Below are 57,671 nucleotides of genomic sequence, written 5' to 3'. Positions count from 1 at the left end.
GAAGGAAAAGAGCAAAGACCATTTTTTATATTTCTTTTTCGTTTTAAAGACCAAAAGCAAATATGGGTTAAAACAAAAGCCGATTCTGCGCAGTGGCTTAAAACAAAAGATTGGGATATTGCCTTTACAGGTCCTTACAATTCGGAGATCTATCTGAACAATTCCCAGCATGAATACAATCCGGGTTATGGCGGCCAGGCAAATAATACCGCTGTTGTTTTACTACGACAAGCCTATCAGAGTGTCACTGTTGCCCCTTCGGATGAAGAGTTTAATAAAAGTGAAGTCAACAAAATTGGCTGGGCAGCAACCGATGGTTCGGATGGATGGTTTCGCTATAGTTTAAGCACCCATATTATGCAGGCGCTTCCCAATCGTACCTATGCGATTCGCTTACCCGATGGCAAATATGCCAAATTACAGCTGATCAATGCCTATAAGGGAAATCCAGCGGCGGTAACCAACCTCAATTGGCCTGCCCCGTACTATACATTTAAATATTATTTACAGCAGGATGGCAGCAAAAATTTAAATACAAACACATTATAATACGAAAAATTACACAATTAAATTAAAGATGAATAGATTATTTACAACAGCAGCACTACTATGGGCATTGAGTTTAGGTTTTACTTCTTGTAGCAAGGATGATGATAAGGTGGAGCAAGTCGAGCCGGAATACCAAGCTAAGGTTATGGTCAAAGACGGTGAAACTGTTGATTTAACAAAGGTTTCCAAAACGATCAATACACAAGGAACAATCAAGCGTACAGGCAATACCTATTCACTACGTAACTTCAAACAATTTACTATCGGTGAAGATGGAAAAGCAACAACAACTGCAGCGCAAACCTATTATTTTGATTTTAAAGAGAATGATGGCTTAAATGCGAGCGATTTTATTGTTTCTTTTAACGCGAAAAGCTCCAATGTAGATTTAATAACAAATAATGTTAAAGGCTACACCTTATCCTTTATTGACAAAGCTTTTGAAGATGTAAAATCTACCGACCAGTTTACGTCTGCTTCAAATAATCTTTTAGGACTTCAATCGTCTTACGCCCCAAATGTAATTGGTTGGGCGAATTATACAGGACAACCAAATCACCAAGTTCTAGCTGTAGCAAATCGAACAATTATCATTTCAAAGGAAGGTAAACCCTTTTTTAAAATTAGGATGAATAATGTTTATGAGAATGAAACGATGAATCGTGAAATCGCACCAAACAATTATTTTTTCTACTCCATCGATTACCAAGAATTTAAATAATACCTACATGGCAGCTGGTTAAAATTCCAGCTGCCTTTGTTAAGCAAAAATCAAAAACCGAAAAAAATATATTAAATACCAATTTTCATACACACTTTATCAGCAAAAGATTTTATCTTTACTATTATTTAGAATCAATTTAAATAAAAATAACATACTAATACCCCTTCTGCATGTATAGAAAAGGGACAAGTTATCAACTAACAAAAAAAACGAGTAACAATGACAATAAAGAAACGCAGTAAACTATTAAAATTCATACCGGTATTGGCATTTTTAATTGTGTTGGGGTCTTGCAGCAAAAGCGAGCCCACAGCAGTAGAGCCTGAACCCGATCCTGTTGCACCAGAAGCTATGTTCAACCGCTTGATTACGGTTAAGAATTTTGGCGAAGATTTACCCGCGGGTAGTGCACCAAACACAGCGCAATCACCAATATATTATAGTTTGGAACAGAACAAAGCTGTGACACCGGATTATAAACTAACCGCACGATGGGACATCTCTTGCTCAGAAATATACCGCAGTTTTATCAATTGCAACAACACAGCAAACGGATTTGGTAAAGGAGGCCCAGGCAAAGGCGGTATCTTAATTGTCAAGAAAAAATTTGAAGATGTAATCGATATCCCCTCAGATGCCGAATTCCGAAAAGGTGAAAAAGCCTATGGTACAGATGACTCAGGAGCGTTTGGTGAAGGCCTAGGTTGGTATTTATATGATTTTGACGGCGTAATCAAAGGTGGTGGAGCGGAAAACAAAAAACACGTTTGCTATCCCATCGAAAGTAATACATTGATCGTCCGTACAGCCCAGGGGAACTACGCCAAGATCAAGATACAAAGTATCTACAAAGACCTTTTGGATCCAAAAGATTGGTTTAAAGATTCACCAACACCATTCTTTACATTCCAATATGTAATTGCCAAAGCTGGTAGTAGCAAATTTGTGATTGCTAACTAAATACGATAAGCTACGCATTCTGATTTAGACACTAAACTAACATGAAAAGATTATACAGCATTTTAAGCTTCCTTTTTTTAGGATTGCTGCTAACCCGCTGCACCAAAACGGAAGAATTAGCCTTACTTCCTGCAGATAAAATACTCGAATACAAGGTCACCAACCTCCCCAATGATGATGTCATTTACGGTGCCATTGACAATGAGGCCAATACCATTACGGTATATCTCCCTTATTATTATGGCTTGCTCGTCATCGATCCGACTATTAAAGTTGCTAACGGAGCCAGTTTAACAGAAGAAATTTTGCCCGTTAAAACAGATGAAAAAAAACAGACGTATACCGTAAAGTCCGCTACAGGCACCACAAGAACCTATAGCTTAAAGATTGAGCTACAAAGTACGCCATCTTTTGAAGCGACTTTTGCATCGACATCTTCCATTTCACTTACAAAAGGGCCTGGAGGTGCATTTCCAGCGATAAATGGGACTTTCATGCATACCAATCCCGCATTGGTCAGTATCGCATTGATTAATCAAGAGACCAAAGAACGCTATAAGATGGCTACGCCAAATAGCTTGAAAGTATCAGGAAATGTTGGTTATCAATTAAGTTATACGGGAACTGAACGAGAAAACCGTATTCCGTCCGATATTAAAGCAGGCACCTATGATGTGGAGGTGACCAACATCAACCACACCATTACACTAGCCAATCCGCTCAAAATTACGTATCGTCAACCTGATGTAATTGTTAGCTTATTGGGTCTAAATCTCGCAAAAAATAAAGATTGGACCATAAAAGCTGGCCTAGATAAGGTTATTCTAGATCCTACGGCCGTTATCATGACACTTAATGGAAAAGATTATCCATTGACAATCAAATCTTATAACCGTACCGAAATGACAGTTTCATTACCAGCGACTCTGCCAATCGGAACCTTTGATAATTTGCAGATCAAATTCCAATTTAAAGACTGGGCCGATGTTGTAAAGACACAGCTGTCTCCAAGTACAATAACGGAATCCTAAACAAGCATCCACAGTATGCCATGGTGGCATCAAAATTAAATAAATTAAAACAAGAGGAGATCTCAACATGAACTCAAACATCAAAACTATCTTAAAATCAGCGATGGCCGTGACTGTGCTATCGGCAGCAGTATGGGCAGCAGCCCCAACAACAGAATCAGCAACAGCTCCTTTGGCGCTGAACCAAGCTAAGGCAAATAGTAACTACTCTGTTGTAGGTCAATGGTGGAGCCCAGCCGCTGCAGCAACTTGGCCTGCGGTATATGTAGACCTTGCTACAGGTGCACAAAGCTTGAGTAGCTCTGGTCAGGTTGCATTCTTTAGCCATGTAAATGGTTCGATCAAGGCTAATGGATCTTATTCGATCAGAACGGTAGCAAAAGACATCTCTTCCGTTACAGCATCAGATTGGGCAACAGCGACTCCAGTATCATCACAGGGCAGTGGCGAATGGTATGAATATGATTTAGATAGCCATGCAAACCAAGCAATCCAACCTTTGACCGTATTGGTCGGAAATTCTTCCGGAGCTTCGTATGCTGTTAAGTTAATTAACTTTACAAATGTTGGCCAACAAGTAGTGGCAGGTCAATTACAAGTAAAAGCAGATACCAATATCGAAGTTAAGGCATTATAGTCTTTCCTATTTAATGAATGAAAGATTCCGCAACCTGGTGGATGGGTTGCGGATCTTTTTAGCCTAATCAACATCCGCATAACGATTTTTTTAACCAAAAAAATTATGCAACACTCATTTTTGAAAAAACAAACACATATCCTTCAATTTCTAGCTATTTTTATGCTAGCACTAACATGCTGGTCCTGTAAAACGGAATACCCAAGCCTGCCCTACAATGACATCGAATCTTTTAGCATTCAGGATGCAAATGGTAAAATACTGTCAGCCAGCATTGTGAATGACAAGATTATCTTATATTGGCCTCCCTTAGTGGCGCAGCCCGAAAGCATTACACCTACGATTAAAGTTTCAGAATTAGCGACTATTACCCCGGCATCAGGTACACCGATAAAACTCCAATCCGAAAAACCCATCACCTATACTGTTCGCGCACAGGACGGATCCAGCAAAAATTATACATTGACCTTCCAATACAATCAGCCCCTCGTGCAAGCTACATTTAATAGTTTATCGTCTGGTCAATACTACATCACTGATCCGAATACGTTTACTTTTATCGGAGAAAACATTATCCCTAGCGAGACACAAACTAAAGGCTATTTAATAGATAAAGATGGAAAAGAAACATTACTTTCGATTAGCAAAAATATAGTACCCACTAATTTTGCTGTTACTTTTGCTGCTCCAGATGACTTCAAAGCAGGTACTGGCTATAAGGTCAAATTGGTCTCAGGCCGTTATTCCATCGTAAGCGATCCATTTGAGGCTGTCTTACCTAGCGTCCTCAATGTATTAATAAAGAATAATCTGTTATATAGCGTTAAAAAAGGAGAGAACTTTGTGGCTCCTTTGCAGAGTAAAGTCCTTTACGAGCGTTATTTTAAAAGCGATTTTGACCATTTCATCGCAGTGGATAACCTGAATAAAGAATATAGTATAAACAATGCGGTATTTGATGTGAACGCAATGACGGTCACCATCCCTATACCGTCCAACGTAGCGGGTAGTGGAATCAACAAGCTAAAAATGGTAGACAAATCAGGAAAAGTATTATTAGAGGATACTTATTATATCACGCTAAACTAATACGCCTTACCAACTCATTTTAATCGTGTTTGTCCCTAATCAAACAAAGCAGTTTATCATGATCGCATTAGCAGCTATCATTGTATACAGCTGCCGCAAAGGTAAGTCTACACCAGAAGAGCCAATGATTGTCCCTCAACCTGAAGAAACCTTACGCCAACAATATAGTAAATCGGTAACGCAATGGCCAGCTGCTGCTTGGTACAGCAATATCAAGGTACATGAACTGGCCGCTTTACCCGAAAACCCATCGAAAGATAAGGCCGAGCTAATCGCACTTGGCAAAGCCTTATTTTTCGACCCCCGCACCGGTAATGGCATGAAGACTTGCGCTTCATGTCATCATCCGGACACCTACTGGATCGACCAAAAAACAACGGCAGATGGGATCGCACTGCATCACCGCAATACACCTTCCCTAGAAAATGTCTGGTACCTGGAAGGCAAACTCTTCCACGATGGCCGCGCAATGACTTATCGAGAGCAGATTGCCGAAGCCATCAACTCCCCCATCGAAATGGGCGGAAATACAGCTGCTTTACCCGCTAAGCTGCAAGCTATACCAGGCTACCTCGGTTTATATGAGGCGGCTTATTCGAGCCAGACGATGAGCGTCGAAGGATTGCTGGATGCCATAGCAGCGTATTCAAGATCAATTAGCAGCGGCGAAACCGCCTTTGACCGTTTTATCAAAGGAGATTACCAGGCATTAAACGATGCACAGCTCGAAGGCCTACATCTGTTTCGGACCAAAGGAAAATGCATCAACTGCCATAATGGTGCCTTCTTTACCGATCTCGATTTTCATAACCTGGGCTATGCTGTTACCAGCAAAGGTGCCTTGGACAATGGTCGCTTTGAGGCAACAGGCCTGGAAACAGACAAAGGTAAATTTCGCACACCGGGTCTGCGCAATGTGGTCCATACTGCCCCTTACCTACACAATGGTAGTATTTCGAGCTTAGGTGAACTGATCAACCTACTGAGTCAAGGGATGCCCCAAAAGACAGGACAACAGGTCAATGGCACCTTATCGCCACATATCCAAAATGTCCGATTAAGTAGTAAAGAACAGGAAAATATCTTGGCTTTTTTGGAGAGTTTATCCAATGTGCCAAGCAAAACAGAGCGACCTGTATTGCCCTAAAATAAAAAATCCCAAAGGGGATACCTTTGGGACATTTTGAGTACTCCACAGTAGCGGAGGCATCAAAAATTAAATAAATTGGCACAAAATTAGGCTTTTATATGAAATAAAAAAGTAAAAAAGTATTAAATTTCAGATAATTACCCATTTTGTAGCGAAGCTACTACAGACATAAGGAACAAAATGCGCATCAAATCATGAATCGAATCCGCCCAATAGTTGGTCTATTAGTTACAATAACTGCTATAACAGCTTGTCAGAACGGCAGTAAGACAACAACGCTGCCCGATGAATTTATTAGTCCAAAAACAGGAACAAAAAAAGAATTGACGCTCGACTCAATCTACCTGTATGCCAAACAGCTCTACCGCTGGCAGGAAGCTCTCCCTTCGTATACCACCTTTGATCCGCGGACAAAATATGCCCAAATAGAACCCGAGCAAACGGCCTATGAACGTGAACTTTTTGCCCTCAGCCAATACGCTTTGCACAAGAAAGATAGACCTTACGAATTGTCGACCATCCCCAATAAACCCAAATATTCATATCTGGAGCGTCGTCGTAACGACAAGAAAAGTAGTGGTCACATAGCCAGCATAGAAACACCCTACAAGTATGCTACACACCTGTCCTACTGGTCTGTGGGAAACAAACGGATTGCTTATGTTTACATTCCCTCTTTTCCTCAGCTCCAGACAGTGAAGGCCGAACTGGATCAGCTTTCAGCCCAACTGGCTCAAAAGCAAGTTACTCATTTAATCCTCGATCTACGACATAACGGTGGCGGTTATGTGGAAACGGCAGAATATTTAGCCAACCTCATTAGCCCAACCAAACTGGATAAAAAAGTTATGTTCAGCGAACAATTTCATCCGAATGTACAGCAAGGCAAAGCAAAACTACTCCTTAAGCAACCCTATCTGGATGCCAATGGCAAAGTGGTCCAATACAAAGAACGCCCTGCCACCCTCGCCGATGTGGATTATAGTGAAAAAGCCAATACGCATTACTTTATCAAAAAGGGACATTTCAATTCACTACAGCAGCTGTCATGCATTGTATCAGAACGCACGGCTTCGGCAAGCGAACTCCTGATCAGCAGTTTCAAACCTTATATTCCGATACGCCTGATTGGTCAGCAGACATTTGGCAAACCCGTAGGTTTTTTTTCAGTCCACATTGGAGATTTCGATGTATACCTAGCTTCATTTCTCATCCGGAATGCCAATGGCTGGTGTGATTATTTTGATGGCATACCCGTCGACCTGGCCTTAGCTCCGGTAGAAACCTCCCGCCATCCCGGGGATCCAAAGGAAGCCTGGCTTGCAGCAGCGCTAAAGGACATTACAAAAGACGAAAACCGCACAGCAATTTCGTCGGTTACTTATTTTTCGATGCCAGCAGACGAAAATTTGCTACTTAAAACAAACTTTAGGTTAAAGTAAGAAACTTATTGCAGCCGGATTTAGTCATACTTATGTTTAAATTAAAACCATTTTTCATAGATGATAAAGCAGAAAACAGCATAAATTTGTGGAAATAAATACGAATCTTTGTATAGAATCGTTATAAATAAAAATAAGAACATGTTAAGTCAACATATCAAAGAGCAAACGCACGCAGCTCACCAAAACGTAGAAGGAACGATCGTGCGCCAATTGAAAAATATTCGTTCAGAAGCAGATTACGCCGAAGTATTGAAAGGCTTTTATGCTTATTTCCGTGCCGTAGAAGATAGTATCGCTCCTTTTGTAACCGAAGAAGTATTGCCAGATTTGGCCGAACGCCGCAACTCATCTTACATCAAAAGCGACATCGAAGCTCTGGGTGGCAACGTAGATAGCCTGCCGGAAGCAAATGCTCCAGCTGTAGCAAATGTACAGGAAGCACTTGCATCATTATATGTTTTGGAAGGTTCAATCATGGGTGGTCCGTATATCGTGCAGATGCTCAACAAATATGGTGTTACCAAAGGAACTTCTTTCTTCGAAGGTTATGGCGAAAATAGCCGTGAGATGTGGGCTGGTTTTACAGCCGTATTAAACAAATATTCAGAAGATCCGGCGACTTACGATCGCGCAGTAGAGATTGCAAACCAAACTTTTTATAACTTTGGCGAAGTATTCACTCCTATTGCCAGTGCGAACTAAAATTGGAGTGTTCGTGTTTAATCCCATAAATGGAGCAAAAAGATAACAAATCTAAATGGCTTAAGCGTGCCGGAATTGGAGCATTTCTCTTCTTTCTGGCCAAAGGACTCATATGGCTCGCTGTATTCTTTTTCGCAGCGAAGTCCTGCAGCATATCTATTTAACTAAAACATAAAGCCTTCATCTAACGCTCAAAAAGGGCGCCAGATGAAGGCTTCAATTCCATTGGAGCTTTTCCAATCCAATCCACTTTTTGCTGCAGGCTAACCCGTTGTTTTTTTGTGTCGTGGGCTAATGTCTTCGGCTTGCGTTCGTATTGTGTTCGTACCACCTTCGGAGATGAACAGACTTGCAACAATTATTGACCAGCTTTTCACCAGAAAATTCCTGTTTAGGGTCTGGACAATATCTGTTCAGCACCTGTACAATATCTGTATCGCATCCGAATAAGGTACGAAGCAGGTACGAATCTGCCCCCATACCGGCTTGCCCATCACCTTGTACTTTTGTAACCACTGTGTGATACAGCTCCAACCCCTTATGGCTGATAACCTGGCAAGTTATTTATTTGCTATTGATGATATAGAGCCTCTTCAATTACCCGAATTCATTCCTTATTGTACAAATTTTATTATAAAACAAGCAGAAATCTTCCTATAATTGCAGTCGGGAATATTTCATTTCATAGTGAAATCCCCATTCAGACATGACAATTAACAGTAAAAACGTTACGTTATCACCAACATGTCCTATCAATAATTATATGAACTAACGATACGATGAAAAGAAAACTCCTTTTTATTCTAATATGCTTTGGCTTAATGGCCAGCCGAGCCATGTGTCAGGAAAAAGACGTCGATTTTAGCAAAGCCTATATTGCCCAGAACGACGGCAAGACAACTGTTGAAATCAATGAGGCGCAGGAACTCATCTATATTATCTTTGCAATAACTGACTTTGGTAAGGAAAACCCAAACATGACCAAGCAGAATACAGCGTATTTTGAGGAGGTCAAAACGCATTTTACCCCATTTTCCAATCTACCTATCGTAAAGAAATTTGATCAGAAGCTGCGAGCGAATCTAACCAACTATTTCCTCTTAGCAGCCAATGTATATGGCTTTAAGTTCAAAAACGACCAATTAGTACCTACAAACATCTATATTTTTCCAGCGAGAGGAGTTGGAAATTATCAAGTGAAATCAAATCCTATCCCTGCTTATAAAAACGACCTGGAAGAATTCGCCAGAAAGAGCGGATACCGGGCATTCTACAAAGATCATCAAGGCTATTACGACAGCCTTCGTACAGCATATCAGGAGTATGCTTCCATTGCCGAGCAAAAAGAATGGTTAGAAAAGAAGTTCGATTATACAATCAATAGCTATCGTGTATTGACTTCCCCCCTGATTGCCGGAATGAATGCTACTCACACCTTCAAGTACAAAGGTTTCAAAGAAATTTTGCTTTTTTTACCCACCCTCCGCGAAGACGAATCCTGGAGCCCCAAATTCAAAAAAGCATTCAATACACGCATTATTTTTACGGAGATAGACCACAACTACGTAGGTCCATTGAGCGAAAAAAACAAAAAACAGATTGATACCATATTCAATAATAGGGACTTATGGGTCGATATAGAAAACAAAAGTACAGTTCATTATCCAAGTCCGGTAAAAGTATTTGATGAGTATTTAACTTGGGGGCTTTTCATCTTATATTGTTACGATAAATTTGGAAATGATCATGATCTTTTTGGCCAGATTGTTGAAAACGTCAACGATATGATGGTCAATAAAAAAGGATTTCCCAAAGCAGATGAATTTAACGCCGAATTGTTCCGCCTGTATAAAGACAATAACCCGAAAGATATTCAGAGCTTATACAAGCCACTGCTGGACTGGTGTGAGAAAGAAAATTAGCGCCATCCCGATAATATTTAGTAAATTAAGGCTGAGAAGGAAATAAGCCGCCAGAAATGTGAATGTATACGACCATAAGGAATCAGCATAGCATAAGGGGATGATCGTCGAAATATATTTAAACACAATACATACGGAGAAACAATTATGAACATTAGATTTATCGGTTCTGGCAGTTATATTCCATCAAAAAAAATAACCAATGCAGACTTCGCCGACCATCTTTTTTTGGATGAAAATGGGTTGCCGTTCAAGGAGCCGGCTTCTGTCATTGAAAAATTTAAGGCAATCACCGGCATTGAGGAACGCCGCTACGCCGATCCTGACCAAGTGGCTTCAGACCTTGCTTTCCTAGCTGGTCAACGTGCCATTGAAGACGCCGGTATAGCTGCTGAAACATTGGACTATATTATTGTTGCACATAATTATGGCGATGTGCAATCTGGCAAAATCCAATCGGATACTGTACCAAGTTTAGCAAGCAGGGTGAAGAAAAAGCTCGGTATCAGCAATCCAAAATGTGTGGCTTATGATCTACTATTTGGCTGTCCGGGTTGGAACGAAGGCGTATTGCATGCCAACGCTTTCATAAAATCAGGTATGGCAAAGCGCTGTATGGTCATTGGCGCAGAGACGCTTTCCCGTGTTATAGATCCTTTTGACAGAGATTCGATGATCTATGCGGATGGCGCTGGCGCCGTAATCATCGAAGCCACTACGACAGAGCAAGGGCTCCTAACACATGAAAGTGCAACTTATGCGCTTGAGGAAGCGAACTATCTCAATTTTGGGAGCTCTTATCAACAAGAGCAGAACCCCGATATACGGTATATTAAAATGAAAGGACGTAAAATCTATGAGTTTGCACTCAGCAAAGTTCCTTTAGCCATGCAGGATTGCCTTCAAAAAGCGGATATCGATATCACGGCAATCAAAAAAATACTGATCCACCAGGCCAACGAGAAGATGGACGAAGCCATTCTGATGAGATTCTATGCACTATACAGTACAGTACCCCCGCCCGATATTATGCCAATGACCATCCATACATTTGGAAATAGCAGCGTAGCAACCATTCCTACGCTCTATGATCTCATTGCCCGTGGTCAGTTAGACAATCAATCCCTTCAAGAAGGCGATATCATCCTATTTGCGTCTGTTGGCGCCGGTATGAATATCAATGCTTTTACTTATCGGGTTTAATGTAATTTTGCCACTACATCGTGTAGCTATTATGCTAACACAGAGCCTGCATAGGATTTATTTCATAAAAAATAACAAAACACTGTATATATCAATATTTTATACTTAAATTTGTATTATAATCGGCTCCGCCTTTGCTTATCTGAAATCGTCAAGTTATACTTAACACTCAGTTTTCGCATTTTCAGAAGCTTTTTTGTTAGCAAAACGGAGGTAAAGACCTTTTTGGACTTGAGTCAATCCAAGATCATTAAAATCAGATCCTATTTCTTGCAAAAAATCGATTAACTATTGTTCATATTCATTTATCACAATAGTGCAGTACAGATTACTTTAATATAATTTATAAAACAATGCAAGAAGGAACTATTAAATTCTTCAACCAAACAAAAGGTTTTGGTTTTATCACGCCTGCTGGTGGTGGAGACGACATTTTCGTACACGTATCTGGTTTAATCAACGAAGTACGCGAAAATGACAGTGTAACATTTGATGTAGAAAACGGTAAAAAAGGCGTTAATGCAGTTAACGTACGTATCGCATAATTAAGTAAACACACAAGAAGATAATTTATTTATCTTCTTGCGAAGTGTAACGGGCAACCGTTACACTTTTTTTTATCCATTTCATACCCAAGTACCGCAAAAAATCGGACGATTTATCGGTCTGGCACATGAAAGACTTTTTACAATCCAGCCAACATCACTTCTTCCTGTCGCAGAAAATATGGACTGCTATCTTTGAATCTCCCGCGCTTTCTGGAATACTTTCTGATGATATCAGCAACAACATCATCGGTGAGCTCATGCCCCTCTAACGTCGGAAAACCCTCCCAGCGTACAATGCCATCCGGATCTACTAAAATACAGTGTGGGATTCCCTGTACTTCGAGCTGTTTCTTCAACTTCGCTTTCGTATCGATCGCTGAGAAATAATCTATTTTAATCTCCTTCGCCTTTTTAATGACCTCTGCTTTTTCATCTGAAAGGCCAATGATCACAAGTTTATCACCATACTTCTTATGCCATTCATTGAGTTCAGGAATTACTTTCCGGCAGGGACCACACCAAGTAGCCCAAAAATCAATAAGGATAAACTTACCCTTTGTATCAGGCGCATCTGTAAGCCACTGCTCGACCTCAAGTTTTGGCGCCTTTTGATTCAAAATTGATTTTGCCCACAATTTCTTATTGTTGTTGCTTTCTTGCGTATGACCGATTACATGGATCAGGCAAAGGGCAAATAATAAGAAAGCTTTTAGAATAAATTTTACATTCATAAAACAGCTTGTTTAGTTCCCCTAATTTATGGATTTTTTTCCACAATCATTTCATCCTTTCATCCCACACATCGTCTTTTCATAGACACCATAGCGGCCTTTATAAGGCAAAATAATATCTATACTTTTAATTGATATAAAATACACAGAATATTGTATATAAATAATTAGCGAATTTATTAAAAACAAAACAACTTCAATTTATTTGTTGTACGGCTCATGATTTTCCGAATGGAGCCCGGCCGACATCCCTATAAAATAACAGCGCACCATCAACATTTCCACGGCAAAAACCAGATGCTAATCCATCCTCACAAAAGCTAAATTGAGGCGTTCAGCACACAAAAACAACGAAGTGAGCCGGCCCTTGACCCCATTCGTCAAGATAATGCACAAGTTGACCGCATTCTCCTGTAGCAAAGTCTAGGATAGCCCTATTTACAAACACTGCTTTCGGAAATCAAGACACTTCATTAAAGCCTATTGAGTACCTATGTATACGGCTGACAAACTGGCACAATATCAAAAATAAAAAATAATAAATCTATATTAATAAGACATTTGACCTAGTTAATATAAATAGATAGTTACACATTGTTCTCTTTAAAACACATCAACTTTACCCATCGGATACCATCCATCTGTAGTTCGCCCTGCGATGGCAAGATGAACTTTTGCCTGCTCTGTGTTAAAGTTTCCTTTTTCGGCATCATAGCTTGGTAGGCATTTTATTGCCTCAGGAGCCCAGCTTACCCCGGCCAAAGTGTCTTTCCTAAGTTTATACTTGCCGTACGCACCGATTTATTTCTTCTTATCGATTTATTTCTTTTTATTTAGTATTTAGCGATAGAAAAAGCAACATCGAAACCGATATTGCCATCATAAGTATCAACCTGGGATATTGTCTACATACGAAAGGGGGAATTACATACAAAAGGCCAAGAAATTATCTTGGCCTAATGCAACATATTATTTGGGGTGTTTTCGTAGCCCTAAATAGCAAAAATACTGCCGAAATTAGAAACTCACAGCCATTAGCTTATTTTTTTCTAAAGACTTTATGCTGCAGAAAAATAAAAAAACGGCTAAAATCACTTATTCCGTGGCAACCGGGTAAGTACAGCTTGCAATTCAGCAGAATTTGTAGCGCCCTGGAATAACAGACTGTCCTTTGTCCTAAAATCCAAGTAGGTATTCTCTTCCAACCTGTAGCCACAAGTACCACAAACAGAGGCAGATAAGAAAATGCTTATTCGGCGTGGTTTACAACAGCAAACCGAAATGTTCCTTGAGTGCTGTCCGTGCAGCATGATAACCACACATGCCATGCACCCCACCACCCGGAGGCGTCGATGATGAACAGAGATAAATCGTGTCGACAGAGGTTCGGTATGGATTTAGAGCCAAAATGGGCCTACTGTACAACTGCGAAACATCCATAATACCGCCATTGATATCACCACCGATGTAATTTGGGTTATACTTTTCGAGCTCCATAGGAGAAAAGCTATGCTTGGCCAGAATGGTTTCTTTAAAACCCGGCGCAAAGCGCTCAATCTGATTTTCGATCGCTTCGGTATAATCGACCCTACTCCCATTAGGAGCATGGCAGTACGCCCATCCCGTATGCTTGCCTTCGGGAGCACGAGTGGAATCAAACGCACTCTGTTGCGCAAACAGCACAAAAGGCTTATCCACTTGCTTCCCAAGATGGCTCCGCTGTTCGCTTTCGGCAATTTCGGCGTAGGTATTTCCCAAATGCACCGTAGCCGCACACTGACAGCGCAGATCTTTAAAAGGCGTCTTTTCTGATAACGCCCAATCGACTTTAAATACCCCCATTCCCTGTCTAAAGCCTTCGAGGCGCCTGCGGTAGCCGCTAGCAAGACCTATACCTTTGAGCTGCAACAACTGCCGGGGTGTGATATCACAGAGTAGAACTTTATGGGACGGCAGATCGCGAACATCCTCTACCCAAAAACCTGTTTGGATCTCCCCGCCCAACGATTGATAATAGCCTAACAGCGCATTGGCAATGGATTGTGAGCCGCCAATCGGTATTTGCCAGCCATATTTGTTGCCTACCGCCGCAAGTACAATGGCAATTGCAGAAGTTGTCCAGTTGTCTAGGGGCTGAATTCCATGAGCCGCCATCCCTGCCCATAAAGCCTGTGCCTGCACGGAAGTAAAGCGCTTTGCTGTCCAGCTTGCCGGCTGAAGCGCAACCAGCCCAAATGAGGCTAAAGACAAAAGATGCTTCGGAAAGGATAATGGCCCCATAATATCGGTCGCAAGGCCCTCCCAATCTGTCACGACCTTTTCCACCAGCTTACGATACCTTTCACCATCCGTCCCCAAACCCTTTACCGTTTCGGCAAGACTATGGTAAAGAATCCCCGTTTCCTCTTCGTCCAATGGGTGTGCTGCCGCATACTCAGGCTTAACAAAAGATAGCCCAAATGCTTCCAAAGGTAAACTCCTGAAAAATGGCGATGCCATAGCCATGGGATGAATCGCCGAACAGACATCATGTTTGAAACCCGGAATTGTAAGTTCCTTGGTTCGCATTCCCCCACCGATTGTAGCGGCACCCTCAATCAGCAGCGTGCTCAGCCCCTGCAGCTGAAAGGTAATCGCTGCTGCCAGTCCATTTGGTCCCGAACCAATAATAATTGCATCAAATTTTCGCATAAGCTAGTTTTTAATCACTCCTAGTCGCAGCCTGTATTGTGTTGTTCCTTTTTTGAGCGCTTTGACGAAGTAGAATCGGACAACGATTTGCTATTATCCTTTTTTTTACCTGCAGATCCGCAGGAGACTGTAAATGTCGTTAAAACAAACGCTAAAAGTCCAAGATTGATTATTTTTTTCATATGTTATCCATTTAATTTACGATAATGTTGACACCATGTATCCTTATGGCTTTTTCAGCTACTGATTCCCTTACTATAACTTATGCCCTTGGATACAAATTTTCACCTGCATTGAAAGTATTTATTTTCCGGGCCGCACCCATCTTTAGAACTTATATACAATCCTATCAAACAACTTTATAAGAAATATCATTTATATAATATGTTCATCCAAAAAATAGGCGCGATACCGTTGTTTTAGCTCCTTTCGCTGTGTACTATCAAGCTTGATTTTCGGATCGGTCTGTGAAACGACCGTAGAAACAACCTTATGCACGCCTTTACCTTTTTCAATAAATAATACCGTCGGCGAAGAAATCCGTTTAATGGAATCAATCCCCACAGCTGTATAAGGATTTAGGATATCGTGAAATTTTGCCAAAATAGCTTCATAACCCGGGCTACCGGCCTTGGTCGTGATCACTTTACCGTCCTTATCTTTCTCCTTAAGATCCCGGATATCGTGAATATTGAGGTAATAAATAGCCGCCTTTTCCTCCTGGGCAAATTCCAGCAGCGGCGTTATGGCATTCCGAAACCATGGACAGCTGGGCCATCCAAAAAGGACAATACCATTTTCCAGCTCCAGCACATCCTGTTCGGTCGCATAGACGATCCGCGGATTGTCGGGAATTTGTACCGGCACTTTGTTTGTTTTATTGAGGCTTTCAAGTTCCTGTTTAAAGCGAACTCCTTCTTGCTTTTTAAACGAAACCTGACTATTTTTTACGGCTTCCTTCGTATCCTGCCTGGATTGGAAGTTGGTCACATTGAGCCACACCACCACTGCTAATAACATGCTAGCCAATAATTTTAAATCTTTCATATCATGTATGCATTTAAGTGTAATTCCTCTCGTTAATTCACCGATTGCTTATAGCTTTTAATATGTTCACCGATATCCCAGACCTGCGCTTTTGGCGCCCATTCACTGATGAGGCTGCTTGCAATGGCCGAGCGATAGCCCGAAGCGCAGTGCACAACGATAGGTTTATCCACTGGTAGTTCGGCAATATGTGCCTTCAATTCAGCCAGCGGAATGTTATGTGCCCCTTTGAATACTGGTCCAGTCTTAGCTTCCTCGGCCGTACGTACATCGACTATAAAATATTGCTCTTGCGCCCTGTCAAATGCAGCCTGATCAAAAGCTGTCGAAGGCTGTCCCGCGAAATCCCCATACAACACGATACCTTTAACAAACTGTTCATAGCCAATTTTAGCCAGCTTTTCGAGCTGCACCTGACCGTGTTCTTTGGTATCGACAACAAGATAAAAGCCGTCTTTCGGTTCAATAAAAGTCCCTACCCAAGATTCTGACTTGCTACGTTCGGGAATATTAATGGCCTCCGGAAAATGTGACGCCTTAAATTCTGAAGCGGGGCGGGTATCGAGGACAGTGCTCAGCGCCTGGGGCACCGCCGCTGCCGAAACCACTGAAATACCCGACAAAGAAGCCAATAATGGCTTTGCTCCCCGACGATTCAATGCTACATTATAAGGGAAGTAAATCGGTACAGGCGGACGGTCTGCCAGAATCTGCTGGACAAACGCTTCTTCCGATTTTTGCTGAAAAGCCAAATTATGGGTTCTTTCAGCACCAATGGTACTTTGCTTAGCACCCTTTATCGCATTTCCGCAAAGTGATCCAGCGCCATGAGCTGGATACAAAAGCACCTGATCGCCTAACCTTGCATAGATATCATGGACGGTGTGGTAGAGCTGCCGCGCCAGTTTTTCACGCTGCGTAGCCTGTTCTCCCGAGTACTCACGCAGATCGGGCCTTCCAACTCCACCAATCAATACCGCATCCCCCGAAAAGATCGCCACATCGCGACCATTTTCTTTTAGCAAAACAGAGATGCTATCTGGTGAATGTCCGGCTGTATTGATGGCATGCAAAACAATATGGTCCGAAATCTTTAAGGTATCGCCATCGTCAAAAGTATGGTGGGGATAGGTCGCACGGACAAGCTTGCTGACATAAACCGGAACTTTCAGATCCTGATGAATCTCCAGATGGGAACTCACAAAATCAGCATGCGGATGTGTTTCCACAACCGCGATAATTTTCGCTCCCTGCTCCTTTGCATAAGCGTAATAGGGCCTTGGATCACGGGCCGGGTCCACAAGCACAATTTTCTTGTCGGCCAAGATCGCATAGGAAAACTGTACCAGGCCTTCATCTTCAAACTGCCTGATGCTATAGCCATTCGCTAAATTATTGGTATTTCCAAAACAGAATACCCCCTGACCTGCCGAAGCAAGGGTAAAAAGGACAGCTGAACGATGGATAAATGATCTTCTATTCATAACATTCTTTTTTTTAGACAATTAGTAGGTAAATAGTGTATTTTTCATATACCATTCTTTACCGGTGAGATAGGATTCTTTGACGCGATTGAGGGTAATTTCGAGGTTATTACCACTAGCATCCAGCCCTTTGAGTTTGATCTGTTCTGCTGTTGGTCGTTCGTACACCCATTTCAGCACATGCAGACTATCGCCCTGCGCTTTTCCATACAGCGCTTTCAGTCCCACATCTAGTTTTTCATCTAGTTTTTTACGTTGTTCCTTACTAAATTTCTGATTTTTATCGATCAGATACAGTGCATGTTCTGTCGAGTCTATTTCATAGTAGAGGTAGTTCTTCCCTCCGGCCCGGCCTGTAAACTCGTAAGTTTTGAGCACATCATTTAAAGCTGGGGTACCATTGCCAAGATCGATCGAATTGGCTTTATTGACCTTGTAGACCAAGGTTGAGTATCGTTCGAAAAAGGCCTCATGCCAGCGTACCGAATCGGCAGGTGAATAAGCCTGAGACTTTCCATTCAGCAGAAAACTCGAAACCTCACAATGTCCTGCAGCTTTTGCTAGCCCAGGAAGTATGGGTTCTTTTAGACGCCCTTCATCATAGAATCGTTCATAGCGATAAAAGCCATAAACGAAAATAAACAGGACCACAATGGTCGCCTTTAGGCCAAAATAAAATGGCTTATTCCACTTCCTGACAAACTTGGGCACATAGTAATAGGTGCTTACTGGTTCGCGCAGGATAAAAAGCTTCCAGATTGCAGGCAGATACTGCAGCAATAGAAAAAGGGAAAGCAATACAAAATATGAACTGTATACATGAACTGCGCCATCGTAGGCAATATTGGCGTGGGCAATGTTAAAGAGGACTCCAGCATTGATAATGGCTCCTATTAGGACCGTGGGCCGAAAGAAGAGCAGGCTTCCCGCCGCTATCTCCAAAAAGCCTAAAAAGATCTCATATTTATAGGATACACCGACGATTTGCCAATACAACTTAAAGGGGGCATATTCACCGATATCGGTATTCAGATTGGCAAGTGATGGAAATGGCATCTGCATGGGAAAGAACTTGATAAATCCGAAGGCGATCAGCCCCAAGCTTATCTCCTAGGTTGATAAAACAAATATAGTAAACATAAAATAAAATCTACAACATTAGTAGACTTTATTTTCAACTATCTTTTCTTCCACTAAAAATTGAGTAAATTGGTAAAGAAAAGCTGGCGGAAATATGTACATTGAATACCTACTTTTGGTTAGTAAAAGTATCAGCCCTATAGCGCCCTCCATAAACGGATAATAAACCGATAAAAAAGGACATAGGGGACAATCACCAATCTTCTACCGGGTAACATTCATTTACGTTTCAATAAACAAAGCCGTCTGAGTTCGCTCAAACGGCTTTGTGCTGCACTATATTCAGCATGGAGAAAAAAGTTAACATAGCGCGGATTTCTTCTACCAGTCGATAGCCTCTCTCCTCAATTAGGAATTATTTCGGATATGTACATCGCGCTGCGGAAATGGAATTTCAATCCCGGCCTTATCCAAAGCTTCCTTACAGTCAATGATCAGCTGTTCCTGCATGGTCCAAAAGTTTTCGTTGGAAGTCGTGACGCGCACAGAAAGATTGATTGCACTGTCGTCAAGTTCTGTCACCACCACCTGCGGCGCCGGCTCTTTAAAGGCAAATTCATTGCTTCTAACGATATTGAGGAGTATTTCTTTTGCCTGTTTCAGATCAGCATCGTAGGCAACGCCAATGTCAAACCATGTGCGACGTGTTCCAAGTTTGTATAATTGGTGATGCTACTATTTGACAACACCCCATTTGGAACAACCACCTGTCGATTTTGTGGTGTATTTAACTTGGTATTGAAGAAATCAATTTCTGTCACCGTACCCGCGATATTTGTAGTGGAAGTTATGTAATCGCACACGCGGAAAGGCTTGAGGAGTAAAATCAGTATACCGCCGGCAAAATTGGACAAGGATCCCTGCAGGGCCAGACCTATGGCCAGACCTGCTGCACCGATAATGGCCACAAATGCCGAGGTTTGCACCCCCAATTGTGTAACGACAACGATAAATAATAAGATATTTAAAATCCAACTGATGAGATTGCTTAAAAATCGCTGCAAGGAGACATCCATTTGTCGCCGCTCAAATGCCTTGTCTATCATCCGTTTGATTAGGCGGATGATCCAGGATCCGATCAGATAAATAAGTAAAGCAGAAATTACGGCAGTAATAATACGGGGCGCCCAGGCAATGGCAGAGGAAATAAAATTATTCCAATGTTGCTGGACATCGTTCACTTCTAAATTGTTCATATCAGTATTTATTTTATTAAAAATGTAAGGTTTAGAAACAAAAAGAGTGTTATGTTGCTTTTATTCTAATATAAAGCACATTAAATTACATTTTCTCTAATTTAAACAACCAAACAGTAGAATTGTTCGTATGAAAATGAAACAATATGGTTTTGTATCATTCCTTATATGGAATCTGTGACAAGAAAAATAAACAAGAAAGACGTCGCAGTTGGCTAGATAAAATCATAAATCCCATTTTTCCAGCCCAATATTTTGGTGGAATCCGCATCAAGCCAGTTTTTCAGCAGTGTTGCGTATACTTTTCGAAAATCTTCCGTATACTGGAGATCCCCCTCATTGAGCTGGGTTAGGTCAGGCAAAGCATTGAGCAGGCCTTGTTTTTTTAGGCCTCCGGATAGAAAGAAAAGCTGGTTGGCCGTACCATGATCAGTGCCATTGCTGGCATTCTGGGCCACCCTACGACCAAACTCCGAAAAGGTCATCAGCATGACATGCTGAAAAAGACCATTTTTCTTGAGGTCGTCCACAAACGCCTCCACGGCATCGTTGATGGTGTGGAATAGACTCTCCTGCCGCTGCTGCTGATTGATATGCGTATCAAAACTACCGATCTGCAGATAGTATACCTGTGTATTGATATCCGATTTAATCAACGACGATACCGTCTTCAGATCCTTTCCAAGCACCGAATCGGGGTACGCTGCTGCGGTCTTCCTGGCTTTACTCTGTTCAAAAATATAGTCGGCATTGTTGATCGTATCACCCAGGGTCTGATACAGATAGGCTACTGTCTCCTCTTCATGCTGATGTTTATGTTCCTGATAGAGTGTATTAAAGTACTCTTCACGGCTGGTCTGATAAAGCTTCTTGGGGTCTTTAAACGCGAACGCTTTTTTCTGTTTTCCTTTGAGGGCAAGGCTCAGCATATCATTCACTTCGAGCGCCTGCGTCGGATGACCGCAGTCGTAACAGGCCTGATCGAGGTAGCGGCCTATCCAGCCGCTCTCCAGATACTCGTCGCTTCGGCTCGCACTATGCCATATATCCATGCTGCGGAAATGCGATTTATTGGGATCGGGATAACCGACATTGTTGAGTACAGCCAGTTCGCCACGATCATAAAGTGTCTTGAAAAAGGGTAAAGCCGGATGAATGCCCGCTTCATCCGTAAGGGCCAGCGCATTATCGACCGCAATCGTCTGCCGTTCCCGAAAATAAATATCATTGCGTATCGGCACAATAGTATTCAGCCCATCATTGCCGCCACTAAGCTGCAAGATGACCAACACTTTATTTCCCCTTTCCAGTGCTTCGGGCGAGGACATGGCTTTTAAGAAATTGGGCAGCAGCAGCGATGCTGTTGCGAGCGTACCTGCTTTGAGAAATTGGCGTCTTTTGATAAACATGGTTTCCTATTTACGATTAACAAAGTTGATATTCGGGGATGCTCATGACTTCAATAATAGTTCTACGCCGGCTTCCACCAGCGTAGCTATCGCGCAGTTTCTTACCAAACGAAGGCTGCTGCGACAGCAAGAGCTCAAAGGGATCCCGGTCGGCAAATACAGCCTCGACCCCAGCCCAGTCAATGGATATTTTGGGATTTTTGTAGGCCTTAGCCAGCGCCCGCGACTGTTTTAAACCCATGTCGAGGTCGTCGTCATTCTGCGCATCAAGGTCCAGCGGGCGCAGGCCGGTCCATATCTGTGGAATCTGCATCCGTAGTAATAAGGTCGAGCTGTCGATCCAGGCTTTTCCCGACGGCCATCCCGCCACATTCGGCGGATACAAGAGCATCTGCCCCAGCAACTTTTGATAAACAATCAGGTTTTCAGGATTCGCTATTTCCATGGGTAACATGCGCATGATACCGGCCATGAGTTCTACCGGTGACTTTATTTTATTACCGACATTCTTGGAGTCGTAAAACCAGCTTGCTGTAAACATGCGGTCGAGCAATTGCTTGATATTGTATCCAGAATCGTAGAAATCTCTACCCAACGAAACGACGGTGTCCTGATCCACTTGTTCGTTGACTAGAAAACGGTAGAGTTTTGCTGTGATAAAACGGGCCGTAGCGGGTTGATCCAGTATAATATCCAAAACGGCATTACCGTCAAAATTCCCGGTTTTCCCCAGAAATGTTTTGCGGCCCGAGTCATGAAACTTTTTACGCTCCAGGAATTGGCCATCCTTATTATACGACCAGCCCGTAAATGCGCGTGCAGCTTCCCTTACATCCGACTCGGTATAGTTACCAGGCCCCATGGTGAAGAGTTCCATCACTTCGCGGGCAAAGTTTTCATTGGGGTGATCTTTTTTATTCTGCTGGTTGTTGAGGAAATTGAGCATCGCCGGAGCTTTGGAAACGGCAAACAGCAAATCCCGAAAATTTCCGAGCGCATTTTTTCTGATTTCGTTGAGGATCTGAGCGCTAAAATTGGAGTTGATAACCCGGCTAGCAAAATGGCCGTGCCAAAAAAAGGCCATTTTCTCCCTGAGCTGATCTTCGCTATGCACCATTTCATTCAGAAAGTTGAGGTTGATTTCAATATTACGCTTTCGGTTGAGCTGCTGCACCTGCTTTTTGTCTGCGGCATTCAACTTGGAAAGCGCATTATAATTGACGTCAGTCTGGTCCGTATTGAAACTGATGGGATGAAATTCATGTTCCTGAGCATATTGCTTCCAGAGTACTGCGGTAGACTGCTGTTCAAAAGTCGTAATCTGCTTTAGGCTCATCCCAAATCCGGCGCGATTTGCCAGGTGCATATTTTTTTTAAAATCGGACATCATCCTGTTTCCTTTTATACCTAAATAACGAATTATTTATAAATGTTTGCTTAGGGTAGATCCGATTTAACAAACATTAAGCTAAATTAACAAAGTGACTACCAGCCCGAAACTGCGACTTTAAGTTGGCCGCAATATGTTCTGCCCGCTTTTTTCATGAGAAACCGATACATTTTTAAGTTTGGTCCCCTTACATCACTTTCTCTACTAATTCATAGAGATCGTCAAGTTCAAATGGCTTTGCCAGAAAAGCATCTGCTCCGCATTCGTCGGCTACTCTTGGCGCTCTAGCACTAGCAGACATCATGATAATGGGCATGTGGCTATATTTTTGCCCAGTTTTTAGCTCGCGCACAAGTTCATCACCGGTCAACCAGGGCATCATTAGGTCGATAATCAACAAGTCAGGTTGCACAATTTCAATGAGGGCGATCAGTTCTGTGCTTTTTGATGTGCTGATCACTTCAACGCTGTCACTTTCTAAGGCAATGGCTAATACATCTAAAATAAGAAGTTCATCATCGCAAATGACTATTTTCTTTTTCATTTTTTCGAATCTTTAATACGTTTATAGTTTCCTGAGATGTGCCTTCGTGGTTATACAATAACCGCGTAAACCATTATATAGCAGACTTTGCATCTTGTAAACAGTACACTATAGACAGCCGAGGTTCCACTATAGTTTTAATAAAGACGAATCAAAATCAGCAATAAGATTCATCCGTACTAATGCATCTTTTCTTCGCTGTGTACGCGTGTATTTTCTATTTTTAGTCTATATTTGTAGGATCAACAATTATTAACATTTCTGATTATACACATGAACACACGCGTCCTATTTTTATGGCTATTGCTAAGTTTACCTATCTTAAATTTCGCCCAAAACTGCAATTGTGAATCCAATTTTTTGTGGGTAAAAAAAACGTTTGAAGAGAATGATGCCGGTTTTCAATACATCATCAGCAAGAAAGGCCGGGATGCTTATGAATTGCACAATGCGCTATATCTAAAAAAAGTAAAACAATTGCCCAATAATCAGGAATGTGCTACATTGCTCAATCAATGGATCCGTTTCTTCCGTAATGGACATATCGGCGTAAATTATATTGGAAAAACAAAGAACGTCAAAAAGGCTACCGAACAACATAAACAGCCGATCGAAAAGGACCTGAATCCATTAAACGCCACAAAGCCATTTTTCGAAAAATTAAATGAAAACACGGTTTACCTCCGTATTCCTGATTTTGAAATATCCGAAAAGAAGGCGATTGACAGCCTTATATTGGCCAACCGAGCAACCATCTTATCGACCGAAAACTTTATTATTGACGTCAGAAATAATCCAGGTGGAAGTGATGCGAGTTATGGTAGCCTTATCCCCTTCTTATACACGCAACCGATCAGAACCGTAGGTGCATTATTTTATTCGACTGATTTAAATAATCAACGCATGTTGGAGCTGAGTCAAAACCCCGATTTTGACGAGGAGTCTAAAAAAACATTCAAAAACTACTACGAAAAATTGCAGGCCAATAAAGGTGAGTATGTTGATTTATTCAATAAAAAAGTAAACATAACCAAGCTGGATACCATTCAGCCCTACCCCAAAAACATAGGAATCGTTATCAATGAAAATAACGGGAGCACGACAGAGCAATTTCTATTGACTGCCATGCAAAGTAAAAAGGTAAAATTGTACGGTCGAACAACAAAAGGGATGCTTGATATTTCTAATGTAAATATCGTCACATCTCCTTGTGGCGATATTGAACTGTATTATGGATTATCTAAAAGTTACCGTATTCCGGACTTCCCTGTAGACGATATCGGATTACAACCAGACGTCTTTATTGATAAAACCATTGATCCTAAGAATTGGCTAAATTTTGTGCGCGACCACCTCAATGGAGAATAGAATTAAGATAAAAAGTTTAGTTACATATAATTTTTTTTGTGAGCTGCTTTACGATGGGTATTCCGATGCCTGAATCGCCAAATTTTAGCGCCGGATCCATAAAAGAAGGTACATTTGCGTTAAAATTGTCCGGACGTCGAACAGGTCATCAACTCAACTTGGCACATCCTGTTTCATATTTTTTTTTGTATATTATCTCACTATGAAAATAGTAGACATCACAAAAGACACTTTAATCAGTGCTCAGAAAGAAGGATTTACCGTATTAATCACCAAATTTAATTCCGATCCGTTAAACCCAACCTGGATTGTCGACAAGGTTGAAAAAGACAAAATAGAAGCTAGCAAAAAGGCACTGAGCGAAAGCTACCAGCTATGCTATTCCCTTAAAGAAGCTATTCTAACGGTTGATAACCGCCCCTTCATCGGAAAGTTACAGCTAAGCCATTAATAGCGTTTGGTCAAGGTATAATCCAATGCACAATCAGCAGCATGTATTGATTCATAAAGTAGGTGAGCTAATGCATAACAAAGAGGATTACTGTGAAACATGCGTAAGAATTATTAAAGCATGATATTTTTTTAACCTAGCGGACCAAACTATCCTTAAGTTTGGTCCGCTTCCTATTTCTGCTTTTCCAACTCATTCAATCGCCTAGTGGCCTGATTCAACCTTAAAATCTAAAACTACGCATAGAACGTTTTCTCTATTAAATCTTAACGATCATCAAGTTGAAATGGCTCTGCAAGAAAAGCATCAGCTCCGCATTCGGCGGCAACTCTTTCCCCTCTAGCGCTTACTGACATTGGCAGAAGAAAATAAAAAACTTTGTTTTCCAATAATTTATAACTACATTTGAATAATAATCAGGCTTCTGCCATTACTTCTTCTGACACTTTTGAGTTTACTCTTTCTTCTCAGTCTTCGTTTTTCCAGCTGCTATTTTGTTATCAACATATAAAGTCAATTGCCTTTTTCAGATTGATAGTGTCAATACGAAAAATTGCAAACATCATTTTTTGTTGACAGATCGATTTATCCTTTACTAACGCGTATGGTTAAAGGAAAGGTATGCTGCAAAAGCGTTCTAATAAATACATAATTTAATACATATATACAATGCAACAAGGAACAGTAAAATTCTTTAATGACACCAAAGGTTTTGGTTTTATTACACCAACAGATGGCGGTCAAGATGTTTTCGTACACTCGTCAGGTTTAATCAATCATGTACGTGAAAACGATACTGTAACATTCGATCTAGAGAACGGTAAAAAGGGCATTAACGCAGTTAATGTGCGAATAGCATAATTAAGTAGGAAGTTTAAAAACTTCTTTAAGTTAAGTTCAGCAGATAACATAAATGTTATCTGTTTTTTTTTGTTAAAAAATTAGCCAAAAACGACGACCTAAGCCTCCTAATAGCCTACATTGCTATCAGCTCGCTGATAGCCTTACTTTTGTTCTGTTTCTCGGAACTGAAAATTGCGCGTTCCCCTGTTTTTTGTATCCGCTTTTTTCCTATATTTACGCGATAAATTTCAATAGAAATGACGAAAAAGAAGGCTATAGTTATTCAAGATAATGAAGATATCTTGAATATCATGGATGAGGTCTTAGTTGATGAGGGTTTTGATGTGATTCCATCGCTTACGACTGAACCAATAGAAGAGCTTGCAGATATTGATCCCGACATTCTTATAGTGGATGACCATATTAAAGGAAGTAAAAAAGGATCCGAGGTGATCAAGGAACTCAAAGCTGATCCAGATACCGAAGAGCTTCCATCTGTCCTGACATCGACAGCCAGCGATATTGCAAAAACCGCCGCCGAATGTAAAGCCGACGACTTTATTGAAAAACCCTTTGATTTAGATCATATGGTCGATGTGGTTAAAAGAAATAGTTAAAACAGCATAAAATATACCTGACCTACGGAGCGCTATAAAAGGGACTATACTTGAAACGCAAGTCACATTATACATGCCCGACAAAATAATCTCAAGAATATTTCTCTCCAGATCGCCAAGAAAAAGATCACTGTTTTTACAGGAGTCTCCGGATCGGGCAAGTCGTCTTTGGTCTTTGAAACCATAGGTGCTGAAGCCCAAAGGCAGTTCAGCGAAACACAGGGCAGTTTTATCCGAAACCGGCTGCAGCACATCGGCGTTCCGAATGTGGACAAAATCGACAACCTGAATGTCCCTATTATTATCAATCAAAAAAGATTGGGCGGTAACGCACGCTCGACCGTAGGAACGGCTACCGACATATATGCTTCCCTGCGCTTGCTTTTCTCGCGCATGGGAACACTCTTCCGTTAGCCAAAATATTGGCTATTATAGCTACTTTTATTTCATTTGTCTGCATGTTAAAATTAGTTTAAATGTAACAAGACAAAGTTCCACATCTACGAGCGGTCAGTTGTAGTTGAATCGTGGATATTTCTAACCAAATTGAGGGTAGATTTCAATATGGATAATTCACAAAAATAGATGCTAGCTAAAAACATAATAAATTTGTTTTAAAAGGTCGGTAATTAGATGGTTCAAGTTCCATTTTATAAATGATCAACAAGAGAACAAAACACAAGCGAATAATTTAATCGATGATCCAGTACAATCTAAATTCAGTTTGAAACGGAACAAAACACACTAGCAATGAGCTTCATGCATACTTTCGAAAACCTTTCAAACAAAATGTTTACGAACAAAGCCCTTCAATATTTAAAACTTTCGTATATTGCCGCACCTAATATCTACAACCGTGTACAACAAACTGAGTGATATAGAACTTATTGACCTACTCAATCAGTACGATCATAATGCTTATACAGAAATCTATGAACGATATTGGTCCGTTTTATATGTGCATGCCTTTCGTATATTACAACATGAAGATGAAGCATTGGATTCCATCCAGAATGTTTTTGAGAATTTATGGAATAAGGCTGGAAGTCTCGTCGTGCAATCTTCATTAAAAGCTTATTTATTTACCTCTGTGAGAAACTCTTCCTTAAATGCTATTGAAAAAAGCAAGACACGAAGTATGTATATAGATTCTTTAAATGAATTTGTGGATATTTACCGTTCGTCAACAGAGGAGGAATTATATTTTAAAGAGCTATTAAAAAAATTCGAATCTGAAATCGAAAATTTACCCCCAAAAATGCGTGAGATCTTCTTAAAGAGTAGAAATGAAGGATTGTCTTACAAAAAAATAGCAAAAGAGCTGAATATAACTGAGAACACGGTAAAAACAGTTCTTCACAGAGCAGTTTTACAGTTAAAAAAGAAGCTAAACACACTAATAACATTCCTTTTCTAAAATTTTTTGATTTTTTTTCTAAAATCAACGTATACTTTCACTCTTTCCGCCTGTCTTTATATTATAGAGTTTAGACTATAAAGAAATATATGGACAACAATAAAGCTGAAAAGCTTCTTGAAAGATATAATAAAGGTAAATGTACCATAGAGGAAAAAAAATTAGTTGAAGACTGGTACCTCCATATGCTGAATAAAAATGAGCATATCACAGCATCGTCTGAATTGTATAAAGTAAAAGCCAAATTGGACAGCCGTCTCTTTTACCAAAGAAAATCTAGGGTGTTCTACCGCTATGCTGCCGCTATTCTTGCATTTGCAACATTCACTGGCATACTTTACTATTCACGTGATCTGCTTCAGAAAGCACCAAACCAGAAGATTGATAATAAAGAAATTGCTGCCGGAGGGAATAAAGCTATCCTCATACTCGCAGATGGAAAACAATTTGATCTAAGCTCGTCAAAAATAGGTACTATCACACAACTGAGTGGAATAAAAGTCGACTGCGATACTGTTGGGCAGATAACTTTCAATGTTCAAGATAGATCACTTAAATCTTTCTCTGAAAAGATGAACAGCATTGTAACTCCAAAGGGAGGCCAATATAAAATCATCCTTGAAGATGGCACCAATATTTGGTTGAACGCGCAGTCTATGCTAAAATTTCCTGAAAGATTTGCTAAGGATAACCGCTCGGTCGAACTAGTTGGAGAAGCCTATTTTGAAGTTGCGAAAAATAGAAATAAACCTTTCATTGTTAGGACTAAAGAACAGAATGTAAAAGTACTGGGAACCCATTTTAATATCAGCTCATACGCTGATGAGCGTATAGCCCGTACGACGCTTATTGAAGGCAGCGTCTCAGTAAGCGACAATATCTCACATCGATCTGTTGTATTAAAACCTGGAGAGCAGATCCTGATCAGTGGAAATTCAATAGCAGTCAAAAAAGTAGACACTCAGGTCGATGTGGCCTGGAAAGAAGGAGACTTTATTTTCAAGAATGAAAATATTGAGAGTATTATGCGAAAGGTCTCCCGATGGTACCAAGTAGATGTGGATTTCATAAGCAAGAAGGAAGATATCACCTTCAGCGGTATGATATCCAAATCAAACAATCTGTCAGCTATACTGACAATGCTGGAATCAACAGGACAGATCAAATTTAAATTAACAGGAAGGAGGATATCTATTATAATGTAAACAAATTGATAAACTACTTGAGAAAAGAAATCTGGAATGCGCTAACATCCCAGATCAAAAAACTTTGGATCAAGTAGTTAAATAGAAGCTCGAACTCAATTCAAATCACTAACCCAAATTAATCAAATATATGATTTTTAAATTTATTCCCGTTGAAAGACGGAGATTCTTTATGCGAGTAAATTTATCACTTGTTTGCCTTGTCGCCATGGGGGGGCTCCAGGCATATTCCAAAACCTTTGCGCAGATTTCAATTCAGCGCCAGAACATTACACTGCCACAATTATTTCAGGAAATTCGCAAACAGAGTGGCTACGACTTTTTTTACAAGGAAAGCTTATTGTCGGATAAAGATCCTGTAAATATTCAAATGCAGAATGCCTCTATTGAGAAAATCCTAGATTATTCGCTAAATGGAAAGTCCCTCACTTACGATATCAAAAACAGAATAGTTGTTATTAAACAATTAGAAAATAAGCAGCGAAATATTGTTGGAAGGGTTATCACCGAAGATAGATCGCCTCTATCTGGAGCCAGCATTAAAGTAAAGGGCCAGCCAAGAGTATTTTTTACAGACGAGAATGGTCATTTCTCTATATCCGCATCGAATAAAGTAACAGAACTTATAATTTCATATATCGGCTATAAGGACTGTATTGTCAGGCCCGGTGATGAATTTATGGAGATTAAGATGGCCAAATTGGATAATCAGTTGGCCGAAGTGAATGTAATTTCGACTGGTTACCAGAAGATCAAGAAAGAACAGCTTACGGGTGCTGCCTCCACATTAAGCGAAAAGGACTACCAACAGCGGGTAGCCGTAACCGGTAACTTTCTAGAAAATCTGGAAGGAAAAGTCCCAGGACTAGTCTACAATAGTATTTCTGGAGAACTTTCCATTCGTGGTGTCAGTACTTTTGACGCAGTAAAAAAACCACTTATCGTGTTGGATGGTTTTCCTACTGAAATCGACATAAACTCCATAAACCCAACTGATATCATATCAGTGAGCGTGTTAAGGGATGCAGCCGCCGCTTCAATTTACGGTGTCCAGGCATCAAACGGTGTTATTGTTATAGAAACCAGAAGGGGAAAATCCGGTAAACCAACGTTCACTTTTAGAAACACTTTTGCTTTTGATTCAAAGCCCGATTTCGATTATATGCGCTATCTCGATACAAAGGAATTCATAGACTTACAGCGTGATATGGTCAGTACAGGCGGTGACGATAGATATTTTTACTCAGATTATAACCCAATTGACCAAGTTACAAGTATACTATTCGATCTTAAAGATGGCCTTATAGATAACAAGCTTGCAGAAGAGAAAATTGGCGCTATAGCTTCTTACAACAATCTTGCGGAGTATAAACGGTTATTTTATAGACGTAGACTTGTCAATAACATCAATTTTGATATCAGCGGAGGTACAGAAAAAAGCACATATCTAATTGGTGTCAACCATATCGGAGAAAGAGCTCAGAAAGTAGGTACAGATAATAAAAAAACCATTTTAAATGTTGCCAACACTTACAAGTTCAACAAGAATATTTCATTTGATTTTAAAGGAATTTATTCAAATAACAGAATAAAAAATGGTACTACACCAGATTATAGTGACCTCCTCCCCTTTGAGAGGATTGTCGACGAAAATGGTAATGCACTCCCGGCTACTTTTGGTGAATTCAGAGAAAAATTTTATGTAATAAATAAAGATTATAACGAGAGAGCCCAATCCCTAGGTTTGTATGACCAGCTTTATTACCCATTCGGAGAATTGTCCGCTACGACTCAAAAGACATCACTCAATTCTTTCAGGGCACAAGGCCGCCTTAATGCCAAAATTACTGAGTGGCTAAATATCGATCTTGGCGGCGCTATTGAAAATGAACAGGGTGTGAACGACCTGCTTAAAACAGAAGATTCTTATAGAGTAAGGTATCTGGTAAATACTAAGGCAAAAAAAGATCCAGCAAATGGAACCCCTTTATTCACTGACCTGCCTCAGGGAAATTTTCTGACAAAAGAAACACTTAAAAATACAGCTTACACCCTACGTGCTCAGGCAAATCTCAATTACGAAACAAAAGATAAAAAACATAGTATTTCGGGAATCATTGGTATTGAACAAAGGCAAGTAAAAGCTGAATCATTTAAAACAACATTCTTTGGTTACGATGACCAGTCTCTTATCAATAAACCTGTCAATCTTCAGGTGCTTAATTCAAGGATAGAACCAGCCTTCAAAGAAGTCGGAGACTACGGATCAAGTTTTAATAGCAATGACTATTTTGGAGAAAAATATAGCGACAGAAGGTTCCGTTCATTTTATGGACAAGGAACTTATATGTTCAAGCATAAATATATCGCTACTGGAAGTATCCGTATAGACCAGTCTAATCTGTTCGGAGTAGACGATAAGTATAAAAACAAACCGCTTTGGTCATTAGGAATGAATTGGCGTATGGGCGAAGAGGAATTTATTAAATCTGTTTCCTGGATCAATTCATTACAGATTCGGGCCGCCTCCGGCTTTAACGGCAATGTTCCAAGTAGCTTTAACGGACCTTTCCTGATCCTAACATCCGGACTTAATAATAGGTTTAACACTTCAGAGGTCTTTTATGATGTACTATCACCTGAAAACCAATCCATCCGCTGGGAAACAACAACTAACTACAATCTGGGGTTAGATTATGGATTATTAAAAAATAGAATATCAGGTTCTGTAGACCTTTATTATAAAAGAACAAAAGATGTATTTGGTACGATGTCCGCAGATCCAACATTAGGATTTAACCAATATAGTGCTAATACGGCTTCTATTGAGAATAAAGGTCTTGAAATATTACTGACTAGCGTAAATATTGATAAGAGCATCTTCAAATGGCGAACAAGTGCAACTGCATCCTTCAATAAAAATAGGGTTATTGAAGTACAGGCAAAAGATAAAACATCATCCCTAGATATCATATCAGGCACAGACCTACAGAAAGATTATCCAATGAATGCACTATTCAGTTATAGATACGCTGGACTGAATAATTTAGGACACCCTGGAGTTTACGATAGAAACGGTATTGTGTTAGTTTTAAATACATACGACGATGCCGTCATTGATGTCGATTTTGATGATCTGGTCTACAGTGGCACAACAAATCCCAAGTATGTGATCGGTCTCAATAATCAGTTTTCTGTAGGTTCTTTCGATTTGTCTTTTCTTTTTATGTATTACGGTGGCCATGTTATGAGAGTCCAACAGCCCAATCCTGATGAACTACAGAGCGGAAATGCAATAAAAGGCTCTTCAAACTACTGGAAAAAGCCAGGAGACGAGCTTGTAACAGCAATACCGGGACTCCCTGAGTATGGAACTCCTGAGGACTTTATGTATTCCGCGCGGTATGGGTATACATACGGAGACAGATATGTACGTAAAGCAGACTACATTCGGCTGAGAGATATCATCTTAACCTACAATTTGAAAAATGACTTCCTGCAAAAGGTCGGTCTATCCAATACTCAATTTAGGTTTCAGGTTCAGAATCCATTCAAATATACATTTAGTGGAAATGATATAGACCCCGAATCAATTGATAGACGGACAGGAATAAGGACTCTGCCACAAACTTCATTTTATAGTTTGACATTTTCCACTACATTCTAGCTTTTGTTCGGAAAACAAAAAAGATAAATATCGAAAAATATGACTTTAAATTGGCTAATAAGTTCCATAAAACAGCCAAACCCATCTTCCTGATGGAATAATACATTATAAAATGATGAAAAAAATACTATTGAAATTTTTGATTTTATTAACACTACTAGGTATTCTATCCTGTGGAGACTTTCTGGAAGTAAAGCCCAAAGGTGTAGTCCTGCCGGAAAAATTGACTGACTTTGAAAGCATGTTAAATTCCTTCACAATGACCCAGTCTTTTCCTTCTGCCCTACTTTATTGTACAGATGATTATTATGGCACTTATAGCGCCAAAGATAAAAGTGTCAACGCCAACCTATATTTCTGGCGGGAGGAAAAAGATATTAATGACCAGGTGAGCCCGGTTATCTGGGGGCAATTGTACAGGATCATCTACGATGCAAACGTTATCATCAACAATGTAATGTCTGCTACCGGCAGCAATGATCAAAAGAAAAAAGAAGTGCTGGGAGAGGCTTTATTAGCTCGTGCAGATGCCTATTTTACACTCCTAACAGTGTATGCAAAGAGCTATAATATAAATACTAAAAATACGGACCTAGGACTACCATGGGTAACAACGACAAATGTAACTGATAAAGTCCCCCCAAGAGCATTAATCCAGGATAATATAGACAGTATTGTCAATAACACCCTGCGTGCAATTGACTGTTTGCCATTAAATAATGTAAATCGCTACAGAGCAACAAAAGGTGCCGCAAAAGGATTTCTTTCAAGAGTCTATCTATATATTGCCGACTATACTAATGCCGAAAAATATGCCCTGGAAACTATGGCCGTAGCCCATAAACTAACGGATTATAATACAATTAAGTCAAGTGATGACCTACCTATTGCCGATCTTGATCCTGAAATTTTATGGCAGCGTGGAAGTGAAGATAGAAATGTCCCGGTATTTATGTTGTATTCTGATGAGTTAAAAACATATTTTGATGAAAATGATCTAAGATACAGCATTTTGACGATCAGTAACAACAAAGGAATCAATCGAGGGGGAGCATATGGGGAAGCAAATTTTGGAATAACTTTTCCGGAAGTTTATTTGACCCTTGCTGAACTGGCGGCTCGTTCTAACCGTACCGCTGCTGCTATGGAATATCTAAATATAATCCGGAAAGTTAGAATAAAGGCTTCTGCTTATCAGCCCGCTACTTCACTGAATAAAGATGATGCTTTAAAATTGGTATTGGCAGAAAGGAGACGGGAATTAGCTTTTGGAGCCACACGCTGGATGGATATGAAAAGACTGGATAGAGATGGCCTGATGAAAGACGTCAAACGTATTAACAGGGAAAATTCTGAACTTCAGGAGACATTAACGCCACAAAGTAATCGTTACACTTTTCAGATACCAACTCGGGTGAGAAAATTCAATCCCAACATGCAAGTCAATTAAATGAACATAAAAAAATTAAACAAGATTTTTATCACATGAAAAATATAACACTATTCCTATTTTTATTCTTGAGCATTTCCGCTTTTGCTCAGTCATCTAAGCCAGTCCTTGTTGACGATTTGGTCCCAGAAAAATATAAGATTTCAAATAACTACTTTCCAATTATAAAAGGTAGCTATCTATACAGTATATATGCATTGTCAACAAGTGATTTTATCAGTAAGGCAAGATCGCTACAAAAAGATATCAACGATACTTTTACTAATGAAACGGATACAGTTGCCAAAGCTTTAAAAACAAAAGATGTAAATTATTTCATCAAGGAGGTCGCAGACACTTACCGCAGAGGATATGGAGAAGATTCTGTTTCTTTGGAAGAATACTATAGACTTATTGGAGCAAAAGCAGATAAAAAGCAGCTGGATTCGGCCTATCAAAAAGCATATCCAAAGAAAATGAGCGAAAGTGACAAATTGCTATTGCAAAATTTCATCGCTGAAACTGAAGAAAATGTCAATGATGAGGACATGTTTAAAAGGTCTGCCAGCTACAGGGAATGGTTAGAAAGTAGAATCATCAAATTAAAGCAAACTAAATATAACGAAGAATCCCCCTTAGGGTATGACGGCGAATACATCGTCCAACTGAATGTCATCAATAGAGAAATTACCAACCCATTTATGAGGGAATATCTTAATTTTGACTATACCTGTTCTATTTTAAAAATGGTAAAAAATATTGAAGCGAGAGAACAGGCCTACTCTAATTTTATGAAGGTGGTTGTAAGCCCCTATTATAAAGATGAAGTATCAAAGGTATACGCTAATTTTAGAAAAACAGCTGATAATAAACCATCTCCGGAGTTCAATTTTAAAGATGTAAACAATAAAAGCGTATCCCTTAAAGATTTACGGGGCAAATATGTATACATAGATATCTGGGCAACCTGGTGTGCCCCTTGTAAAGCTGAGATTCCTTATTTGCAGAAGATAGAAAAGTTATATCACAATAAAAAAATATCCTTCGTAAGTATTTCTGTTGACAGAATGAAAGATTATGAAAAATGGTCAACTTATGTAAAATCCAACAACTTAGGGGGAACACAACTTATCGCTGATAAAGACTTTAATTCAGATTTTATAAAAGATTATAACATCAGTGCAATCCCTAGATTTATTTTAATAGCCCCTAATGGAACAATCGTATCTGGAAACGCAAAAAGGCCATCAGACCCGGAACTAAAAAAGCAATTAGATAAAATACTTTAAAATAAAAAGATTAACCTCTTGTGTACGATTAAAAAGTAAACAAGAGGTTCTCTTATGACCACTAATCCTTGAAAATAATGTATATTTCGAGTACTCTTTCCAATATTTATCCATATCGAAATTACGCTCTGGATATACTTGAACAAGCTGACAGATCGTACTCCCGAGGGAAGAGATGTCATACGCTTGACGATTAAACCAAATTCTTCAGAGCAATAGCTTCAATCCAACAGAAATATTCCGTCCCGGAAGGGGGGCAAGATATTTGAGTATGGAATTTTGCGGACGTGCTTCTACATTCAATAGGTTATTTCCCGAAATATAATAGACGAATTCATACTTTTTTAGATTTACCTTATAACCTAATTGTCCTGATAACAAAGAATAAGCTGGCATCGGCGGCTCAATATTGATGTTTTTACCCAAATAACGTTGTTTCAGGTACTGATCGAAATTGGCGTTCCCAAAAAACTTTTTAAATTGAAGTGCAACCGACATTCCATACCTACTGGTTGGTAGGTTGGGCATAAAGTCACCCTCTGCCCATTTGCGCATGTTGTCATCCGAAGTATTTATATTTTTGACGAGATCAGCGAAAACATTTAACGCTACATGACAATCTGCGGCCCATGCATAGGTATAGCCTCCCTCTAGCTCCCAGCCCTGAATTTCGGTATCTGAAGCACGCCATTCCTTGACCAAAAAACCTCCAGAACGAGAAATGCCTGTATGGGCCAAATAAAGGTAATCTTTAAAAAAACTACGGTAATGCGTCGCCGACCATTTCAATCCACCATATTTTACCCCTGCGGATAGCTCATACGAATTTGAGCTTTCCTTGTTCAGTCGATCATCTCCATTTTCTTCTACCAGGATTGCAAAATGATCATTTCCGGCATAAAGTTCATTGACCCCCGGTGCGCGTTCTGCGTGTGAAAATGTAGCTTGTACATAGGCCATATCAAAAATTGAATACTTGATATCTCCCGAAAAATGGTTTAAGCTAAAATCTCGGGCTGAAAGATTACCTCCGGCCATCCCCCTGCTGCGCTGATAAGTGGGATCGCTCAATGTACGCCGCGCAACCCAGTCGTGCCGATAGCCTACATGAAAGGCAACTGGATTAAGTTCTATTGTCTGCAAGGTAAAGATACCTCCTTCCCGACTCAGATTATTGGGGATATAACGCCGATCGCCCTCGCCCCTTAAGGCCACAAATGAAAAATCAACCCCACTCGTCCCAGACCAAAAAGGGTTAAACTGCTGCGTTATCTCCGATCGAAGCGCATGACGCTCACTATCGAACTTATTGACACGGTACCTACTCAGGAGCTCCCGGTCTTCCGAAACCTCACCGCGGTAATTAAATTTAACCGCCGAGATCAACTGTGTTTTTGGCTTAAAAGCAGATTCTACCTGCCAGGCATATGAATAGCTGCGCGTATTGATCGGTTCATATATCGGGGTCCAAACTGTCGTGTGACTATGGACAGGCTTATTGCGCTGCGCAAAACCGGGAATACCATAATAGCTTTCAAGCGCGTAAAGCCCCAGACCTAGTTGAAAGTTGTCTCTGATATAGCTGGCACCTGCATTGACAGCATTTCTCTCGGCATGGCTATTGGGCATCACGCCAGGCTTGACCGGTGCGTAATCTGTAATCCCATGAACGACTTCAGTGTAAAGTGGCGTGTTGGGATCCTGCCCAGCGACATATTTGTCATTTTGAGGGTTTAGGACCTTTGATCCATTGATAAATGAATAATTTTCAAAGGTATACAGATCGGCCTCCGATAAGTCCCACTTTGGATCGCCCATATGCTCGATCACGAACTGGCTCAAATAGGGATATAGCGTCAGATTTCGAATGGTCTCCCGATCGACATTTACCTGTGCCATTGCAGCGGTCAAATGATCGATCTTTGGATCATAAGCAATGGCTGCTTTTGTATTGCCCGGGATCTTGAGATTTCCGTGCCTGAGCCTCATTGCGCCAATATGTGCCACCCAGTACTTTCCAATGTTTGCATTGAAAGCCAGCGATTGGCTATTGCCATTATTCTTTCCTAACTCCGCACTGGCCTGACCTGTAATCTTCTTGGGCAGACGATTCATCGGAATGGTGTTGTCTTTCACATTGACCGCTCCACCAATGGCCTTTCCGCCGAATAATACAGTCGCAGCACCCTTGTACAATTCTATTTCGCGTAGATTGTCCATATCGAAACTGGGGTTTATGTTTGGACTGATTCCCGACAAATCATTGATCGAAAGTCCATTGGATAGCACACTTACCCTGCTACCACTTAGACTCCGTATCATGGGCATACCAGAATTGGGGCCAAAAGAAGCATTTTGTATCCCAGGGATATGGCTCAATGTTTCACCAAGCGTTTGTGCCTGTATACGATCCAGCTGCTTTCGATCAAGCCTCGTCTTTTGCCCATGGCCCGGTACAAAGCCAGTGGTCTCCGCGGTCGGAAGCGTATAGCTTCGCAATGTATCCACTGCTGGTTTACGCTGTGATCGCACTGTTTGTGCGATAGATAATAGCATTAGAGATGCTAAAAAAACTTCTTTCTGATACCTCAACATCGTGTAGCCTATTCCTGTTTGAGCTGCAAAATTAAAAAAGAAAATTACAAATGCAATATAGTTGCATTAATAATTTGCAATCACTACCTTCGTCAAAAATTTACACCACATGAAATACATCAACACAAAAATCGCCGTTGCGGCGGCACTGATTCTGATGCTCGGAGCTGCATCATCCTGTAAAAAGGAAACAGCGCCAACGCCCACTGAGATCTCGCTTTCGTTACCATCGCAGGTCAACCTTCGCTACGGCGAAACACAGGAAATTAATCTGCCGAAAGACCTATCTACAAACGCAGGACTTACGTTCAGCTTTGACTTTTCCCAGATTGCAGACATCAATTTGGGCAACGGGATTAAACTCAGTGATAAATTGAACCAGGCCATCAAATTTGATAAAGAGAAACAAAGCATACTGATTAACAGCTCCCTACTCTATCCAAACGGAGCTCAATCGAGCAGCGCACGGATTCCCGATGATTATAAAGTCACTGTCATAGCCAAAGAATCTCAGGACAAAGTTGTAGGGAAAGAAAGTTTTTCGCTCAAGATAACGGCTGGATCTATTGCTATCAAAGGTTTAAAAAATGGCAACGAGTTGCCTTATTCATATGTACTGTATAGCGACCAATCTACTGATTTTGAAATCGATCCGCTGGGCCTGCCAACTGCTGGCGCGAGCTTTCAGTTGGTTAAAAAGGATGGACAAGAAAACATTGCTTCAATAATAGGTACGCATATCAAATTATCAAAAGATGCGGGAGATCCGGAAAAAAAAGCTGAAAAGTCGTTCGAGTTGACTCCCGAGCTTATAAAAGATGGCTTTCCTGTCGCCGCCACGACTTTCAGGGTCATTCTGATTCCACAAATTAAATTTTTGTTTGGGCAATATTATCCCGATCTAAACTTGACCATAGACTTTAGTCTAATCCATATCGGACTCTCAAATGGTTATGTCTCTGCAGCGCCAACACTGTATCCCGAAAAATATAAATCTGCTTTTGAACTGGTTTCAATACAAAAAGATGGACTCGCATTTACAGATAGCGAAAAGCTGTTTAGTGTAAATGCCCAAACAGGCGTCGTTTCCGTGAAAAAGAGCGACAGTTTGAAAGCTGGCAACTATAAGGTGACCATAAAGGCCGTGACAACGACGGGGCTAGAATTTACGGCGAGCCTCACTTTAGCCATGTCTGAAGGATAATCGTACTATCCTGGTTTCATCCACAAGCAATACTACTGATAAAAGCGCACTCCTGCAGTGCGCATTTATCGTTCATGCCATCACGTATCACTTTCGGTCCCTATTTTTCCATTTACCGATCATGTGGCTTGTCAGAAAACTGACGAGGGTACCCAGCGCAGCTGTCAACACCGTTTGCAGCAAATCGCCCAGGGAGATACTGGCCCAGATGGAACAGATCGTTCCGCCAAGGGCAGAGATGCGGATATCATTGATTTTCATCAGCATCACTCCTTTCTTTGGGCGACATCGGCAGCTCGGAATTATTTACAGCTGGCTGCGTGGCAGGGGGAGCTTCGTCGCTTAATTTGCGCCCAATGGCATCATCAGTAGAACTTTCAGGCGGCGGCTTCTCCTCTTCCATAACTGTTTCCAATATCCCCAGACCCACAGCGATATATTTCAAGATGTTCCCCGCCTTTCCGGGCCATTTTACAGGAGCCGCAAGAACCACCTGCAGCACCTTTCCTATTTTTTTTAAGATTTTTTTCATACCTATTCGTTTTTAAAAACATTCCCTTCTTTATTCGAGCAATATAGGAGGACAAAGAATTGAAAGCCTGCTATTACTACCACCAATCTCTCCTAATACCAGCCTCGATAAATCTGCAGGTAAAGGAATAGAAAATATAGCGTTCTGACTGTCAAGCTTTGGTGGAATGACACCAAAGAATGCAATGATCTATTCCATACCTGCATTTATCGAATATTCAAATACACTTCATCCCCCATATCCCACAGGCTATACACTAGCGCTTTAAGTTTTGCTAAAGCCTTGCCGCTGTAATCCCCTCGACCTTCACCCGTTAAGGTGGTAACCGGAGCAATGCAGCCCTGCAATTCCAGGAGCGCATTGTTGGCCGCATGGATTAGGATCGCCTCCCGGCCCAGCACTATCGGGATGCCAATTTGTTCCCCATGTTTGGCATAACGCCGCTTTTCAAGTTTATATTGCCCGATGGGGATACAGCTAATCCGCGGAATATTATTTCTTTCGGGTAGCTCGATTGTATGGCAGATTTCTTCACCCTGATAGGTGATGGTTCCATTGGTTCCCTGTGCCCCATATTTCCGTTGGAGCAGCAGGACATGTTTTGTTTTCATTTTGTTGAATAACCAAGATATTTTGACCGTGCATACTTTGTACCCTTCCGGTCTGACAGCAGTAGATAAAGATGGAATCCATCCTTGCGGAATCCTTCGGGAATTGGCACAATTACGCGTCCTTCCCGCCGTTGCCAAACCTGCTCATTGACGTACGCATAGCCTTTCTCCACCTGATAGGCACAGAGTATAAGGCGGTCATCCGATTCAAGAAATCTCGAATACCGTACCTCATGCGTCAGTTCAATAGAATCGGTATAACGATTTATGCTTATGCCATATAGACCGGGCAGAGAACCTTCACTGAGGCGTACCAATGCAGGATCGACTACTGGTCCGTCCTCCTCCTGTCTGATGGCCACCTTAAGCAAATACCCAAGGGCCAATCCCCCTGCGAGACTGTTCTTTCTTTTGGCCATCTCGGAAAATCCGTTTTTGACCAATCCATTTAAGGGCGCCAAAAACGCCACCCCCGCTTTGAAGGCCGCACGTACTCGTTGCTGTCCGGGACTGATTGTCTTTTTTGCCATAATTAAGCGGTTAAAAAGGGACTGAGCCCGATCGGCTCAGCCCACAGTTCACTAAATAAGCTGTATCTCGCCTAGATACACACTTTTCGAAACCCGGGTTTTTGACCGATTGGACAAAAACAGCCAGGTATGCACTGAACCTGTAGCTAGGTGATCGGGCACCAGAAAGGTCACCATCCCCGTCGATCGTGTGCTCGGTGCCGGCGTTGAAATAAACTCATCTTTTTCGGGATGATAAGCCAGCACATAAACCAAGTCATCCCCAAAGGTTTCGAATGTTTCACTTGCACCTGTTGACCAGGTAAAGATCAGTTCACCCGAGTCATAGGAGACTGCGACCGTACCGCCCCCGTACAGGCCGCCATCCGAAATACTGATCTTCGCATAGTCAAGCGCGAAATCCGGGTAGACACCCGTAATCGCCATTTTTTGATTGAATTGAAATGCGGCATTCATCGGGGACACTTTCTCGGTGTTTTTACCGCCGAATCCGATTTTCAGAAAGACATTGATCGGCAGCAGAAAACGCATCAGCGTCCTGAACTTTTCCTGCTGCATAAGCTGTGCTTCTGATGCGGGCTTCGTTCTTTTTTTATAAAGCCCTTTGATGTAGTTGATGCTCTTCCAGCTGCTTCCAATTATAGAGCCGGCTTTACCCTTAAAGCCACCATTTGCTCCGTTTACAATAGTTCCCATGTGTTAAAATCAATCTTTTTTTATACCGGTATTTCTGATTGACATAACAAACATAAAACACTTTAAATCAACAACAAATACACAAAACACATTAGACCGACAGCTGACCGAAAGGCATCGAAAAACTGACCGATTACAGACCTGATTTGATTTCACCTTAAGTTTTTTTTGACCACAAAATTGCCTACATTTGACTGCTAAATGATAGCAAATACAGCAGCAATTATCTTGGGATTTTATAGCATTCCATTAGCTGGATCGATAAAAAAACTCGGTTAAACTTCATTGATTATGGATCATAACATCAGCCTTGAAAATGATATTTTTAAGCATATTCCGCTAGAGCAACACATAGCGATTCAACAATACTTTAAATACAAAACCTACAAAAAAGCCGCTTTTATTATTCAACCGAATGATCTGGTAAAAGATCTGTATTGGATACAATCCGGATTGGTCAAACTCTCCTACGAAGATGAAAATTGCAGGGAGCATATCTTATCATTTGCCTTCGACTGCCGAATTATTCCAAAATTTTGATCTATTTCAAGCATGGGCTCAAAAGAAGCAGCTACAGCAAGCCTCCACTGTGATGGAAGTAAAACATCTTTTTGAAACACTTCTGGTTGAACTAGAGGTTACTGCGGTCAAATAAAATCAATCATTCGATTACCTACAACTGGCTATTGATTACGGCCAAATACCTGCCTTCGATCGTATTTTCATCGGTATTTCATCGGGTACTGATCGGATTATCCCGATGAAATCCCGATGCCATCCCGATGAAAACAGCAGGAAAGGTAGAAGCTGATCAAGAGAAAGACCGAAGAAGATCGGGATGTGACTAAAAAACGTCTCCCCGTTAAGGGAGACGTCCGAAGAAAGTAATCGTATACAGGTAAAAATCGATTGATCGAGCAGGCTATAGGCCTCGGTAGCTCCTGCGCAACCGCTCCACATCCGTATCGCGATAATAGCGCTTGTTGCGCTCGCGCTTCGCGATGCAGATATAGCCATCGCGCTGCAGCCGATAAAGTGTTTCGGTAGAGATGCCGACATGTGATTTGACATATTCGGCATCACGCAGCAGCACATTTTCCGCTTCCAGCTGCTCCCGTAGCTCGAGATAAGTTGCCAACTGACGCTTTACAGCCAACAGTTCCAGCAAGATCAATTTTTGGGCAAAGGAATGCCCGGGACTTATGGAAAAGCCCTTGAGATACTGATTTTTACGCATAATGTATAATTGGGGTTTATAAAAGTAGTTTGTCTACATTATTCATTCAGCCGTTTCCACCCTGCATCGCTAACGTTTATAACAAGATCCGTCCGATCCGGCAAGGTAAGCTTACGATCGGCCATGCCCGTTACGAAATCGATATTCACAATAAATCCGCGATGGACACGCACAAATATACTTTTGGGCAGCATGGCTTCTGCCTCATCCATGGTGAGACGATAGCTGAAGTCTTGCGCCGGATTTCGTAAATGGAATACCGCATAATTTTTCTGGGAAGATACGGCGACGATATCATTAAATTTGACCAGTCGGTCCATATCCTTGAAGCTAAACCATTTTCCAGTGGGTTCTATATTGATATCAACTTTGATATGGATATCTTTTTGCTCCAGTGCATGTTTAAAAGCCATATACAGATCGGGAAAACTGACAGGCTTAATCAGATAGTCGGCCACGGAAAGCTTAATGCCCTGATAAGCATACTGCTCGGTTTTTGTATAGAGAATCACCGGCGGTCTTTTGTCGGCAGGTAATGTATGATAGAGATCAATGCCAGACATCTGCGGCATCTCCACATCGAGCAGCAGTACATCAGGTGGACTTTCAATCACTGCATTAAATCCTTCTATTGCTTTTGTAAAGCTTCTGATTTCCCCTACCTGATGAATCTCCCGAAATCCCTTTTCAGCGATCCGGATATCGTAAGGTTCATCATCGATAATCATTACATCGTATTTTGCCATGTTATTGGTTATTAAAAGTAAGTGTAACCATAAAGTACTTTTGGTTTTGAATGGTATATTCTAAAGTAATCAGCTGGCTTTTCATGGTTTCAAACAATTTATTCACCAATTCAAGCCCCTTCCCTGTTCCTTTCTCTAGATTATCCGAAGCTATTCGGTTGCAGATCTGCAGTTGCAGCCCCCCGTCAGTCTTTAGCCACTTCAATCGGATATATTCCGCTGGATCATCAGGACTGTAGGCGATGGCATTTTCTATCCAGGTCATGATAGTTAAAGTCGGGATTGACCGATTCATCACTTTTCTGTTTAAGAATTCTTCCCCTTCCACGATAAAGCTTCGGTCTTTGCTATAGGAAATCAGGCGTTTTGAATAGGCCCACTCTTCACCTACAGGAACAAGCACTTTGGGATTAGCGATCTTATCGCTGACATACTGAAAAAAATCGAGGCTGCTGCTGCGAACAGTTATGGACTGCTCATTTAAGATGTTATGCAGTTTACGTAAAAAATGGCCCGACAGCAATTGCACGTTGGTTCGGTCTTTGAGTTCTTTTTGTACTGCTTTGAACTGTAAGTTAATGTAAAATTTTTCCCATCCAAAATAATCAGCTGCATAAATCACTATAAAGAAAAGAATCGCTGTGATAATTTTTGCTATTAATACAGGTTTGTGTTCCGGCAGCCAAGGAGCAGAGAATCCTTCAATAAAATGCGGGACAAGATCATAAAAGTAGTATTTAACGACGGGATAGGATGAAACTAGGCAGGCCAAGATGAGGACAAGGCCAAACCAATAATATTTCCTATGCGGTATTACAATCCTGTAACCCAAGTAAAGTATACAGAAATAAAGCTCATAAGGAACTGTTAACAAGGTAAATGTGAGCGGCGTAAAGCGATAGAGCTTAGCCGCATTTACGAGGACAAAACCGATAAGCATGACTATTAAAGCTAAAGACATACGGCGAAACGGACTATGATAGCACGTGTTTAAATTCAATTTAGAGATCATAATTGTTCAGTTTAAGGTTTCGCCAAAATAACAATTAACTTATAGAAAATCAATCCGTAACTCTAAAAAACTGTCTGTTGTTAATATCAAACAAATATTTCTTTTGCTGATACAGCAAGGGTACCATCCAGCTTCCCTGTGCTTTAATTCCTTTATTACCGACAGCCAAATGACCGTTATAGAGATGGATAAAAGCCCAGTTTTCCCAGTAGATCCAGCCCTGTTTCATCATCTGCTGAAAAGTCTGCTGCAAAATGGAAAAAGCTTGCATCAAACGTTCTTCCCTTGCATGGCTACCGTTTAACATCACTGGCACGAAAGGATGCACTGACCATTGAAGGCCTGTATTTTGTTGTACCATGTAGGTACAGTATAGCGGGATTTTAAAACGTGCGGCAAGCTTCAATATATTGGTTCGCCAATAAAAGAAATGATCTGAAAATGGTACAGCCAATCGTCCTCTTTGATCATAATCATGTCGCTGGCCTTCATTCGCGTCCAGAAATACAATGACCAATCTTCCATTACTTACAGCTGAAAGTATCCGTTTCAATGCACTGGCATTATTTGCATCTATAGATCCGAAGTGGTCGGCATGAATTCCGGCTCCCTGCAGTTCCTCGCCATAGTAATCCGCTTCCCTTTTCAGGATTTCTGCGGATGCAAGCAATGTAAGCTTATAACCTAACCGCAGCAATATTTTGGGCAGTAATCTATAGGGTCCGTAATGAAAGGTAATGAGTACGGCCCCATGTGAAAGCCGTTCAATATCCCTAAAATCCAGATCAGTCAATTCATTCAGGGAAAACTGCCTGTAAAGCTGCTGAAAACCTTCCCGATTTTTTAACCAGGTGGTATAATTGCTCCATAGCTGTGCTGCCGGTTTATCGGCAAAAAACTGTCTGACATTGGCCAGCCACATGAGCCGATGTAAATCATTAATTTGTTGTGCTTCCATCGTTTAAATCTTATCGAAATCATTCAATTAATTTTAAGCCTAGAGAGGATGTGTTCCTCTCTAGCACGGAATAGATCCGTTTTTACTGCTTAAAATGATTCGGGCCAACATTTGTCGTCACCCAGATCAATCAATGGTGGGTCTTCGGAAAAGAACTCCAGGATAGAGCTTCCTTCGAAGACAACAGGTTCCATTGCTTCAATTTCGATTTCCATATTGTTTTTGCTTTTAAACCTGTAACCATCCGAGTCAGGTCATTCTCGTTGCCTTTTGCAGGCGTTATTTAATCCCATTACTGGCCAGCAAGACAAATATGAAAATTACCTTTTAATCAAAAAATAATTGGGAAATAAAGTCATTATAAGGGGACGGATGGGATTTTAACCAAGGCTCGGATGCAAAAATCCATTGTTCATCCCTTCAATAGATATATTTATCCCTATCAATTGCCTTTATTTCCCAAAAATTGACATCAACAGCATAGTTTAATAAATTGTCGGCTTATTTAAAAAAATCAAAAACAGCCAACCACTTAATTATGAACAAAAGTAAAGAAGACCTGCTCGATTCCTTTTTTAGGGATATCCACCCACAATGGCAAGCCGAGATCCCCGAACTATCAACCGTATTTGAAGAAGAGCGTTTTAGCCCAGGAGAACGACTAATCAACGATTGGGGTGAGCTCTATCTGATCGTTGATGGAATCTTTGGGAAATATGAGAAGACCTGTCCCGTGCGCTATGCCCTAGCTGGCGAATCGTTGATGATCCCCAATCATAAACACCGCTATCAGTTTATCGCGTTGAGTGATTGTCGTACATACCGTACCTCGCTCCGGCAACTGGAAGAAATCAATGCGCATAACCCGAAAGTCTTTTATCTGTATGCCAATCTCAGGGACAAGCAGGAGACCTATCTGGACTATCGGCATAAGTTGTTATCGTTGAACAATCAGGATAAATACGACTTTGTCTTTGACAAATATCCCGATCTTAGAAGCTATGTGAAGCATCATGAATTGGCCCTGTTTATGGGAATCAGCAGCGAGCTGCTCCGTCGGCTCTTGCGGGATCATGATTGCTAATAGCCCAATTTTTTGGGTATCCCGTCAAAATCTTTCGTCACTGTTAGTGCAAAACTTAGTCTTTAAAATCCCAATATTGACAAGATGCTGCTCTAGAACTTTGTAATAGCAGCTCGGATAAAGCAAAGCAATGCCATTCAGCTTAATCGAGGAAAGTAATATGTACAGGTGAAGCTTGATCCGAAAAGCCCCAATAAAAAACAAGGTTATGAAACAACACAAAAGAAAATTTGCCCTATTCCCGCGATGCCGGTAAGCAGCAAGACTACCCAGGAAATCCAACTGTTATTGGCAGGCGGTTCCGCAGCAAACAAAAAGAAACAACAACACAAATTACTTATTTAAAGCACATAAGTGCATAAAAAATATGATTACATTAAAAAACACGCGACTACTTGTCGCCACATTATTCGCATTATTTGTAGGAGCTTTTTTCGTCGTTAAAGCAATGAACAAAAAAGAAGCCCCTACTGCCAAGAAACTTGTAGAATATGTTTATTTTCAATTTGATAGCTCCGGCCAACCGATGCCGATTGCTGATCCAGATCAAAATAAACATGAGGAAGGGAGTAACCCCTATAATTGTCCAAATCTTTCAGGTCCGATATGTAGTTCAGGCTACGCAGAGTCCGACCTCGAACAAGATACAAACGGAGATTGGGTTCCGAAATCTACAGCTACACCACACGATATAAGACGTTACTCCAATTAATTTCAGCTGTAGAATTTTCAAGATTGAGCTCCTAGATAGTCGTATCTAGGAGCTTTATTTTTATCGTTTATTCTGGGGAGTGCCCGTAGGATACTGTGTTTCTGTCGGGATCAGAAATGTGTAGCAGGAACTATTAGGTTTAAGTTCATACCTCTTACCGCCAAAATCACGATACATCGTTCTAGCATAGTTAGGATCTTGATTTAACCTTCTTAGATCAGACCAGGTGACGCCCCTTAGCACGAGTTCCCGCCTCCTTTCACTTATAATTTCTGACAGCAGCTGATTGTCAGCTATGTCCAGTGTTTTATATTGACCTTTTACAAACCGATTCATCCGCAATCTTTCCAAACTCTGCCGTGCCTGTACATAGTCACCTTCTCTCGCACTACATTCTGCATCGATCAATAGATTTTCCGCGGTAGTCAAACCACCGAATAGCCCGTTCCCAGCACTATAGCTTCCAATAAAAGCTCCCTTTGGCGAAAAGTATAATTGCTTTCGGAGATCGTTATTCTGATATAATCCATAAAGATTTTCACTAACGATCCCCTCCCAGTTGACAACGCTGTTGATCATGTTGATGTGAAAAATAACTTCATCATTTAGCACCGGCATCGGATACTCCAATTTCTTATCGACAGCATTAAAGTCCAATATTTTATTATTCAATGCTATTGATCTGCGTGCATTCTCCCCTGCCTTTTCGTACGCTCCCATCACCAGATGTATCTTAGCCAATAAAGCATATGCAGCCGCCTTTGATGGCCTCGTTTTGTATAGCGGGATATTAGGCAATAGTTCCGATGCTTTTTCCGCATCCTCAATGATTATTTTGTACGTTTCCGCTAAGCTAGGTCGTATAAAAGGTAAGCTGATATCACTCGTCAAGCGCATGGGCAGCCCCAAATCGGATGCTGCATTCGGTCCATAAGGAACAGCATAGATCTGTGCAAGATGAAAATAGATGTAGGCACGAAAGAAAAGAGCGCTTCCCTCGACATTATCGGCCGCAACTGTATGTTGCGCCCCAATTTTCTTAAGGTTATCCAATACAATATTGCTATACATGACTGTCTTATAGGGCAACATCCAGTTCAGTACTGTCTGTTCATCGTCCATATATTCAGGTGCCCAAAGATATAAGTCTCTTAATACCTGTTGAAATCTGTTCACCCGGTCATCGGGAAAATAAAAATCATCGGTCGAAGATTCTCCGAGAACGGGCAGCGGCGCACCGCCGCTTACCGTTGCACCGTTCATCACCACGGTATTATCCATTAATGCCTGCATATCTTCGATTGTTTCAGGAACAACAAGCCCGTTATTATTGATTTCTTCAAAGAAACCTTTGCTACAGCTCGTTAATGCTAAAAGCAAAAAAATCAATAGGATCTTGAAGTTAATAGGATATTTTTTCATCGTTCTTTAATTAAGTTAAAAAGTTAGATTTAGTCCCAACGTAAAGCTTTTTTGAGGTCTGATTGCATTCTCATAAAAGGGATCCAAGCCTCTCGAATTGGCTAGCCATAGGTATCCCAGGTTAGAAACATAGCCTTTCAACACTAGCGACTTTATGCCATACCTTTTCAGGAGTTCAGGTCGTACGGTGTAGTCTAGATAAACATCATGCAATGCGATATAATCTGCTTTCTCCACCAAAGCTGAGCTACCGATATAAAAAGAAGTTGCATTTCCATTGAATGGATATACCAATGCAGGTACATCCGTCCGTTTTTCATCACCAGGTTGCTGCCACCGATCGGCATAGTCAGCATGCCCCGCCCAACTTGTTGCCATCATACCATAAGATATACTAGAGCGTTTGAAATAACTTCCAAACCGATAGTCAAGATTAAAAGTCAGTGACAAATCACCGTACCGCAATGTATTCGTCAATGCACCAAATACCGTCGCTTTTGCTGGTCCATGATAGGCTAATGTCCCGACAGGTGCATTCATTATTTTGCTATACTCGTTAGAAATTTCTCCGTCAAGATACCCCCTTGGCATTCCATTTTCAGGATCTAACCCTGCCCATTGATAACCGAACACCGTATATACCGGATACCCGATCAATGGCGTTACGGCGTTATTGGAGTTGATGTAACTCTGCGCGGTTGTAGATTGGCTATAATATTCTTTCACTTTGGAGTGGTTGACACTAAAGACAATTGTACTTTCCCAACCAAATTTCGGTTGACGGATATTGACCGTATTTAAGGTCAAATCCACGCCATTACCGGTAGTAGTGGCAACATTACCAAGAAAGACACTTTTGCCCGACAGGTTTCCCAGCCCTGTGGTGGGGTCGATATCGCTATTGCTCAAAAGATCGGTATTCCGTTTTGCATAATACTCGAGCGATCCCGAAAGTCGATTTTTAAAAAATCCAAAGTCCAGTCCCAAATTGAGTAGTCTATTTTTTTCCCAACGAAGTGATTCATTGGGCGGATTCTGCACATCGGCCCTTGGGGCATTGGTTAGATAAGCATTCGAAAGCGTAATGGTTGTAATTCCAACCGCATCACCAACATTCCCACTATAGCCGAACGTAGACCTTAGGCTCAATTTATTTACCCAATCCGTTTTGAACCAGTCCTCCTGATGAATATGCCATAAACCACCCACTGACCATAACGGTACCTTTCGATTATTCGTCTTAACACCAAATAAGTTGGATTGATCGACACGAGCACTACCAGAAAGGCTATACCTCCCTTTATAAGTATAGGCTAGATTGCCAAAATACGAGAAGAATCGAGTCGTCGTGGAGGTCATACTGACACCATAAGGAATATTGCCACTCCCGCTTGCATCGTAATATTTATAACGCGTCACATAATCCACAGGTACACTTACTAGACCTCGCTCCGCATAGCCATAGGCGATATTACTATGGCCGACAATCTTATTCTCCCGCACTTCCATACCCAGCATGGCGTCTAGATGATGGTTTGTAGCAAAACTACGCTCAAAGTTAGCCTGTATGCGCCCCTGCTGGCTCCTTTGCTCGTCTGCCTCGGTCTGCAAAATATCACCTATAGGAACTGGAAATGAAACCGTTCCAGACGCACCGACCTGCGCAAAGCGGTTGATCAAATTGCGTACATCGTATGAATTTCGATCCCTTAGCGTTTGCTGATTGCCGACCCGTTTTTGATACTGGTAGTTGGCAACAAGAGACACTCCCTCGATGGGACGGTACAGCAGCGAAGGATTAAATAAATACTCCGTAGACTTGTTAGTAGCATTGCTTGTATTGTGATAAATCTCATCCAAAGGTGTGAACGTCCAATCCAAGAGCCCTTTCTTCATCGCACTTTCCTTAAACGTATCGCGCAGGCCATTCGGTAATGGTAAATAAGAACCATCCTCAGCGGCCAACTCGGCATAGGGATATAAAAATTTACCCGATCCCAGCGAGAAACTTGTTAAGTCATTTAATGTCGATGGATATAAATTGGTTAGGGTCTTCTGGCTAAACACAATATTACTCGTCAATTCCAACTTTTTACCCAATTGGTAGCTCGTATTAGAACGAATGGAAAAGCGATTGTTGGAATTCTTCACCTTATCCTCCTTATTATGGTCATAATTGGCAGAAAGGAAATAGCGAAGTGCATTATTGCCACCCCTAATATTTATACCATATTGCTGAACCAATTTATTGGTATAAAGATACCTTTCGACATCATCACGCACGTCTATTTTCCTTAACCTATCTATCCGCGAGGAAGCAGTCTGGGCATCAACTAAGCCATTACGCAGGAGAACCAGTGTTTCGACAACAGGCGTCTGTGCGACTGGATATGGCCGAGTCAATTGACTATCGTAGTATCCTTTGTTGAACAGCATCGTTTCAAAATCAATAAAATCTGAGCTTGATATGCGTTTTAACCGATAAAGGTCTGGCTTTGGTGTATAGGCTAAAGAGCTATTGAAACTGACTGTAGGACGATCATTTGCTTTCCCTGATTTGGTTCGAATGACCACAACACCATTCCCAGCCCTAGCCCCCCATATCGAAGAGGCCGCAGCATCTTTTAACACTGTAATGCTCTCAATATCATTCGAATTGATCAGGGTAATATCGCCATCATAAGCCATATTATCCAATATATACAAGGGCTGATCGTTGGAAAAGATCGTATTACGCCCACGTATATTCATTTTCGGCGTCACGTTTGAAGAGACATTGGGTACATCGAAACGTATCGATGCCACACGACCGTTCAGCTGTTCCAGTACGTTCTGATGGATCCTTCGATCGATCTGACTTCGCCCCACAAGTTCAAATGAGCCCGTCACCCGTTCACGCGGTTTGATCTGGTAGCCTGTAGAAACAGTCGCTTCTTCAAGCCTAAGTTCCTTTGGTGCTAATTCAACAGTGAGGTACTTTCCAACACCATTGTCGTTGATGGCTTTTGTTTCATACCCCAGTATACTAAACACAACAGCTTTTTTAGGAGCAGATTGGTATTGGATCTGAAATTCCCCTTTTTGATCAGTCGTAGCATTCCGACCGGTAGCGATATCGCGAATGGATACAGCAGCTATTCCCTTTTTTGTAAGGCTGTCGATCACCTTCCCTTTAAAAATATAGACGTTTTGCTGCCCCTGCACAAATGCAAGCGGTAAGGTCAAAAAGGTAAAAAGTAAAATCAGGTTTATATTCGGTTTTAAAATTTTCATAGTTTTCTGATAATTAGTTGTTTCACCCTATTCATTTCGATGGTTGCAGTGATACCATACCTTTTAAGCCAGCGGTTCATTTCTTTGAGCGATTTAAACTGCCATTCTTTTTTTTCATCAAAAAGAACATTTGTCTTTGCAGGCATCGCATAGATACCTCTTTCGCGATCCATATTGATGGAATAGATCAATCCCCGAAGTGACATACGTTGCTTGTCCAGTACCACAGGGTGATTAAATTCCAGATCTTGGGTCGCATTTTTTCGAGCATCTGTTGTTTCACCAAATACAAGTGTCGGTATATCGCGAGTGACGGTATCTGCAGTCCAGCCGAAATAAGACTCTAGGTCAGATTTTACCTTGGCACGAAGCCTATCTTCTGCATCGGCAGGAAAAATCAATTCATAGGTAAGCACCGAGTCCATCAATTTTTGTTGATCAGAAGGATATATAATCTGGTTATTGGCATACATCGCTGCTTCCGGATAAACAGCCACCCAACTATTCATAAAAACATTATTTACCATCTTTAGGATAGTCCGGTTTCTCAAACTATCGTGCGACAATAAGTACATGGAAGGTATCCCATCTAATAATCCAGAAAAGATGGATCTACTTTTAAAATTATTCTCAGGGCCATTAAGATCATTGACAAATAATGGATACCTTGGGTTAAAATTGAGGTCGTCATATTTCATTTTTATCAGCACATCGCGACCATTTAGCATATCATTTAAATTTTTCCTATTGATATATTCCGGAAAAGTGATTGCTTTTACCTTATTATCAGCTATAATAACGACATGAGGTAAAATCTTTCTAGGGAAATATGCGCCAATTCCAGTCGTATCATTGTCTCCGAGCACATTCGTAGATCTTAGGACGATCTCTTTATCCTGCATCCAGGGAATTACCTTTTTGGAAGGATCGTTACTTACTGGTACGATCGATAGTCTACCATTGAATTCAGCATTCAAAGAATCAACCTTTGGAAACAGTTTGATACAGCTTTTGCACCAAGTATTCCAAAAGTCTAGGATTAATAATTTCTGATTTTTATAGTCTGCTAATGTACCAGTTGCATTTTGCGCTGTAGTATTAATAAATTCGAGCGGCATATTCCACAGCTCCTCAGGTATGGTATCTCCTATCTTGAGCGGGATAATTTTAGCCAACCCTTCCGCCCCGCTGTCCTTGCGGGGCGTCTGAGCTGATAAACTAAACATATGAAAACTGAACATCATAAGGAACAGGATTAGAATTGTCCTTATGCTAAACATTCCCTTTACGCTCATTGGCATCGGCACAGGGGTACATGCCGACATTATTTGCCTCAAGCTATATACTATACAATTGAAGGGGTACTTTTTATCCCATGCATTTTGCACTTTTTTTAAATTATTTTTTATGGCAACTTTTATAGCTGCCAGATAGGCTACCTTATCCAATAAGGCAGACATACGATTTGATCTGTTTGTCATGTGCTTATTGTTAAGGTTAGTCTGCTATGCGTTCAAAAAGATCATGAATCCTTTTCGTGATCGAGAGTTCTTGCCTACTGATCTGGGTGGTCTCCGCATCGGAAATATCGATGTTATCGATTGCAACGGGATTGGTATGTGCCATAAAATAGGCGACCAGTAAACGAAACAAATCCGCTGAAAAAACTTGTTTATGGCTGACCACATAGATTTCGTTCATGTAGTTCGTATCCGTGTGATTTTTTAATAATAGATTGATTGTATTCTGAATACTTATGAGGTCATACTTTTCCCAGAAGTCGGTAATCTTTTGAGCGGGATCATATCCCGTATCATGGATTTCATAGAGTGCCAGCTCTAACGCTAGCACATTTGAATATTTTTGGTTCATTTTATAGGTTCAATAAAGATGACTTGAGCCAACCCGTCCTAGCAAAACGAGCATAGCTACCCCATTTGCAAAAAATTGCATTAAAAAAGGGTTGTCATTTGCAGCATTTTCTAAAAACTGCTTGTACAACAAGAAAAAATTAACAGATCCGCAAAGTGCCCTCAAATTGGTTACAAGTCATCATTAGGGGTCGTTATGGCGCTTCCTCTCGGAAAGAAATAAAAACCCGACCTATTTAGTATAGAATAACAATACAAAATTATAGTATTTAATTTTGTTGTTTAAAAATAAAAGTGCTACATTTAAGGTGTCTTAAGGCTCGAAAGAGCAATTTTATTAATTACACAAAATTAAGGGTGTAGTGTTATGAATACAGATCGGGAAAACCTAGTCTAAGGGCCTCTCTAGTTTACACCTTTTCGGCACAAGCTATTAAGCGGATGCCGCTATACCCTATTTTGGTTTTATATTTTTTAACTGATTATTCAGGTCCTCGAATAATCTTACTTATTAAAATTGAGTAGCGAAACCGAATGCTAACCTCCTTGAGGTGAGCGCAGGGTTCTTGGCGGTCTTTGAATCGTTTTATCATAATCATTTTTGGTTATAAAAACGATGGCACTCGAAAAGTTTAAGGAAGCTCAGATTGATAGAAACCAATATGGCGAACCTTGCTGCTTATATGGTTGAGGGAAACCGGCAGGAAACCCTTTGGCAGTATAATCTACAAGAGATTTTTCTGCTTCACCTCCAAAAAGACTGATGCAAAGCTCGCCCTATTGGCTATTAAATATCGGTAAAGATAAAAATAATCCAATAGAATGGCGAACTCGCAGTCTTCTCGCAGGTAAAATTTTGCCGGTTTTCTCAAACGAGAGACATCGTTAGTGTAGGACTGCTCCCACACTTGTTGTCGCATTTATTATAAAGCAAATATAAACAATCATTTCCATTTTTCAAAACAATATTAAAAAATGGAAGTCACTCTATTTAAACAATATGGATATACCTTTTATTTTCTTAAAAAATGTTGAAACTGCAAGAGAGCATTTAGGTCTTTCTGCGACCGATATCGACAACTTGCTTAAACAATATGATATCAAATACTCTTCCTTAAAGAAAAAAGTGTCGTTAGAAGCTGCTTACTATATATCTAAAATATTTAACAGAGTTATTGAAGATTTTATTGATGACAATTTTAATCCATTTGAGCTAAATACAGTTAACATTAAAACGCAACAATATATACAACATAATTCAACAAATGAAAAACCCAATGTAATCTCCAGTTTTATAAATGCATACGTTATTATCATTATAAAAAATCTCCCAAAGGGTACTCGATTTGTCAATTCCGACATAATTCCTAAACTGCCGCCAGTTCTAAATTTGGAAACTTCTATCGATTGGACGAGTGGTTTATTAAAGGGATTAGTAAAGAACACTAATACTTTTAGGAAATCTGCAAATGATAAAGACCCAAGAAATCGCGGTGAGGCCATTTATGAGTTAAAGATGGAAGTACCTGAGCACACGATAAGGAAAGCAATTAAGAAAGTGGATACTCTATGGCTAAAAGATTTTGAAAGCAAAAATACCTTAACCAATAAACTATAACTATGTTCTCATTCGGATTATTCATGTACCTCATATACGGAGGATTTATTGCAATCTGTCTTTACGGACTGTACCTGGTTCTTTCAAATCTCCTTGACAGATACCTAATCGCCAAACGAGATCACACCGCGGCTTTACGCGAGCAAAATGATATTTTAAGAGATATTATAAAATCTGTTAAGCCTAGCGACGACAATACTCCTCCCACTACTATTTAAGTTTATTTAATATTTAATGAATTACGTTGTCATCACTGAAAATAACGTTTCCGAATGGAAGGATAACACAGGAAGAGAATATCACTTCCCAAAACGCTATTTAAAATATCTAAAAAAAGGAACTGTTATCGTTTACTATAAAGGTCGAATGAAGGATTCCTCATTCGCTTCAAAGCGAATGTCTCGTGATCCTCATTATTTTGGGATCGCGGAAATTGGAGAAGTTAAGCGGGATAATGATTCTGAGAAAAATGATTACTATGCTGAAATTATAAATTTTAAGCCTTTCTCCTATCCTGTACTTGCTAAACAAAATAGTCAATTTATTGAAAAGATTCCTGCTTCAAGACTTCAAAATTATTGGCGCGATGGCGTTAGACCGGTCGATGAAGAAACATTTAAAAACATAATCGCTCTGTCAGATCTAAACAATTTCAACGCAACGAATGATAGTGAGCAAGAGATCTCTGAATCCTATACCAGCTCAGAAGGTAAACTTAAATTGGTTTACTCTACAAAATATGAAAGAGACATTAAACTTCGTGAAAAAGCCATAGAAATACATGGATTAAATTGCATGGGCTGTGGTTTTAATTTCGAGAAAGCTTATGGCGAATGGGGTGCAGGATTTATCCACGTACACCACACTAAGCCCCTATCAAATGGTGAAGGTGAACGCGAGGTTAATCCTCTAATAGATATGATCGTGCTTTGTCCCAACTGCCATTCCATGATTCACAGACGACGAAATAAGACATTGAGTTTGGATGAATTACTACAATTATTAAAGACTAAAACTATTAACTAACTGATCATGAATATAATTAAAGTGGTTTGTGGGATTATATTCAAAGATGATCTTGTTCTGATTTGTCGACGGAAACCAGAAAAATCTTTAGGTGGCTATTGGGAATTTCCTGGAGGCAAGATTGAAGATAGCGAATCTTATGAAGAATCTTTACTTCGGGAATTGATTGAAGAACTCAACTTGAAGGTCGAAATCAAACAGCGCTTTTTCGAAACTGTCTATCACTACGATGACGGTGCTATCGAATTGATTTCTTTCATCTGCGAGACTAAAAATATAGCTACAGAGTCCACAGATCATGATCAGCTTGAATGGGTGAAAGTTAGTGATCTATTAAATTGGAAGCTCGCTCCTGCCGATATTCCGATTGCAAATGCTTTGAATAAAAACTTCCACAATCTTTAAGAAGAAAGAAGAAAACAGTAATTGCTGGCACTGGATTTGGAAAAACAACGACCTTACTGTAATCTCACCCTAACTTGCAATATCCAAAACTAAATAATTCCAATCGAATTTGTTGTTATTATCTCGTTGGAAAGTTAGGAAATTCTCCTGTTTCACATATTTCAATAAAAATTCCACAGATGTAATTTGCCCTAGCGAAAAATGTTCTATTACAAAAATGGTCAATTAATAATTTGAAACATATGTGTCCTAAATAAATTT

Annotated in this window: 57 protein-coding genes (1 of these 57 running past the window's edge); 28 read left to right on the top strand and 29 right to left on the bottom strand. The window is 40.6% G+C overall.

What is annotated here, in order from left to right; all coding sequences use genetic code 11:
* The 9 genes from B3297_RS01970 to B3297_RS01930 form a co-directional block, all read left to right on the top strand.
* Positions 1-549: the 3' portion of an HmuY family protein gene (locus B3297_RS01970; RefSeq protein ID WP_286775391.1), read on the top strand. The gene continues 207 nt to the left of window position 1, outside the view; only the last 549 of its 756 coding nucleotides appear in the window; the start codon falls outside the window, past its left edge; it ends in the stop codon at positions 547-549.
* Between the two features lie 28 nt (positions 550-577).
* Complete coding sequence (locus B3297_RS01965) at positions 578-1,270, top strand: hypothetical protein (protein ID WP_286775390.1); 693 nt, start codon at positions 578-580, stop codon at positions 1,268-1,270.
* A gap of 222 nt (positions 1,271-1,492) precedes the next feature.
* Positions 1,493-2,233 carry an HmuY family protein gene (locus B3297_RS01960; RefSeq protein WP_286727597.1) on the top strand — a complete coding sequence of 247 codons (741 nt, stop codon included), beginning with the start codon at positions 1,493-1,495 and terminating at the stop codon, positions 2,231-2,233.
* 41 nt (positions 2,234-2,274) lie between these two features.
* Complete coding sequence (locus B3297_RS01955) at positions 2,275-3,264, top strand: hypothetical protein (protein WP_286778340.1); 990 nt, start codon at positions 2,275-2,277, stop codon at positions 3,262-3,264.
* A gap of 67 nt (positions 3,265-3,331) precedes the next feature.
* Positions 3,332-3,901, top strand: a complete 570-nt coding sequence (locus tag B3297_RS01950) for a hypothetical protein (protein WP_286727599.1) — start codon at positions 3,332-3,334, stop codon at positions 3,899-3,901.
* Positions 3,902-4,006: 105 nt separating this feature from the next.
* On the top strand, positions 4,007-4,990 hold the full coding sequence (locus tag B3297_RS01945; protein WP_286766835.1) for a hypothetical protein: 984 nt from the start codon (positions 4,007-4,009) through the stop codon (positions 4,988-4,990).
* 58 nt (positions 4,991-5,048) lie between these two features.
* A complete protein-coding gene (locus B3297_RS01940; protein WP_286766834.1) occupies positions 5,049-6,137 on the top strand; it encodes a cytochrome-c peroxidase in 1,089 nt (362 codons plus the stop codon).
* A 197-nt stretch (positions 6,138-6,334) separates the two neighbouring features.
* On the top strand, positions 6,335-7,582 hold the full coding sequence (locus B3297_RS01935; RefSeq protein WP_286778339.1) for a S41 family peptidase: 1,248 nt from the start codon (positions 6,335-6,337) through the stop codon (positions 7,580-7,582).
* A gap of 141 nt (positions 7,583-7,723) precedes the next feature.
* The gene (locus B3297_RS01930; protein ID WP_286727603.1) at positions 7,724-8,287 is read left to right on the top strand and encodes a biliverdin-producing heme oxygenase; all 564 of its coding nucleotides are present in this window, start codon (positions 7,724-7,726) and stop codon (positions 8,285-8,287) included.
* 291 nt (positions 8,288-8,578) lie between these two features.
* Here B3297_RS01930 and B3297_RS01925 read toward each other — a convergent pair whose 3' ends face one another.
* Positions 8,579-8,803: a hypothetical protein gene (locus B3297_RS01925; RefSeq protein WP_286727604.1), complete on the bottom strand. Its 225-nt coding sequence runs from the start codon at positions 8,801-8,803 to the stop codon at positions 8,579-8,581.
* Between the two features lie 263 nt (positions 8,804-9,066).
* Between B3297_RS01925 and B3297_RS01920 the strand changes: the two genes are divergently transcribed.
* From B3297_RS01920 to B3297_RS01910, 3 genes are all read left to right on the top strand, one after another.
* Entirely contained in the window at positions 9,067-10,209 is a 1,143-nt protein-coding gene (locus B3297_RS01920; protein WP_286778338.1) for a DUF4932 domain-containing protein, read from the top strand.
* A 147-nt stretch (positions 10,210-10,356) separates the two neighbouring features.
* Positions 10,357-11,412: a 3-oxoacyl-ACP synthase III family protein gene (locus B3297_RS01915; protein WP_286778337.1), complete on the top strand. Its 1,056-nt coding sequence runs from the start codon at positions 10,357-10,359 to the stop codon at positions 11,410-11,412.
* Positions 11,413-11,765: 353 nt separating this feature from the next.
* Entirely contained in the window at positions 11,766-11,957 is a 192-nt protein-coding gene (locus B3297_RS01910) for a cold-shock protein (protein ID WP_070566486.1), read from the top strand.
* Positions 11,958-12,097: 140 nt separating this feature from the next.
* On the opposite strand, the gene B3297_RS01905 is transcribed toward B3297_RS01910, so the two are convergent.
* From B3297_RS01905 to B3297_RS01850, 12 genes are all read right to left on the bottom strand, one after another.
* Positions 12,098-12,691, bottom strand: coding sequence for a TlpA family protein disulfide reductase (locus B3297_RS01905; RefSeq protein ID WP_075992416.1), 594 nt, complete (start codon positions 12,689-12,691; stop codon positions 12,098-12,100).
* A 603-nt stretch (positions 12,692-13,294) separates the two neighbouring features.
* Positions 13,295-13,453 carry a hypothetical protein gene (locus tag B3297_RS01900; protein WP_286778336.1) on the bottom strand — a complete coding sequence of 53 codons (159 nt, stop codon included), beginning with the start codon at positions 13,451-13,453 and terminating at the stop codon, positions 13,295-13,297.
* A gap of 501 nt (positions 13,454-13,954) precedes the next feature.
* Positions 13,955-15,382 (bottom strand): phytoene desaturase family protein, encoded by a 1,428-nt coding sequence (locus tag B3297_RS01895; protein ID WP_286778335.1) that lies wholly within the window; start codon positions 15,380-15,382, stop codon positions 13,955-13,957.
* 20 nt (positions 15,383-15,402) lie between these two features.
* Positions 15,403-15,564: a hypothetical protein gene (locus tag B3297_RS01890; protein ID WP_286778334.1), complete on the bottom strand. Its 162-nt coding sequence runs from the start codon at positions 15,562-15,564 to the stop codon at positions 15,403-15,405.
* A 193-nt stretch (positions 15,565-15,757) separates the two neighbouring features.
* Positions 15,758-16,429: a hypothetical protein gene (locus B3297_RS01885; RefSeq protein WP_286778333.1), complete on the bottom strand. Its 672-nt coding sequence runs from the start codon at positions 16,427-16,429 to the stop codon at positions 15,758-15,760.
* Positions 16,430-16,461: 32 nt separating this feature from the next.
* The gene (locus B3297_RS01880) at positions 16,462-17,913 is read right to left on the bottom strand and encodes an MBL fold metallo-hydrolase (RefSeq protein ID WP_286766827.1); all 1,452 of its coding nucleotides are present in this window, start codon (positions 17,911-17,913) and stop codon (positions 16,462-16,464) included.
* Between the two features lie 21 nt (positions 17,914-17,934).
* Positions 17,935-18,975 carry a hypothetical protein gene (locus B3297_RS01875; protein WP_286778332.1) on the bottom strand — a complete coding sequence of 347 codons (1,041 nt, stop codon included), beginning with the start codon at positions 18,973-18,975 and terminating at the stop codon, positions 17,935-17,937.
* A gap of 426 nt (positions 18,976-19,401) precedes the next feature.
* Entirely contained in the window at positions 19,402-19,626 is a 225-nt protein-coding gene (locus B3297_RS01870; RefSeq protein WP_349675887.1) for a mechanosensitive ion channel family protein, read from the bottom strand.
* 26 nt (positions 19,627-19,652) lie between these two features.
* Positions 19,653-20,249, bottom strand: coding sequence for a mechanosensitive ion channel family protein (locus B3297_RS01865; protein ID WP_286727611.1), 597 nt, complete (start codon positions 20,247-20,249; stop codon positions 19,653-19,655).
* A gap of 215 nt (positions 20,250-20,464) precedes the next feature.
* The gene (locus tag B3297_RS01860; protein WP_286778331.1) at positions 20,465-21,658 is read right to left on the bottom strand and encodes a DUF1501 domain-containing protein; all 1,194 of its coding nucleotides are present in this window, start codon (positions 21,656-21,658) and stop codon (positions 20,465-20,467) included.
* A 16-nt stretch (positions 21,659-21,674) separates the two neighbouring features.
* Positions 21,675-23,024 carry a DUF1800 domain-containing protein gene (locus B3297_RS01855; RefSeq protein ID WP_286778330.1) on the bottom strand — a complete coding sequence of 450 codons (1,350 nt, stop codon included), beginning with the start codon at positions 23,022-23,024 and terminating at the stop codon, positions 21,675-21,677.
* Between the two features lie 211 nt (positions 23,025-23,235).
* Complete coding sequence (locus tag B3297_RS01850) at positions 23,236-23,592, bottom strand: response regulator (protein ID WP_286778329.1); 357 nt, start codon at positions 23,590-23,592, stop codon at positions 23,236-23,238.
* A gap of 360 nt (positions 23,593-23,952) precedes the next feature.
* Here B3297_RS01850 and B3297_RS01845 point away from each other — a divergent pair, with 360 nt between their 5' ends.
* From B3297_RS01845 to B3297_RS01830, 4 genes are all read left to right on the top strand, one after another.
* Complete coding sequence (locus B3297_RS01845; RefSeq protein WP_286767873.1) at positions 23,953-24,960, top strand: S41 family peptidase; 1,008 nt, start codon at positions 23,953-23,955, stop codon at positions 24,958-24,960.
* Positions 24,961-25,162: 202 nt separating this feature from the next.
* The gene (locus tag B3297_RS01840; RefSeq protein WP_070566561.1) at positions 25,163-25,411 is read left to right on the top strand and encodes a hypothetical protein; all 249 of its coding nucleotides are present in this window, start codon (positions 25,163-25,165) and stop codon (positions 25,409-25,411) included.
* A 669-nt stretch (positions 25,412-26,080) separates the two neighbouring features.
* On the top strand, positions 26,081-26,272 hold the full coding sequence (locus B3297_RS01835) for a cold-shock protein (RefSeq protein WP_070566563.1): 192 nt from the start codon (positions 26,081-26,083) through the stop codon (positions 26,270-26,272).
* A 239-nt stretch (positions 26,273-26,511) separates the two neighbouring features.
* Positions 26,512-26,871 (top strand): response regulator, encoded by a 360-nt coding sequence (locus B3297_RS01830; protein WP_115048386.1) that lies wholly within the window; start codon positions 26,512-26,514, stop codon positions 26,869-26,871.
* On the opposite strand, the gene B3297_RS01825 is transcribed toward B3297_RS01830, so the two are convergent.
* Positions 26,833-27,183, bottom strand: a complete 351-nt coding sequence (locus B3297_RS01825; RefSeq protein ID WP_286777268.1) for a hypothetical protein — start codon at positions 27,181-27,183, stop codon at positions 26,833-26,835. The genes B3297_RS01830 and B3297_RS01825 overlap by 39 nt on opposite strands.
* A gap of 520 nt (positions 27,184-27,703) precedes the next feature.
* On the opposite strand from B3297_RS01825, the gene B3297_RS01820 reads away from it, so the two are divergent.
* The 5 genes from B3297_RS01820 (at position 27,704) to B3297_RS01800 (ending at position 35,878) form a co-directional block, all read left to right on the top strand.
* Positions 27,704-28,288, top strand: a complete 585-nt coding sequence (locus tag B3297_RS01820; protein WP_158638888.1) for an RNA polymerase sigma factor — start codon at positions 27,704-27,706, stop codon at positions 28,286-28,288.
* A gap of 89 nt (positions 28,289-28,377) precedes the next feature.
* The gene (locus B3297_RS01815; protein ID WP_286778328.1) at positions 28,378-29,493 is read left to right on the top strand and encodes a FecR family protein; all 1,116 of its coding nucleotides are present in this window, start codon (positions 28,378-28,380) and stop codon (positions 29,491-29,493) included.
* 172 nt (positions 29,494-29,665) lie between these two features.
* Entirely contained in the window at positions 29,666-33,160 is a 3,495-nt protein-coding gene (locus tag B3297_RS01810; RefSeq protein WP_286778327.1) for a SusC/RagA family TonB-linked outer membrane protein, read from the top strand.
* 112 nt (positions 33,161-33,272) lie between these two features.
* Positions 33,273-34,610 (top strand): RagB/SusD family nutrient uptake outer membrane protein, encoded by a 1,338-nt coding sequence (locus tag B3297_RS01805; protein WP_204991196.1) that lies wholly within the window; start codon positions 33,273-33,275, stop codon positions 34,608-34,610.
* Between the two features lie 35 nt (positions 34,611-34,645).
* The gene (locus B3297_RS01800) at positions 34,646-35,878 is read left to right on the top strand and encodes a TlpA family protein disulfide reductase (RefSeq protein ID WP_286778326.1); all 1,233 of its coding nucleotides are present in this window, start codon (positions 34,646-34,648) and stop codon (positions 35,876-35,878) included.
* Between the two features lie 207 nt (positions 35,879-36,085).
* Here the strand turns inward: B3297_RS01800 and B3297_RS01795 are convergent, their stop codons facing one another.
* Positions 36,086-38,434 carry a TonB-dependent receptor gene (locus tag B3297_RS01795; RefSeq protein ID WP_286778325.1) on the bottom strand — a complete coding sequence of 783 codons (2,349 nt, stop codon included), beginning with the start codon at positions 38,432-38,434 and terminating at the stop codon, positions 36,086-36,088.
* Between the two features lie 148 nt (positions 38,435-38,582).
* Here B3297_RS01795 and B3297_RS01790 point away from each other — a divergent pair, with 148 nt between their 5' ends.
* Positions 38,583-39,677: a hypothetical protein gene (locus tag B3297_RS01790; protein WP_286778324.1), complete on the top strand. Its 1,095-nt coding sequence runs from the start codon at positions 38,583-38,585 to the stop codon at positions 39,675-39,677.
* Positions 39,678-39,764: 87 nt separating this feature from the next.
* On the opposite strand, the gene B3297_RS01785 is transcribed toward B3297_RS01790, so the two are convergent.
* The 5 genes from B3297_RS01785 to B3297_RS01765 all read right to left on the bottom strand — a co-directional run bounded on the left by B3297_RS01785 (position 39,765) and on the right by B3297_RS01765 (position 42,046).
* Positions 39,765-39,938: a hypothetical protein gene (locus B3297_RS01785; RefSeq protein ID WP_159332912.1), complete on the bottom strand. Its 174-nt coding sequence runs from the start codon at positions 39,936-39,938 to the stop codon at positions 39,765-39,767.
* Entirely contained in the window at positions 39,925-40,209 is a 285-nt protein-coding gene (locus tag B3297_RS01780) for a hypothetical protein (protein WP_115048371.1), read from the bottom strand. The genes B3297_RS01785 and B3297_RS01780 overlap by 14 nt, the downstream gene beginning before the upstream one ends.
* 206 nt (positions 40,210-40,415) lie before the next feature.
* Positions 40,416-40,820 carry a DUF5675 family protein gene (locus B3297_RS01775; protein WP_286778323.1) on the bottom strand — a complete coding sequence of 135 codons (405 nt, stop codon included), beginning with the start codon at positions 40,818-40,820 and terminating at the stop codon, positions 40,416-40,418.
* On the bottom strand, positions 40,817-41,350 hold the full coding sequence (locus tag B3297_RS01770; RefSeq protein WP_286778322.1) for a DUF6266 family protein: 534 nt from the start codon (positions 41,348-41,350) through the stop codon (positions 40,817-40,819). Before B3297_RS01770 ends, B3297_RS01775 begins: the two co-directional genes overlap by 4 nt.
* A 51-nt stretch (positions 41,351-41,401) precedes the next feature.
* Entirely contained in the window at positions 41,402-42,046 is a 645-nt protein-coding gene (locus B3297_RS01765; protein ID WP_286778321.1) for a DUF6266 family protein, read from the bottom strand.
* Positions 42,047-42,521: 475 nt separating this feature from the next.
* On the opposite strand from B3297_RS01765, the gene B3297_RS01760 reads away from it, so the two are divergent.
* Positions 42,522-42,701, top strand: coding sequence for a hypothetical protein (locus tag B3297_RS01760; protein ID WP_159332911.1), 180 nt, complete (start codon positions 42,522-42,524; stop codon positions 42,699-42,701).
* Positions 42,702-42,968: 267 nt separating this feature from the next.
* On the opposite strand, the gene B3297_RS01755 is transcribed toward B3297_RS01760, so the two are convergent.
* From B3297_RS01755 to B3297_RS01735, 5 genes are all read right to left on the bottom strand, one after another.
* Positions 42,969-43,283 carry a MerR family transcriptional regulator gene (locus tag B3297_RS01755; protein ID WP_286778320.1) on the bottom strand — a complete coding sequence of 105 codons (315 nt, stop codon included), beginning with the start codon at positions 43,281-43,283 and terminating at the stop codon, positions 42,969-42,971.
* Positions 43,284-43,321: 38 nt separating this feature from the next.
* Positions 43,322-44,029 carry a LytR/AlgR family response regulator transcription factor gene (locus B3297_RS01750; RefSeq protein WP_286778319.1) on the bottom strand — a complete coding sequence of 236 codons (708 nt, stop codon included), beginning with the start codon at positions 44,027-44,029 and terminating at the stop codon, positions 43,322-43,324.
* 1 nt (position 44,030) lies between these two features.
* Positions 44,031-45,041 (bottom strand): hypothetical protein, encoded by a 1,011-nt coding sequence (locus tag B3297_RS01745; RefSeq protein ID WP_286778318.1) that lies wholly within the window; start codon positions 45,039-45,041, stop codon positions 44,031-44,033.
* 49 nt (positions 45,042-45,090) lie between these two features.
* Positions 45,091-45,999, bottom strand: a complete 909-nt coding sequence (locus tag B3297_RS01740) for a hypothetical protein (RefSeq protein ID WP_286778317.1) — start codon at positions 45,997-45,999, stop codon at positions 45,091-45,093.
* An 89-nt stretch (positions 46,000-46,088) separates the two neighbouring features.
* On the bottom strand, positions 46,089-46,214 hold the full coding sequence (locus tag B3297_RS01735) for a hypothetical protein (RefSeq protein WP_286778316.1): 126 nt from the start codon (positions 46,212-46,214) through the stop codon (positions 46,089-46,091).
* 323 nt (positions 46,215-46,537) lie between these two features.
* Between B3297_RS01735 and B3297_RS01730 the strand changes: the two genes are divergently transcribed.
* Both B3297_RS01730 and B3297_RS01725 read left to right on the top strand, forming a co-directional pair.
* Positions 46,538-47,083, top strand: a complete 546-nt coding sequence (locus B3297_RS01730; protein ID WP_286778315.1) for a hypothetical protein — start codon at positions 46,538-46,540, stop codon at positions 47,081-47,083.
* A 367-nt stretch (positions 47,084-47,450) separates the two neighbouring features.
* Positions 47,451-47,795 (top strand): hypothetical protein, encoded by a 345-nt coding sequence (locus B3297_RS01725; RefSeq protein ID WP_075992341.1) that lies wholly within the window; start codon positions 47,451-47,453, stop codon positions 47,793-47,795.
* A 60-nt stretch (positions 47,796-47,855) separates the two neighbouring features.
* Here the strand turns inward: B3297_RS01725 and B3297_RS01720 are convergent, their stop codons facing one another.
* The 4 genes from B3297_RS01720 to B3297_RS01705 are packed head-to-tail and all read right to left on the bottom strand — an operon-like array spanning position 47,856 to position 54,362.
* On the bottom strand, positions 47,856-49,217 hold the full coding sequence (locus B3297_RS01720) for a RagB/SusD family nutrient uptake outer membrane protein (protein WP_286778314.1): 1,362 nt from the start codon (positions 49,215-49,217) through the stop codon (positions 47,856-47,858).
* Positions 49,218-49,232: 15 nt separating this feature from the next.
* On the bottom strand, positions 49,233-52,490 hold the full coding sequence (locus B3297_RS01715) for a SusC/RagA family TonB-linked outer membrane protein (RefSeq protein ID WP_286778313.1): 3,258 nt from the start codon (positions 52,488-52,490) through the stop codon (positions 49,233-49,235).
* Positions 52,487-53,971: a TlpA family protein disulfide reductase gene (locus tag B3297_RS01710; RefSeq protein WP_286778312.1), complete on the bottom strand. Its 1,485-nt coding sequence runs from the start codon at positions 53,969-53,971 to the stop codon at positions 52,487-52,489. The genes B3297_RS01715 and B3297_RS01710 overlap by 4 nt, the downstream gene beginning before the upstream one ends.
* 16 nt (positions 53,972-53,987) lie before the next feature.
* Entirely contained in the window at positions 53,988-54,362 is a 375-nt protein-coding gene (locus B3297_RS01705) for a hypothetical protein (protein WP_286778311.1), read from the bottom strand.
* Between the two features lie 999 nt (positions 54,363-55,361).
* On the opposite strand from B3297_RS01705, the gene B3297_RS01700 reads away from it, so the two are divergent.
* From B3297_RS01700 to B3297_RS01690, 3 genes are all read left to right on the top strand, one after another.
* Positions 55,362-55,979, top strand: coding sequence for a hypothetical protein (locus B3297_RS01700; protein ID WP_286778310.1), 618 nt, complete (start codon positions 55,362-55,364; stop codon positions 55,977-55,979).
* Between the two features lie 234 nt (positions 55,980-56,213).
* Positions 56,214-57,005: an HNH endonuclease gene (locus tag B3297_RS01695; RefSeq protein WP_286778309.1), complete on the top strand. Its 792-nt coding sequence runs from the start codon at positions 56,214-56,216 to the stop codon at positions 57,003-57,005.
* 6 nt (positions 57,006-57,011) lie between these two features.
* The gene (locus tag B3297_RS01690) at positions 57,012-57,410 is read left to right on the top strand and encodes a (deoxy)nucleoside triphosphate pyrophosphohydrolase (RefSeq protein WP_286778308.1); all 399 of its coding nucleotides are present in this window, start codon (positions 57,012-57,014) and stop codon (positions 57,408-57,410) included.
* Positions 57,411-57,671: the final 261 nt, after the last annotated feature.

The sequence above is a fragment of the Sphingobacterium sp. UBA3519 genome (genome assembly GCF_002377215.1).
Taxonomy (GTDB): domain Bacteria; phylum Bacteroidota; class Bacteroidia; order Sphingobacteriales; family Sphingobacteriaceae; genus Sphingobacterium; species Sphingobacterium multivorum.
Note: the sequence above shows the minus strand (reverse complement) of the source record. Positions and strands in the feature narration are given on the sequence as shown.

Bases quoted from the DNA above. Each gene is read 5' to 3' on its own strand.
- B3297_RS01965 (WP_286775390.1), top strand. From the start codon at position 578: ATGAATAGATTATTTACAACAGCAGCACTACTATGGGCATTGAGTTTA.
- B3297_RS01960 (WP_286727597.1), top strand. From the start codon at position 1,493: ATGACAATAAAGAAACGCAGTAAACTATTAAAATTCATACCGGTATTG.
- B3297_RS01955 (WP_286778340.1), top strand. From the start codon at position 2,275: ATGAAAAGATTATACAGCATTTTAAGCTTCCTTTTTTTAGGATTGCTG.
- B3297_RS01950 (WP_286727599.1), top strand. From the start codon at position 3,332: ATGAACTCAAACATCAAAACTATCTTAAAATCAGCGATGGCCGTGACT.
- B3297_RS01945 (WP_286766835.1), top strand. From the start codon at position 4,007: ATGCAACACTCATTTTTGAAAAAACAAACACATATCCTTCAATTTCTA.
- B3297_RS01940 (WP_286766834.1), top strand. From the start codon at position 5,049: ATGATCGCATTAGCAGCTATCATTGTATACAGCTGCCGCAAAGGTAAG.
- B3297_RS01935 (WP_286778339.1), top strand. From the start codon at position 6,335: ATGAATCGAATCCGCCCAATAGTTGGTCTATTAGTTACAATAACTGCT.
- B3297_RS01930 (WP_286727603.1), top strand. From the start codon at position 7,724: ATGTTAAGTCAACATATCAAAGAGCAAACGCACGCAGCTCACCAAAAC.
- B3297_RS01920 (WP_286778338.1), top strand. From the start codon at position 9,067: ATGAAAAGAAAACTCCTTTTTATTCTAATATGCTTTGGCTTAATGGCC.
- B3297_RS01915 (WP_286778337.1), top strand. From the start codon at position 10,357: ATGAACATTAGATTTATCGGTTCTGGCAGTTATATTCCATCAAAAAAA.
- B3297_RS01910 (WP_070566486.1), top strand. From the start codon at position 11,766: ATGCAAGAAGGAACTATTAAATTCTTCAACCAAACAAAAGGTTTTGGT.
- B3297_RS01905 (WP_075992416.1), bottom strand. From the start codon at position 12,691: ATGAATGTAAAATTTATTCTAAAAGCTTTCTTATTATTTGCCCTTTGC.
- B3297_RS01895 (WP_286778335.1), bottom strand. From the start codon at position 15,382: ATGCGAAAATTTGATGCAATTATTATTGGTTCGGGACCAAATGGACTG.
- B3297_RS01890 (WP_286778334.1), bottom strand. From the start codon at position 15,564: ATGAAAAAAATAATCAATCTTGGACTTTTAGCGTTTGTTTTAACGACA.
- B3297_RS01885 (WP_286778333.1), bottom strand. From the start codon at position 16,429: ATGAAAGATTTAAAATTATTGGCTAGCATGTTATTAGCAGTGGTGGTG.
- B3297_RS01880 (WP_286766827.1), bottom strand. From the start codon at position 17,913: ATGAATAGAAGATCATTTATCCATCGTTCAGCTGTCCTTTTTACCCTT.
- B3297_RS01875 (WP_286778332.1), bottom strand. From the start codon at position 18,975: ATGCAGATGCCATTTCCATCACTTGCCAATCTGAATACCGATATCGGT.
- B3297_RS01865 (WP_286727611.1), bottom strand. From the start codon at position 20,249: ATGAACAATTTAGAAGTGAACGATGTCCAGCAACATTGGAATAATTTT.
- B3297_RS01860 (WP_286778331.1), bottom strand. From the start codon at position 21,658: ATGTTTATCAAAAGACGCCAATTTCTCAAAGCAGGTACGCTCGCAACA.
- B3297_RS01855 (WP_286778330.1), bottom strand. From the start codon at position 23,024: ATGCACCTGGCAAATCGCGCCGGATTTGGGATGAGCCTAAAGCAGATT.
- B3297_RS01850 (WP_286778329.1), bottom strand. From the start codon at position 23,592: ATGAAAAAGAAAATAGTCATTTGCGATGATGAACTTCTTATTTTAGAT.
- B3297_RS01840 (WP_070566561.1), top strand. From the start codon at position 25,163: ATGAAAATAGTAGACATCACAAAAGACACTTTAATCAGTGCTCAGAAA.
- B3297_RS01835 (WP_070566563.1), top strand. From the start codon at position 26,081: ATGCAACAAGGAACAGTAAAATTCTTTAATGACACCAAAGGTTTTGGT.
- B3297_RS01830 (WP_115048386.1), top strand. From the start codon at position 26,512: ATGACGAAAAAGAAGGCTATAGTTATTCAAGATAATGAAGATATCTTG.
- B3297_RS01815 (WP_286778328.1), top strand. From the start codon at position 28,378: ATGGACAACAATAAAGCTGAAAAGCTTCTTGAAAGATATAATAAAGGT.
- B3297_RS01810 (WP_286778327.1), top strand. From the start codon at position 29,666: ATGCGAGTAAATTTATCACTTGTTTGCCTTGTCGCCATGGGGGGGCTC.
- B3297_RS01805 (WP_204991196.1), top strand. From the start codon at position 33,273: ATGATGAAAAAAATACTATTGAAATTTTTGATTTTATTAACACTACTA.
- B3297_RS01800 (WP_286778326.1), top strand. From the start codon at position 34,646: ATGAAAAATATAACACTATTCCTATTTTTATTCTTGAGCATTTCCGCT.
- B3297_RS01795 (WP_286778325.1), bottom strand. From the start codon at position 38,434: ATGCTATTATCTATCGCACAAACAGTGCGATCACAGCGTAAACCAGCA.
- B3297_RS01790 (WP_286778324.1), top strand. From the start codon at position 38,583: ATGAAATACATCAACACAAAAATCGCCGTTGCGGCGGCACTGATTCTG.
- B3297_RS01785 (WP_159332912.1), bottom strand. From the start codon at position 39,938: ATGAAAATCAATGATATCCGCATCTCTGCCCTTGGCGGAACGATCTGT.
- B3297_RS01780 (WP_115048371.1), bottom strand. From the start codon at position 40,209: ATGAAAAAAATCTTAAAAAAAATAGGAAAGGTGCTGCAGGTGGTTCTT.
- B3297_RS01775 (WP_286778323.1), bottom strand. From the start codon at position 40,820: ATGAAAACAAAACATGTCCTGCTGCTCCAACGGAAATATGGGGCACAG.
- B3297_RS01770 (WP_286778322.1), bottom strand. From the start codon at position 41,350: ATGGCAAAAAAGACAATCAGTCCCGGACAGCAACGAGTACGTGCGGCC.
- B3297_RS01765 (WP_286778321.1), bottom strand. From the start codon at position 42,046: ATGGGAACTATTGTAAACGGAGCAAATGGTGGCTTTAAGGGTAAAGCC.
- B3297_RS01760 (WP_159332911.1), top strand. From the start codon at position 42,522: ATGAAAATTGCAGGGAGCATATCTTATCATTTGCCTTCGACTGCCGAA.
- B3297_RS01755 (WP_286778320.1), bottom strand. From the start codon at position 43,283: ATGCGTAAAAATCAGTATCTCAAGGGCTTTTCCATAAGTCCCGGGCAT.
- B3297_RS01750 (WP_286778319.1), bottom strand. From the start codon at position 44,029: ATGGCAAAATACGATGTAATGATTATCGATGATGAACCTTACGATATC.
- B3297_RS01745 (WP_286778318.1), bottom strand. From the start codon at position 45,041: ATGATCTCTAAATTGAATTTAAACACGTGCTATCATAGTCCGTTTCGC.
- B3297_RS01740 (WP_286778317.1), bottom strand. From the start codon at position 45,999: ATGGAAGCACAACAAATTAATGATTTACATCGGCTCATGTGGCTGGCC.
- B3297_RS01735 (WP_286778316.1), bottom strand. From the start codon at position 46,214: ATGGAAATCGAAATTGAAGCAATGGAACCTGTTGTCTTCGAAGGAAGC.
- B3297_RS01730 (WP_286778315.1), top strand. From the start codon at position 46,538: ATGAACAAAAGTAAAGAAGACCTGCTCGATTCCTTTTTTAGGGATATC.
- B3297_RS01725 (WP_075992341.1), top strand. From the start codon at position 47,451: ATGATTACATTAAAAAACACGCGACTACTTGTCGCCACATTATTCGCA.
- B3297_RS01720 (WP_286778314.1), bottom strand. From the start codon at position 49,217: ATGAAAAAATATCCTATTAACTTCAAGATCCTATTGATTTTTTTGCTT.
- B3297_RS01715 (WP_286778313.1), bottom strand. From the start codon at position 52,490: ATGAAAATTTTAAAACCGAATATAAACCTGATTTTACTTTTTACCTTT.
- B3297_RS01710 (WP_286778312.1), bottom strand. From the start codon at position 53,971: ATGACAAACAGATCAAATCGTATGTCTGCCTTATTGGATAAGGTAGCC.
- B3297_RS01705 (WP_286778311.1), bottom strand. From the start codon at position 54,362: ATGAACCAAAAATATTCAAATGTGCTAGCGTTAGAGCTGGCACTCTAT.
- B3297_RS01700 (WP_286778310.1), top strand. From the start codon at position 55,362: ATGGATATACCTTTTATTTTCTTAAAAAATGTTGAAACTGCAAGAGAG.
- B3297_RS01695 (WP_286778309.1), top strand. From the start codon at position 56,214: ATGAATTACGTTGTCATCACTGAAAATAACGTTTCCGAATGGAAGGAT.
- B3297_RS01690 (WP_286778308.1), top strand. From the start codon at position 57,012: ATGAATATAATTAAAGTGGTTTGTGGGATTATATTCAAAGATGATCTT.